General features: G+C 64.4%; 56 protein-coding genes, 1 tRNA gene and 1 riboswitch (1 of these 58 running past the window's edge). Of the genes, 32 read left to right on the top strand and 25 right to left on the bottom strand.

All coding sequences use genetic code 11. From position 1 onward, the window contains the following. From NP534_RS01020 to NP534_RS01005, 4 genes are all read left to right on the top strand, one after another. On the top strand, nt 1-726 hold the 3' portion of the coding sequence (locus NP534_RS01020; protein WP_274097455.1) for an alpha-ketoacid dehydrogenase subunit beta. Its footprint begins 297 nt before the window's first position; the window shows 726 of its 1,023 coding nt (coding positions 298-1,023); its start codon lies beyond the left edge, outside the window; the stop codon is at nt 724-726. Then, a complete protein-coding gene (locus NP534_RS01015; protein ID WP_274097454.1) occupies nt 723-1,829 on the top strand; it encodes an acetoin dehydrogenase dihydrolipoyllysine-residue acetyltransferase subunit in 1,107 nt (368 codons plus the stop codon). The genes NP534_RS01020 and NP534_RS01015 overlap by 4 nt, the downstream gene beginning before the upstream one ends. A 186-nt stretch (nt 1,830-2,015) precedes the next feature. After that, nucleotides 2,016-3,749 (top strand): C13 family peptidase, encoded by a 1,734-nt coding sequence (locus NP534_RS01010; RefSeq protein ID WP_274097453.1) that lies wholly within the window; start codon nt 2,016-2,018, stop codon nt 3,747-3,749. Between the two features lie 27 nt (nt 3,750-3,776). After that, the gene (locus NP534_RS01005; protein ID WP_274097452.1) at nt 3,777-4,421 is read left to right on the top strand and encodes an oxidoreductase; all 645 of its coding nucleotides are present in this window, start codon (nt 3,777-3,779) and stop codon (nt 4,419-4,421) included. 9 nt (nt 4,422-4,430) lie between these two features. On the opposite strand, the gene NP534_RS01000 is transcribed toward NP534_RS01005, so the two are convergent. The 4 genes from NP534_RS01000 to NP534_RS00985 all read right to left on the bottom strand — a co-directional run bounded on the left by NP534_RS01000 (nt 4,431) and on the right by NP534_RS00985 (nt 8,679). Then, nucleotides 4,431-4,718, bottom strand: a complete 288-nt coding sequence (locus tag NP534_RS01000; RefSeq protein WP_033703407.1) for a YceK/YidQ family lipoprotein — start codon at nt 4,716-4,718, stop codon at nt 4,431-4,433. Continuing rightward, complete coding sequence (ubiX, locus tag NP534_RS00995) at nt 4,715-5,344, bottom strand: flavin prenyltransferase UbiX (RefSeq protein WP_033703408.1); 630 nt, start codon at nt 5,342-5,344, stop codon at nt 4,715-4,717. Before ubiX ends, NP534_RS01000 begins: the two co-directional genes overlap by 4 nt. Beyond that, nucleotides 5,341-6,690, bottom strand: coding sequence for a UDP-N-acetylmuramate:L-alanyl-gamma-D-glutamyl-meso-diaminopimelate ligase (gene mpl, locus NP534_RS00990; RefSeq protein ID WP_047583487.1), 1,350 nt, complete (start codon nt 6,688-6,690; stop codon nt 5,341-5,343). The genes ubiX and mpl overlap by 4 nt, the downstream gene beginning before the upstream one ends. 66 nt (nt 6,691-6,756) lie before the next feature. Beyond that, a complete protein-coding gene (locus NP534_RS00985) occupies nt 6,757-8,679 on the bottom strand; it encodes a sigma-54-dependent Fis family transcriptional regulator (RefSeq protein WP_274097451.1) in 1,923 nt (640 codons plus the stop codon). Nucleotides 8,680-8,934: 255 nt separating this feature from the next. Between NP534_RS00985 and exaC the strand changes: the two genes are divergently transcribed. The 9 genes from exaC (at nt 8,935) to NP534_RS00940 (ending at nt 18,076) form a co-directional block, all read left to right on the top strand. Continuing rightward, nucleotides 8,935-10,455: an acetaldehyde dehydrogenase ExaC gene (gene exaC / locus NP534_RS00980; protein ID WP_274097450.1), complete on the top strand. Its 1,521-nt coding sequence runs from the start codon at nt 8,935-8,937 to the stop codon at nt 10,453-10,455. 174 nt (nt 10,456-10,629) lie between these two features. Continuing rightward, complete coding sequence (gene eat / locus NP534_RS00975; RefSeq protein WP_274097449.1) at nt 10,630-12,078, top strand: ethanolamine permease; 1,449 nt, start codon at nt 10,630-10,632, stop codon at nt 12,076-12,078. A gap of 49 nt (nt 12,079-12,127) precedes the next feature. Beyond that, nucleotides 12,128-13,522, top strand: coding sequence for an ethanolamine ammonia-lyase subunit EutB (locus NP534_RS00970; RefSeq protein WP_274097448.1), 1,395 nt, complete (start codon nt 12,128-12,130; stop codon nt 13,520-13,522). Nucleotides 13,523-13,530: 8 nt separating this feature from the next. Then, the gene (gene eutC / locus NP534_RS00965) at nt 13,531-14,349 is read left to right on the top strand and encodes an ethanolamine ammonia-lyase subunit EutC (protein ID WP_274097447.1); all 819 of its coding nucleotides are present in this window, start codon (nt 13,531-13,533) and stop codon (nt 14,347-14,349) included. A gap of 108 nt (nt 14,350-14,457) precedes the next feature. Further along, nucleotides 14,458-14,916, top strand: a complete 459-nt coding sequence (locus tag NP534_RS00960) for a GNAT family N-acetyltransferase (RefSeq protein WP_274097446.1) — start codon at nt 14,458-14,460, stop codon at nt 14,914-14,916. 189 nt (nt 14,917-15,105) lie between these two features. Next, nucleotides 15,106-15,753, top strand: coding sequence for a DedA family protein (locus NP534_RS00955; RefSeq protein WP_033703417.1), 648 nt, complete (start codon nt 15,106-15,108; stop codon nt 15,751-15,753). Nucleotides 15,754-15,761: 8 nt separating this feature from the next. After that, entirely contained in the window at nt 15,762-16,577 is an 816-nt protein-coding gene (locus tag NP534_RS00950) for a zinc-dependent peptidase (RefSeq protein WP_033703418.1), read from the top strand. 92 nt (nt 16,578-16,669) lie between these two features. Next, the gene (gene ppa, locus NP534_RS00945; RefSeq protein ID WP_016497835.1) at nt 16,670-17,197 is read left to right on the top strand and encodes an inorganic diphosphatase; all 528 of its coding nucleotides are present in this window, start codon (nt 16,670-16,672) and stop codon (nt 17,195-17,197) included. Nucleotides 17,198-17,374: 177 nt separating this feature from the next. Continuing rightward, nucleotides 17,375-18,076, top strand: coding sequence for a LexA family transcriptional regulator (locus tag NP534_RS00940; RefSeq protein ID WP_274097445.1), 702 nt, complete (start codon nt 17,375-17,377; stop codon nt 18,074-18,076). A gap of 287 nt (nt 18,077-18,363) precedes the next feature. On the opposite strand, the gene NP534_RS00935 is transcribed toward NP534_RS00940, so the two are convergent. Continuing rightward, nucleotides 18,364-21,303 (bottom strand): TonB-dependent receptor, encoded by a 2,940-nt coding sequence (locus NP534_RS00935; protein WP_274097444.1) that lies wholly within the window; start codon nt 21,301-21,303, stop codon nt 18,364-18,366. 188 nt (nt 21,304-21,491) lie between these two features. Here NP534_RS00935 and NP534_RS00930 point away from each other — a divergent pair, with 188 nt between their 5' ends. From NP534_RS00930 to NP534_RS00895, 8 genes are all read left to right on the top strand, one after another. Then, nucleotides 21,492-22,031: a sigma-70 family RNA polymerase sigma factor gene (locus NP534_RS00930; RefSeq protein WP_033703427.1), complete on the top strand. Its 540-nt coding sequence runs from the start codon at nt 21,492-21,494 to the stop codon at nt 22,029-22,031. Next, entirely contained in the window at nt 22,024-22,968 is a 945-nt protein-coding gene (locus NP534_RS00925) for a FecR domain-containing protein (protein ID WP_274097443.1), read from the top strand. Before NP534_RS00930 ends, NP534_RS00925 begins: the two co-directional genes overlap by 8 nt. Nucleotides 22,969-22,997: 29 nt before the next feature. Further along, nucleotides 22,998-23,888, top strand: a complete 891-nt coding sequence (locus NP534_RS00920) for an alpha/beta hydrolase (RefSeq protein ID WP_274097442.1) — start codon at nt 22,998-23,000, stop codon at nt 23,886-23,888. Nucleotides 23,889-24,049: 161 nt separating this feature from the next. Continuing rightward, nucleotides 24,050-24,191, top strand: a riboswitch (FMN riboswitch). An 80-nt stretch (nt 24,192-24,271) separates the two neighbouring features. Further along, nucleotides 24,272-24,922 carry a 3,4-dihydroxy-2-butanone-4-phosphate synthase gene (gene ribB / locus NP534_RS00915; RefSeq protein ID WP_274097441.1) on the top strand — a complete coding sequence of 217 codons (651 nt, stop codon included), beginning with the start codon at nt 24,272-24,274 and terminating at the stop codon, nt 24,920-24,922. Nucleotides 24,923-25,291: 369 nt separating this feature from the next. Next, the gene (locus tag NP534_RS00910; RefSeq protein WP_033703432.1) at nt 25,292-25,534 is read left to right on the top strand and encodes an exodeoxyribonuclease VII small subunit; all 243 of its coding nucleotides are present in this window, start codon (nt 25,292-25,294) and stop codon (nt 25,532-25,534) included. Then, the gene (ispA, locus tag NP534_RS00905; protein WP_274097440.1) at nt 25,531-26,418 is read left to right on the top strand and encodes a (2E,6E)-farnesyl diphosphate synthase; all 888 of its coding nucleotides are present in this window, start codon (nt 25,531-25,533) and stop codon (nt 26,416-26,418) included. Before NP534_RS00910 ends, ispA begins: the two co-directional genes overlap by 4 nt. Nucleotides 26,419-26,514: 96 nt before the next feature. After that, complete coding sequence (gene dxs / locus NP534_RS00900) at nt 26,515-28,410, top strand: 1-deoxy-D-xylulose-5-phosphate synthase (protein WP_274097439.1); 1,896 nt, start codon at nt 26,515-26,517, stop codon at nt 28,408-28,410. Nucleotides 28,411-28,537: 127 nt separating this feature from the next. Then, complete coding sequence (locus NP534_RS00895) at nt 28,538-30,412, top strand: TonB-dependent receptor domain-containing protein (RefSeq protein ID WP_274097438.1); 1,875 nt, start codon at nt 28,538-28,540, stop codon at nt 30,410-30,412. On the opposite strand, the gene NP534_RS00890 is transcribed toward NP534_RS00895, so the two are convergent. The 12 genes from NP534_RS00890 to nrdR all read right to left on the bottom strand — a co-directional run bounded on the left by NP534_RS00890 (nt 30,390) and on the right by nrdR (nt 39,123). Beyond that, nucleotides 30,390-31,202 carry a cobalamin-binding protein gene (locus NP534_RS00890; RefSeq protein ID WP_274097437.1) on the bottom strand — a complete coding sequence of 271 codons (813 nt, stop codon included), beginning with the start codon at nt 31,200-31,202 and terminating at the stop codon, nt 30,390-30,392. The two genes, NP534_RS00895 and NP534_RS00890, sit on opposite strands and share 23 nt — an antisense overlap. After that, nucleotides 31,202-31,621, bottom strand: coding sequence for a hypothetical protein (locus NP534_RS00885; RefSeq protein ID WP_047583478.1), 420 nt, complete (start codon nt 31,619-31,621; stop codon nt 31,202-31,204). Before NP534_RS00885 ends, NP534_RS00890 begins: the two co-directional genes overlap by 1 nt. Next, nucleotides 31,618-32,235 carry a GTP cyclohydrolase II gene (ribA, locus tag NP534_RS00880; RefSeq protein ID WP_033703440.1) on the bottom strand — a complete coding sequence of 206 codons (618 nt, stop codon included), beginning with the start codon at nt 32,233-32,235 and terminating at the stop codon, nt 31,618-31,620. Before ribA ends, NP534_RS00885 begins: the two co-directional genes overlap by 4 nt. Before the next feature lie 160 nt (nt 32,236-32,395). Beyond that, on the bottom strand, nt 32,396-33,139 hold the full coding sequence (locus NP534_RS00875; RefSeq protein WP_274097436.1) for a substrate-binding periplasmic protein: 744 nt from the start codon (nt 33,137-33,139) through the stop codon (nt 32,396-32,398). A gap of 16 nt (nt 33,140-33,155) precedes the next feature. Then, nucleotides 33,156-33,659: a phosphatidylglycerophosphatase A family protein gene (locus tag NP534_RS00870; protein WP_033703443.1), complete on the bottom strand. Its 504-nt coding sequence runs from the start codon at nt 33,657-33,659 to the stop codon at nt 33,156-33,158. Then, nucleotides 33,656-34,624 (bottom strand): thiamine-phosphate kinase, encoded by a 969-nt coding sequence (thiL, locus tag NP534_RS00865; protein ID WP_274097435.1) that lies wholly within the window; start codon nt 34,622-34,624, stop codon nt 33,656-33,658. The genes NP534_RS00870 and thiL overlap by 4 nt, the downstream gene beginning before the upstream one ends. Nucleotides 34,625-34,642: 18 nt before the next feature. Then, nucleotides 34,643-35,143 (bottom strand): transcription antitermination factor NusB, encoded by a 501-nt coding sequence (gene nusB, locus NP534_RS00860; protein ID WP_033703445.1) that lies wholly within the window; start codon nt 35,141-35,143, stop codon nt 34,643-34,645. After that, nucleotides 35,140-35,616, bottom strand: coding sequence for a 6,7-dimethyl-8-ribityllumazine synthase (ribH, locus tag NP534_RS00855; RefSeq protein ID WP_003255395.1), 477 nt, complete (start codon nt 35,614-35,616; stop codon nt 35,140-35,142). Before ribH ends, nusB begins: the two co-directional genes overlap by 4 nt. A gap of 91 nt (nt 35,617-35,707) precedes the next feature. Then, on the bottom strand, nt 35,708-36,799 hold the full coding sequence (ribBA, locus tag NP534_RS00850) for a bifunctional 3,4-dihydroxy-2-butanone-4-phosphate synthase/GTP cyclohydrolase II (protein ID WP_033703446.1): 1,092 nt from the start codon (nt 36,797-36,799) through the stop codon (nt 35,708-35,710). Nucleotides 36,800-36,817: 18 nt separating this feature from the next. Continuing rightward, entirely contained in the window at nt 36,818-37,483 is a 666-nt protein-coding gene (locus NP534_RS00845; RefSeq protein ID WP_033703448.1) for a riboflavin synthase, read from the bottom strand. Nucleotides 37,484-37,525: 42 nt separating this feature from the next. After that, nucleotides 37,526-38,656, bottom strand: a complete 1,131-nt coding sequence (ribD, locus tag NP534_RS00840) for a bifunctional diaminohydroxyphosphoribosylaminopyrimidine deaminase/5-amino-6-(5-phosphoribosylamino)uracil reductase RibD (RefSeq protein ID WP_274097434.1) — start codon at nt 38,654-38,656, stop codon at nt 37,526-37,528. Between the two features lie 2 nt (nt 38,657-38,658). Continuing rightward, nucleotides 38,659-39,123: a transcriptional regulator NrdR gene (nrdR, locus tag NP534_RS00835; protein WP_016393425.1), complete on the bottom strand. Its 465-nt coding sequence runs from the start codon at nt 39,121-39,123 to the stop codon at nt 38,659-38,661. Between the two features lie 105 nt (nt 39,124-39,228). Here nrdR and NP534_RS00830 point away from each other — a divergent pair, with 105 nt between their 5' ends. Genes NP534_RS00830 through trxA form a run of 3 tightly spaced genes read left to right on the top strand, consistent with a single transcriptional unit; the run spans nt 39,229 to nt 41,245 of the window. After that, nucleotides 39,229-39,681 carry a YbaY family lipoprotein gene (locus NP534_RS00830; RefSeq protein WP_274097433.1) on the top strand — a complete coding sequence of 151 codons (453 nt, stop codon included), beginning with the start codon at nt 39,229-39,231 and terminating at the stop codon, nt 39,679-39,681. Then, nucleotides 39,682-40,341, top strand: a complete 660-nt coding sequence (locus tag NP534_RS00825; RefSeq protein WP_186661117.1) for a class I SAM-dependent methyltransferase — start codon at nt 39,682-39,684, stop codon at nt 40,339-40,341. A gap of 31 nt (nt 40,342-40,372) precedes the next feature. Continuing rightward, entirely contained in the window at nt 40,373-41,245 is an 873-nt protein-coding gene (gene trxA, locus NP534_RS00820) for a thioredoxin (RefSeq protein ID WP_033703453.1), read from the top strand. Between the two features lie 16 nt (nt 41,246-41,261). On the opposite strand, the gene NP534_RS00815 is transcribed toward trxA, so the two are convergent. Together NP534_RS00815 and NP534_RS00810 are read right to left on the bottom strand one after the other, a co-directional pair. Next, nucleotides 41,262-42,812 carry a hypothetical protein gene (locus NP534_RS00815; RefSeq protein WP_274097432.1) on the bottom strand — a complete coding sequence of 517 codons (1,551 nt, stop codon included), beginning with the start codon at nt 42,810-42,812 and terminating at the stop codon, nt 41,262-41,264. Nucleotides 42,813-42,911: 99 nt separating this feature from the next. Then, the gene (locus NP534_RS00810) at nt 42,912-43,256 is read right to left on the bottom strand and encodes a hypothetical protein (RefSeq protein ID WP_274097431.1); all 345 of its coding nucleotides are present in this window, start codon (nt 43,254-43,256) and stop codon (nt 42,912-42,914) included. A gap of 133 nt (nt 43,257-43,389) precedes the next feature. Here NP534_RS00810 and NP534_RS00805 point away from each other — a divergent pair, with 133 nt between their 5' ends. From NP534_RS00805 to NP534_RS00785, 5 genes are all read left to right on the top strand, one after another. Beyond that, nucleotides 43,390-43,965 (top strand): DUF2796 domain-containing protein, encoded by a 576-nt coding sequence (locus tag NP534_RS00805; protein WP_274097430.1) that lies wholly within the window; start codon nt 43,390-43,392, stop codon nt 43,963-43,965. Continuing rightward, nucleotides 43,966-44,676: an ATP-binding cassette domain-containing protein gene (locus tag NP534_RS00800; protein WP_274097429.1), complete on the top strand. Its 711-nt coding sequence runs from the start codon at nt 43,966-43,968 to the stop codon at nt 44,674-44,676. Beyond that, entirely contained in the window at nt 44,676-45,941 is a 1,266-nt protein-coding gene (locus tag NP534_RS00795) for an ABC transporter permease (protein WP_274097428.1), read from the top strand. Before NP534_RS00800 ends, NP534_RS00795 begins: the two co-directional genes overlap by 1 nt. A gap of 8 nt (nt 45,942-45,949) precedes the next feature. Further along, nucleotides 45,950-46,522, top strand: a complete 573-nt coding sequence (locus NP534_RS00790) for a DUF3299 domain-containing protein (protein ID WP_274097427.1) — start codon at nt 45,950-45,952, stop codon at nt 46,520-46,522. A 109-nt stretch (nt 46,523-46,631) separates the two neighbouring features. Then, on the top strand, nt 46,632-47,315 hold the full coding sequence (locus tag NP534_RS00785; RefSeq protein ID WP_014589498.1) for an OmpW/AlkL family protein: 684 nt from the start codon (nt 46,632-46,634) through the stop codon (nt 47,313-47,315). On the opposite strand, the gene NP534_RS00780 is transcribed toward NP534_RS00785, so the two are convergent. Next, a complete protein-coding gene (locus NP534_RS00780; protein WP_274097426.1) occupies nt 47,303-48,526 on the bottom strand; it encodes an MFS transporter in 1,224 nt (407 codons plus the stop codon). The two genes, NP534_RS00785 and NP534_RS00780, sit on opposite strands and share 13 nt — an antisense overlap. A gap of 99 nt (nt 48,527-48,625) precedes the next feature. On the opposite strand from NP534_RS00780, the gene NP534_RS00775 reads away from it, so the two are divergent. Further along, entirely contained in the window at nt 48,626-49,069 is a 444-nt protein-coding gene (locus tag NP534_RS00775; protein WP_274097425.1) for a winged helix-turn-helix transcriptional regulator, read from the top strand. A gap of 35 nt (nt 49,070-49,104) precedes the next feature. On the opposite strand, the gene NP534_RS00770 is transcribed toward NP534_RS00775, so the two are convergent. The 3 genes from NP534_RS00770 to NP534_RS00760 all read right to left on the bottom strand — a co-directional run bounded on the left by NP534_RS00770 (nt 49,105) and on the right by NP534_RS00760 (nt 51,843). Beyond that, on the bottom strand, nt 49,105-50,037 hold the full coding sequence (locus tag NP534_RS00770; protein ID WP_033703465.1) for an NAD-dependent epimerase/dehydratase family protein: 933 nt from the start codon (nt 50,035-50,037) through the stop codon (nt 49,105-49,107). Then, complete coding sequence (locus NP534_RS00765; protein ID WP_033703467.1) at nt 50,030-50,914, bottom strand: sugar nucleotide-binding protein; 885 nt, start codon at nt 50,912-50,914, stop codon at nt 50,030-50,032. The genes NP534_RS00770 and NP534_RS00765 overlap by 8 nt, the downstream gene beginning before the upstream one ends. Nucleotides 50,915-51,033: 119 nt before the next feature. Beyond that, on the bottom strand, nt 51,034-51,843 hold the full coding sequence (locus NP534_RS00760; protein ID WP_033703468.1) for a helix-turn-helix domain-containing protein: 810 nt from the start codon (nt 51,841-51,843) through the stop codon (nt 51,034-51,036). 178 nt (nt 51,844-52,021) lie between these two features. Here NP534_RS00760 and NP534_RS00755 point away from each other — a divergent pair, with 178 nt between their 5' ends. Together NP534_RS00755 and NP534_RS00750 are read left to right on the top strand one after the other, a co-directional pair. Continuing rightward, a complete protein-coding gene (locus NP534_RS00755; protein WP_033703469.1) occupies nt 52,022-53,464 on the top strand; it encodes an alanine/glycine:cation symporter family protein in 1,443 nt (480 codons plus the stop codon). Nucleotides 53,465-53,536: 72 nt separating this feature from the next. Continuing rightward, on the top strand, nt 53,537-54,556 hold the full coding sequence (locus NP534_RS00750; protein WP_410011026.1) for an asparaginase: 1,020 nt from the start codon (nt 53,537-53,539) through the stop codon (nt 54,554-54,556). A gap of 2 nt (nt 54,557-54,558) precedes the next feature. Here the strand turns inward: NP534_RS00750 and NP534_RS00745 are convergent. Both NP534_RS00745 and NP534_RS00740 read right to left on the bottom strand, forming a co-directional pair. Next, nucleotides 54,559-54,654 (bottom strand) — tRNA-Sec (locus NP534_RS00745). A 6-nt stretch (nt 54,655-54,660) separates the two neighbouring features. After that, nucleotides 54,661-55,697 (bottom strand): SelB domain-containing protein (locus NP534_RS00740; RefSeq protein WP_274097424.1); only part of this gene is annotated, 1,037 nt, incomplete at its 5' end.

Raw genomic sequence — 55,697 nt, 5'->3', positions numbered from 1 at the left:
TGCCTGGACCAGATCCTCAACCAGGCCGCCAAGTTTCGCTACATGTTCGGCGGCAAGGCGGTGACCCCGCTGGTGATGCGCACCATGTACGGCGCCGGCCTGCGCGCGGCGGCCCAGCACTCGCAGATGCTCACCTCGTTGTGGACGCACATCCCCGGGCTGAAGGTGGTCTGCCCCTCTTCGCCGTACGATGCCAAGGGCCTGCTGATTCAGGCGATACGCGACAACGACCCGGTGATCTTCTGCGAGCACAAACTGCTCTACAGCATGCAGGGCGAAGTGCCGGAAGAGGTCTACACGGTGCCGTTCGGTGAAGCCAACTTCCTGCGCGACGGCGACGATGTGACCCTGGTGACCTACGGGCGCATGGTCCATGTGGCCCTGGAGGCCGCCAACAACCTCGCCCGCCAGGGCATCGACTGCGAAGTGCTGGACCTGCGCACCACCAGCCCGCTGGATGAAGACAGCATTCTCGAAAGCGTTGAGAAGACCGGCCGCCTGGTGGTGATCGACGAAGCCAACCCGCGCTGCTCGATGGCCACCGACATCAGTGCACTGGTGGCGCAAAAAGCCTTCGGCGCCCTCAAGGGCCCGATCGAGATGGTCACCGCGCCGCATACGCCGGTGCCGTTCTCCGACGCCCTGGAAGACCTGTACATCCCCGACGCGACGAAAATCGAGGTCGCCGTGCGCAAGGTAATCGAAGCCGCAAGGAGTGCCGCATGAGCCAGATCCATACGCTGACCATGCCCAAGTGGGGCTTGTCGATGACCGAGGGCCGGGTGGATACCTGGCTCAAGCAGGAAGGTGACGCCATCAGCAAGGGCGACGAAGTGCTGGACGTCGAGACCGACAAGATCAGCAGCAGCGTCGAAGCCCCCTTCAGCGGTGTACTGCGCCGCCTGGTGGCCAAGCCGGATGAAACCCTGCCGGTCGGTGCGCTGCTGGCGGTGGTGGTCGAAGGCGAAGCCGACGAGGCCGAGATCGACGCCGTGGTGCAGCGCTTCCAGGCCGAGTTCGTCGCCGAAGGTGGCGCAGACCAGGCGCAGGGCCCAGCCCCGCAAAAAGCCGAAGTGGGCGGCCGCCTGTTGCGCTGGTTCGAACTGGGCGAAGGCGGTACGCCGCTGGTGCTGGTGCACGGCTTTGGCGGTGATTTGAACAACTGGCTGTTCAACCACCCGGCGCTGGCCGCCGAACGCCGCGTCATCGCGCTCGACCTGCCCGGGCATGGCGAGTCGGCCAAGGCACTGCAACGCGGGGACCTGGATGAACTTAGCGAAGCGGTACTGGCACTGCTCGACCACCTGGAGATCCCCCGGGCCCACCTGGCCGGGCATTCGATGGGCGGTGCGGTCAGCCTCAACGTGGCACGCCTGGCGCCGCAGCGGGTGGCAAGCCTGAGCCTGGTGGCCAGTGCCGGGCTAGGCACAGCGATCAACGGCCAGTACCTGCAAGGCTTCGTGGCCGCTGCCAACCGCAATGCACTCAAGCCGCAGATGGTGCAGCTGTTTGCCGACCCGGCGCTGGTTACCCGGCAGTTGCTGGAGGACATGCTCAAGTTCAAGCGGCTGGAGGGTGTAGACGCGGCGTTATGCCAACTGGGGTCGGCCATTGCCGAAGGCGACCAGCAGCGCCACGACCTGCGGGGCGTGCTGGGGCAGCACCCGGCGCTGGTGATCTGGGGCGGGAAGGACGCGATCATCCCGGCCAGCCATGCCGACGGGCTGGAGGCCGAAGTACTGGTGCTGCCAGATGCTGGCCACATGGTGCAGATGGAGGCGGCCGAGGAGGTGAATCGGAGGATGGGGGCGTTTTTGCGGGGGCATTGAAGGGGGGGGGCGTGCAGGTGTTCGCCTTGGGATGTGCAGCGCCTATGAGATCGAGCGCCGCGCGGGCGGCGCTCGGTCTCATAGGCGCCGAAACAATCAAGGCATGCACCGTCCGCCCCCACTCGTTCACTGTCTCAACCCCCCATTCTGCGTCATACTCGGCAGACCTATTGCCCGGTCTCCACCATGCGTCCATTGCTCCCCATCACCTTGGTCCTGTTGCTTGCCGCGTGCGGAGATGGCGAATCGCTATTGCCTCCGGACGCACGCCTGCCCGACGGCGGGCGCTACCGGGGTGAGGTGGTTGACGGCCTGCTGCAGGGCGAGGGGCGCATCGACTACCCAAACGGCAGCTGGTACGCCGGCGGCTTCAAAAATGGCCAGTGGCATGGCCAGGGCGAGTGGCACGGCCAGAACGGTGAAGTCTACCGGGGCCAGTTCGCCGAGGGCCTGTTCCAGGGCCTGGGTGACCTGACCACGCCGGGCAGCCACTATGCCGGTACTTTCAAGCACGGCCGGCGCGACGGCGAAGGCACCCTCAAGCAAGCCGACCAGACCTACCGCGGCCAGTTCAAGGACGACCAGTACGAAGGCGCGGGCGAGCTGGAGCTGGCCGACGGCAGCCGCTACCAGGGCCTGTTCGCCAAAGGCAAACCGAACGGTGCCGGGGTGCGCAGCGATGCCAGCGGCAACCAGTTCAGCGGCCGTTTCGTCGATGGCCTGCTGCAAGGCAGCGGCACCTACGACAGCGTCGACGGCGAACAGTACATCGGCGAGTTCAAGGACAACCGCCTGGAAGGCCGCGGGCGCTATGAAAGCGCCGACGGTGACGTCTGGATCGGCGCGTTCAAGGACGGCTCATTGATTGGCGAGGGCGAACTGCTCGGCAGTGATGGCAGCCACTACAAGGGCGGTTTCGTCGACTGGCACCTGTCTGGCCAGGGCAGCCTGCAGCTGGCTGACGGCAGCAAGTACACCGGTGGCTTCGAAAACGATGCCTACCACGGCCACGGCCGACTGACCCTGGCCAACGGCAAAGTCGAGGGCGGCACCTGGGTCAACGGCGTACGCGTGCGCGACGAAAAGGGCGCGCTGTTGCCCGACCCGCTGGACCTGGCCCTGCTCAACCAGGGCCACCTGCTTGAAGACGCGCTGGCGCGGGTACCGCACACCGCGCCGGCGATCCAGTTGTACAGCCTGGTAGTGGCCGGCGACGGCCAGCAAAGCGTATTCCTGCGCGAAGCCGACTATGTCAGCAACATGCTCAAGGTCCGCTTTGGCGCCCGCGGCCAGGTCACGCTGGTCAATCACCGCGACCATATGGCCAGCCGCCCCATGGCCACCCGCGAGAACCTCACCCGCGCCGCCCGCACCTTGGCCGAGCGCAGCGGCCCCGAGGACCTGGTGTTCATCTACCTCACCAGCCACGGCAGCCAGGACCACCAACTGGTGCTCGACCAGCCGCGCCTGCAACTGGCCGACCTGCCCGCCGACGAACTGGCCAGTGCCCTGGCACCGCTGAAAGATCGCGACAAGATAATCGTCATTTCCGCCTGCTATTCAGGGGGCTATATCGCCCCGCTCAAGGATGATCGCACGGTGATCATGACCGCCGCCCGCGCCGACCGGGTGTCTTTCGGCTGCTCGGAAGAAGCGGATTTCACCTACTTTGGCGATGCCCTGTTCGCCGAAGCGCTGAACCAGACCGACGACCTGAAACAAGCGTTTGAACTGGCGCGCGCCAGCGTTGCCGAAAGAGAACAAAAGGAAGGTTTCGAGGCCTCGGAACCGCAGCTTTGGGCGCCGCCAGCCGTACTGGCACACTGGCAGCACCTAAGACGGCAACAGGCCGAAGAAGCGTTACGCAATGCTGCACAGGCCACCGTGGAGGAGCAGGCAAAAAAGCCGGCCAACCACTAAGCTTGTGTGTAACAAGGGAGAGACATCATGTATTTGACGCCTCAGCATGTCTTGCTTGCCGGTGCCACGGGTCTGACGGGTGAACACCTGCTCGACCGCCTGCTCAACGAGCCGACCATCAGCCGGGTACTGGCGCCTACGCGCCGGCCACTGGCTGAACACCCACACCTGGAAAACCCGGTGGGTGATCCGGCGGTGTTCCTACCGCAACTGGCTGGGCGGGTGGATATCGCCTATTGCTGCCTGGGGACCACACTCAAGCAGGCTGGCTCCGAGTCGGCGTTCCGCGCCGTGGACCTGGACATGGTAGTGGCCTTCAGCAAACGTGCCCGCGAGCTGGGTGCGCGGCATCTGCTGGTGGTCAGCGCACTCGGCGCCGACCCTAAGTCATCGATTTTCTACAACCGGGTCAAGGGCGAAATGGAAGAAGCGCTCAAGGCCCAGGACTGGCCGCAACTGACCATCGTCCGGCCTTCGCTGCTGCTAGGGGACCGCATCGAGCCTCGGCTCGGCGAACAGCTGATTTCGCCTCTTTCCAAGCTGATACCTGGCAAGTACCGGGGTATCGAGGCTTGCACACTGGCACGGGCGCTATGGCGCTTGGCGCTGGAAGAAGAAGACGGGGTGCGGGTCATCGAGTCGGATGAACTGCGCCGGCTGGGCAAGATATAGCGTAAGCAATCAAAGGCCGCCGGTAGCCTGGAAGCCGACCCCCGCTGCCGTCAGCAGTGATAACGGCAGCAGCAGGGTGTCCAGCAACATACTGCCGGGCAGGTCCAACCCTGGGTATCCCGGGGCCTCAGCCCCGAAGTGATCCTTCGGGCAGCACCCGCCATTCATCACATACAGGTCCAGCCGGGTGCCGGCGTACACCACCGGTGCGCCCGGCTTGTTGGCATCCAGCGTGCGCACCGTGGCACATCCACTCAGCAGCGTCAGCGCCACCAGCCCCGACAGTGCGCGTTTCAATCATCCGCCCCAAAGTGATGCTCGCCCCAACGCGGCAGCATGTCCTGGGGGATGTCCAGCAGGTTGAGAATGCGCGCTACGACGAAATCGATCAGGTCGTCGATGGTCTGTGGCTGATGGTAGAAGCCCGGGGCCGCCGGCAGAATGACCGCACCCATCTGCGAGAGCTTGAGCATGTTCTCCAGGTGGATGGTCGAGAACGGCGCCTCGCGCGGTACCAGAATCAACTGACGGCGCTCTTTGAGGGTGACGTCGGCGGCACGCTCGATCAGGTTGTTGCAAGCACCGGTGGCAATCGCCGACAAGGTGCCGGTGGAGCATGGCACCACCACCATCGCCGCCGGCGCGCCGGAGCCCGAGGCCACCGGCGACATCCAGTCTTCCTTGCCATACACGCGGATCTGCCCATCGGCAGCGCCGGTGTACTCGGTCAGAAACGCCTGCATCGCCTGGGGCTTGGGCGGCAGCAACACGTCGGTTTCGGTAGACATCACCAGCTGCGCGGCCTTGGAGATGAGGAAGTGCACCTCGCGGTCCTCGCGCACCAGGCAGTCGAGCAGGCGCAGGCCATATTGAGCGCCAGAGGCGCCCGTCATGGCCAGGGTGATGCGCTGCGGCCCGCTCACTTGAGCGCCTCGGCCAACTTGCCGTGCAGGCCGCCGAAGCCGCCGTTGCTCATGATCACCACGTGGGTGCCTGGGCGGGCCTGGCCCTTGATGCGCTCGATGATCGCCTCCAGGCTGTCGGCGACCACGCTCGGCACCTTGCACTGCGCTGCCGTGGCGGCCAGGTCCCAGCCCAGGTTGGCCGGGGCGTACCAGATCACCTGGTCGGCGTCGTTGACGCTTTCCGGCAGGCCGTCACGGTGGGCGCCCAGCTTCATCGAGTTGGAACGTGGCTCGATCACCGCGATCACCGGCGCTTCGCCTACACGCTTGCGCAGGCCGTCGAGGGTGGTGGCGATGGCGGTCGGGTGATGGGCGAAATCGTCATAGATGGTCACGCCCTGCACCTCGGCGACCGTCTCCATGCGCCGCTTGACGCTCTTGAAGGCGCTCAGCCCGGCGATGCCCATGGCTGGCACCACGCCTACATGGCGCGCGGCGGCCAGGGTGGCCAAGGCGTTGGCGACGTTGTGCTGCCCGGTCAATGGCCAGTCGACCACGCCTTGGGCCTCGCCCTCGAACAGCACTTCAAAGCGCGAACCATCGGCACTGAGCAGGCGCGCCTGCCACTGCCCGCCTTCACCGGTGGTTTGTACCGGGGTCCAGCAGCCCATGCCGATGACGCGTTCCAGCGCCTGCTCGGTGGTGGGGTGAATCACCAGGCCTTCGCTCGGGATAGTGCGCACCAGGTGGTGAAACTGCCGCTCGATGGACGCAAGGTCAGGGAAGATGTCTGCGTGATCGAACTCAAGGTTGTTGAGGATGGCCGTGCGCGGGTGGTAGTGAACGAACTTCGAACGTTTATCGAAGAACGCACTGTCGTACTCATCGGCCTCGACCACGAAGAACGGGGTGTCGCCCAGGCGCGCCGACACCGAGAAGTTCTGCGGCACACCGCCAATCAGGAACCCCGGGCTCATGCCGGCGTGCTCCAATACCCAGGCCAGCATGCTGCTGGTGGTGGTCTTGCCATGGGTACCGGCAACGGCCAGTACCCAGCGGCCCTGCAGCACGTGGTCGGCCAGCCACTGCGGGCCGGAGACGTAGGGCAGGCCCTTGTTCAGCACGTACTCCACCGCCGGGTTGCCCCGCGACATGGCATTGCCGACCACTACCAGGTCGGGTGCCGGGTCTAGCTGAGCCGGGTCATAGCCTTGGGTCAGCTCGATGCCCTGGGCTTCGAGCTGGGTGCTCATCGGGGGATAGACATTGGCGTCGGAGCCGGTGACGCGGTGGCCAAGCGCTTTGGCCAGCACCGCCAGGGAACCCATGAACGTGCCGCAAATACCGAGAATGTGAATATGCATGGTCGACCTCGCAAAACATCGAGGCAGGGTAGCCCAGGGCGCAGGAAATCGCACCCGCTGTTTCGCTCAGCCGGCCCGTGCTATGCCGTGTTTGCGCAGTTTTCGATACAAGGTATTGCGGCTGATGCCCAGATGCTCGGCGACGCGGGTCAAGTGCCAGCGGTTTGCCTCCAGTACCGTCAGCAGGGCTTGGCGCTCGGCGTCTTGTAGCGGCGGGCTTGGGTTGCGGTCGGGGTATGCAGTAGTCGCGGAAGATGGGGGGGCGGTGTTGTGGAAGATGGTCGGTAGGTCGGCAGATTCGATGCGGCCGTTGTCGCAGAGCGCTACCAGGGTGCGCAGTGTGTTGCGCATCTGCCGCACGTTGCCGGGCCACGGGAACTGCAGCAACGCGTGCCGTGCATCAGGCGCGATCTGCAGGGGCTGCCCCTGCGCTTCCTGATGCAGCAGAAAGTCCAGCAACTGGCCCTTGTCACTACGCTCGCGCACCGCCGGCAGGGCCACTTCCAGGCCATTGAGGCGGTAATACAGGTCCTCGCGGAACGTGCCCTGCGCCACCCGCTCCAGCAGGTCGCGGTGGGTCGCACTGACGATGCGCACGTCCACGGCCTGGGGCTCGCCGCCAATCGGTACCACCTGGCGCTCTTCCAGCACCCGCAACAGGCGCGTCTGCAAGGCCAGCGGCATGTCACCGATCTCGTCCAGCAGCAACGTACCGCCATCGGCCTGCAACAACTTGCCGCGCATGCCTTCCTTGCGCGCGCCGGTAAAGCTACCACCGCGATAACCGAACAGCTCGCTCTCGATCAGGCTCTCCGGAATAGACGCGCAGTTGACCGCCACGAACGGTTTGCCGCTTCGCTGGCTGGCCTGGTGCACCGCCTGCGCGAAGGCCTCCTTGCCGCAACCGGTCTCGCCGCGCAGCAGCAGCGGCACATCACGTTCGAACACCCGCACACAGCGGCGAAAGTCATTTTGCAACGCCGGGTCGAGCAGGCAGATGCCGGGTTCTGCTTCGCGCGGGGGCCGAGGGTGGCCGAGCGGCACCGACCACACCGGCGTGCGCGCCTGGCCACGCAGGCTGGCGAACACCTGGCGACCGTCACGCGTGTGCAACGGCCAGACGGTACTGCCGCCGGGTACGGCGCGGCTGAACAGTTCGTCGTGGCTGCAGGCAAAAAAACGCTCCACCGGCTTGCCCAGCACGCCCCCGCGCACGGTACCCAGCAAGTTGAGTGCACTCTGGTTGGCCGCGCAGATCCGCCCATCAGCCTCGAAGGCCAGCAAGCCCTCGCTGAACAAGCCGACCGACTCGGCGTGCAGATGAAAACGCAGCAGCCATTGCTGTTCGAAATGACGCAGGAAGTAACAGCTCTCGATCATCTTGGCCGACAGGTTGACCAGGGCCATAGTGTGAAACTGGCTCTGACGCGAGACATCCGGCCGCGCCGACGACACGTCGAGCACCGCCAACAGATCGCCATGCGGGTCGAACACCGGGCTTGCCGAGCAGGTCAGGCCGGTGTGGCGGCCACGAAAATGCTCGTGCTGATGAATGGTCAGTGCCTGGCGCTCGACCAGGCAGGTACCGATGCCGTTGGTGCCTTCGCGCGCCTCGCTCCAGTCTGCGCCCAGCCACAACCCGGCCCGCTCGAAGATACGCCGCTCGGTGGGTGCGCTGACACAGTTGAGGATCACCCCGCGGGCATCGGTCAGCAGCACCGCATGACCGGCGCCAGAGAGCTGCTGATGCAGGCTGTTCATCTCGCTGTCGGCAATTTTCAGTACCTGGCGCAGGCGCTCGCGGCTTTCCAGCAGGCGCCCGTGCTCAAGCACCACAGGGGCTTCGATCAGCGTCGGGTCGAGGTGGTGCTCCTCAAGACAACGCAGCCAGGAACGCGCGATGGCCGGGTCACTGCCGCCCTCCCCAGCTTCACCATGGGCAACGGTGTGCACTTGCTGGGCATGGCGACTCAGGTGGTTGCTCTGCATTTGTTGTCGTTCTCCGCAGATAGAGCGTTCAGCCAGCATCCTCCACCCGGCGGGGCTTTGCAATGCAGCGTACCGCTGCGTGTCGCAAACGGTACAAAGTGTCACCCAGGCCGTGCCAGCCCTGGCGCAGCGGTCGCCGGCGAACCCCACAGAACCGTCCCAAGTGGTTGATTTTGATGGCCCTCAAAACACTGGCCCAACCTTTGCTCTACGCTTTTCAACTCCCTAACAAACACAATAGCCAGGAGACACACCATGCGTTACGCACATCCCGGTACCGACGGCGCGAAGGTTTCCTTCAAGAGCCGCTACGGCAACTACATCGGTGGTGAGTTCGTAGCACCGGTCAAGGGGCAGTACTTCGAAAACACCTCCCCGGTGAATGGCAAGCTGATCGCAGAGTTTCCCCGCTCCACTGCCGAAGACATCGACAAGGCCCTGGATGCCGCCCACGCCGCCGCCGACGCCTGGGGCCGCACCTCGGTCCAGGACCGTTCCAATGTTCTGCTGAAGATCGCCGACCGCATCGAACAGAACCTTGAAGTGCTGGCCATTACCGAAACCTGGGACAACGGCAAGCCGGTCCGCGAAACCCTCAATGCCGACATCCCGCTGGCGGTCGATCACTTCCGTTACTTCGCCGGCTGCATCCGCGCCCAGGAAGGCGGCGCCGCCGAGATCAACGAAGGCACCGTCTCCTATCACATTCACGAGCCACTGGGCGTGGTCGGGCAGATCATCCCGTGGAACTTCCCGCTGCTGATGGCCGCCTGGAAACTCGCCCCGGCCCTGGCCGCAGGCAACTGCGTGGTGCTCAAACCCGCCGAGCAGACGCCGCTGGGTATCACCGTACTGATGGAACTGATCGGCGACTTGCTGCCCAAAGGCGTGCTCAACGTGGTTCAGGGTTATGGCCGCGAAGCGGGCGAAGCGTTGGCTACCAGCAAACGTATCGCCAAAATCGCCTTTACCGGCTCGACCCCGGTCGGCTCGCACATCATGAAATGCGCTGCCGAGAACATCATCCCGTCCACCGTCGAACTGGGCGGCAAGTCGCCTAACGTGTACTTCGAAGACATCATGCAGGCCGAGCCAAGCTTCATCGACAAGGCCGCCGAGGGCATGGTGCTGGCGTTCTTCAACCAGGGCGAAGTGTGCACCTGCCCGTCGCGTGCGCTGGTGCAGGAGTCGATCTACCCGCAGTTCATGGAAGTGGTGATGAAGAAGGTCCTGCAGATCAAGCGCGGCGACCCGCTGGACACCGACACCATGGTCGGCGCCCAGGCGTCGCAGCAACAGTTCGAGAAGATCCTGTCGTACCTGGAAATCGCCAAGGAAGAAGGCGCCGAGCTGCTGACCGGCGGCAAGGTGGAAAAACTCGAAGGCGCGCTGTCGACCGGTTACTACATCCAGCCGACCCTGCTCAAGGGCAACAACCGCATGCGGGTGTTCCAGGAGGAAATCTTCGGCCCGGTGGTCAGCGTCACCACCTTCAAGGACGAAGCCGAAGCACTGGCGATTGCCAACGACACCGAGTTCGGCCTCGGTGCCGGCGTGTGGACCCGCGACATCAACCGCGCCTACCGCATGGGCCGCGGCATCAAGGCCGGCCGCGTGTGGACCAACTGCTACCACCTGTACCCGGCGCATGCCGCGTTCGGCGGTTACAAGAAGTCCGGCGTTGGCCGTGAGACCCACAAGATGATGCTCGATCACTACCAGCAGACCAAGAACCTGCTGGTGAGCTACGACATCAACCCGCTGGGCTTCTTCTAGAAAACAGCTTCAAGTTGCAAGCTACAAGCTGCAAGAAACAGCGGGTACAGCACCCAACTGCTTTTTCTTGAGGCTTGTAGCTTGCGGCTTGTAGCTCCATGGCTCGCTTCCTGCAGTACCCATCACCACCGGCCGGAACCCCTCCGGCCACCAAGAAAAACAACAGGTGAAACTATGCCCAGCGATCATTCCGGCAATGCGCCGGCAGGCTCTTCCGTCGACTTCGAAAAGGTCGGTTCAGACTATTTCCAGCAACGTGAACTGAAAAAAGGCGCCGCCGGCTGGGTATTGCTGGTCGGCCTTGGGGTCGCCTATGTGATCTCCGGCGACTACGCCGGGTGGAACTTCGGCCTGGCCCAAGGCGGCTGGGGCGGCATGTTCCTCGCTACCCTGCTGATGGCCACCATGTACCTGTGCATGTGCTTCTCGCTGGCCGAACTGTCGTCGATGATCCCCACCGCAGGCGGTGGCTACGGCTTCGCCCGCAGCGCATTCGGCCCTTGGGGCGGCTTTCTCACCGGTACGGCCATCCTCATCGAATACGCCATTGCCCCTGCGGCGATCGCCGTGTTCATCGGCGCCTATTGTGAATCGCTGTTCGGCATCGGCGGCTGGGTCATCTACCTGGCCTTCTACATCGTGTTCATCGGCATCCACATCTTCGGGGTGGGTGAAGCGTTGAAACTGATGTTCATCATCACCGCCATCGCCGCCATTGCCCTGGCCGTGTTCCTGGTGAGCATGGTGCCCCATTTTGATGCAGCCAACCTGTTCGACATCGCCAAGACGGACGCCGCAGGCGCCAGCAGCTTCCTGCCGTTCGGCTATGTCGGCGTGTGGGCCGCGATCCCCTATGCGATCTGGTTCTTCCTTGCCGTCGAAGGCGTGCCCCTGGCCGCCGAAGAAACCAAGAACCCGAAACGCGACCTGCCACGCGGCCTGATCGGCGCGATGCTGGTATTGCTGGCCTTCGCCCTGCTGATTCTGGTGGTCGGCCCTGGCGCTGCGGGTTCCGAAGCACTCAAGGCCTCGGGCAACCCGCTGGTCGAGGCACTGTCCAAAGCCTATGGCGGCTCCACCTGGATGGGCAGCTTCGTCAACCTGGTGGGCCTGGCAGGCCTGATCGCCAGCTTCTTCTCGATCATCTATGCCTATTCACGGCAGATCTTCGCGCTGTCGCGTGCGGGCTACCTGCCGCGCAAACTTTCCCAGACCAACAAGAGCAAGGCACCGGTACTGGCGCTGATCATCCCCGGCCTCATCGGTTTCGGCCTGTCGCTGACCGGCCAGGGTGACCTGTTGATCCTGGTCGCGGTGTTCGGCGCGACGCTGTCCTACGTACTGATGATGGCTGCGCACATCACCCTGCGTATCCGCCGGCCGAAGATGGAGCGGCCGTATCGCACCCCGGGCGGCATCTTCACCTCCGGCGTTGCCCTGGTATTGGCGTGCATCGCCGTGGTGGCGGGCTTCCTGGTCGACCCACGGGTTGTGATTGGCGCTGCGGTGATCTATGGAGTATTAATTGCCTACTTTGCTTTCTACAGCCGCCACCACCTGGTAGCGGGCACACCGGAAGAGGAATTCGCCGCGATCCAGAAGGCCGAAGAGGCCCTGAACTGATCGCCGACACCCGCCGCGGGCCAGCCCCGCGGCGCTCTGGAGAATCTGTATGGCAAGTTTCGTACACACGGTAGGCCACCTGGTCTACCGCTTCGACAGCCTCAAGGACGTGATGGCCAAGGCCAGCCCCGCACGTTCGGGGGATTTCCTCGCGGGTGTCGCCGCCAGCAATGACGGCGAGCGGGTCGCCGCGCAGATGGCCTTGGCCAACATCCCGCTCACGCACTTCCTGAACGAGGCGCTGATCCCCTACGAAGCGGACGAGGTCACCCGCCTGATCATCGACACCCACGACGCCCAGGCCTTCGCGCCGGTCAGCCACCTGACCGTGGGCGGCCTGCGCGACTGGCTGCTCAGCGAGGAGGCCGACGAAGACAGCCTGCGTGCCCTGGCACCGGGCCTGACACCGGAGATGGCGGCGGCAGTGTCGAAGATCATGCGCGTTCAGGACCTGATCCTGGTGGCGCAGAAAATCCGCGTGGTCACCCGTTTTCGCGGCACCATGGGCCTGCGTGGGCGCCTGTCGACCCGCCTGCAGCCCAATCACCCAACCGACGAGCCAGCCGGGATTGCCGCCAGCATTCTCGACGGCCTGTTGTACGGCAACGGCGACGCCATGATCGGCATCAACCCGGCCACCGACAGCATCGCCTCGATCTGCGCCCTGCTGGAGATGCTCGACGCCATCATCCAGCGCTACGACATCCCCACCCAGGCCTGCGTGCTGACCCACGTCACCACCTCGATCGAAGCGATCAACCGGGGCGTACCGCTGGACCTGGTATTCCAGTCGATCGCCGGCACCGAAGCAGCCAACGCCGGCTTTGGCATCAACCTCAACGTGCTGCAGGAAGGCTACGAAGCGGGCCTGTCGCTCAAGCGCGGCACCCTCGGGCAAAACCTCATGTACTTCGAAACCGGCCAGGGCAGCGCCCTGTCGGCCAACGCCCACCATGGCGTCGACCAACAGACCTGCGAGACCCGCGCCTACGCCGTGGCCCGGCATTTCAAGCCGTTTCTGGTCAACACCGTGGTCGGCTTCATCGGCCCGGAGTACCTGTACAACGGCAAGCAGATCATCCGCGCCGGCCTCGAGGACCATTTCTGCGGCAAGCTGCTTGGCGTGCCCATGGGCTGCGACATCTGCTACACCAACCACGCCGAAGCTGACCAGGACGACATGGACACCCTGCTGACCCTGCTGGGCGTGGCCGGTATCAACTTCATCATGGGCATCCCAGGCTCCGACGACATCATGCTCAACTACCAGACCACCTCGTTCCATGACGCGCTGTATGCGCGCCAGACCCTGGGCCTCAAGCCCGGCCCGGAATTCGAGGCGTGGCTGGCGCGTACCGGCATCTTCACCCAGGCCGATGGCCGGGTGCGCTTCGGTGAAAAACTGCCGCCGGCATTCCGCCAGGCCTTGGCACAGCTTGCATAGGGATGACCATGGACCATCGCACAGTAACCCCCGACAACCCCTGGCTGGCCCTGCGCACCCTGACCCCGGCCCGTATCGCCCTGGGCCGCGCCGGCACCAGCCTGCCGACCGGTGCACAACTGGACTTCCAGTTCGCCCACGCCCAGGCCCGCGATGCCGTGCACCTGCCGTTCGACCATGCGGGGCTGACGGCCCAGCTTACTGAGCGCGGGCGCGAAAGCCTGGTGGTGCACAGCGCCGCCAGCGACCGCGACCAGTACCTGCAACGCCCCGACCTGGGGCGACGGCTGAACGAAGACTCGATTGCGGCCCTGCGTCAGCATGCCGAGGCCAACCCGGGCGGTGTCGACCTGGCCATCGTGGTCGCCGACGGCCTCTCGGCCCTGGCCGTGCACCGTCACACCCTGCCTTTTTTGACCCGTTTCGAGGAACAGGCCGCAGCCGACGGCTGGACCAGCGCCCCGGTAGTGCTGGTGGAGCAGGGCCGGGTGGCGGTGGCCGACGAGGTGGGCGAGTTGCTCGGCGCACGCATGACCGTGATGCTGATCGGCGAACGCCCAGGCTTGAGCTCGCCCGACAGCCTCGGCCTGTATTTCACCTACGCACCACGGGTCGGCCTGACTGACGCCTACCGCAACTGCATCTCCAACGTGCGCCTGGAAGGCCTGAGCTACGGCATGGCGGCCCACCGCCTGCTGTATTTGATGCGCGAGGCCTGTCGCCGGCAGCTTTCCGGGGTGAATCTGAAGGACGAAGCCGAGGTCCATAGCCTCGACAGCGATACCCCCGCCAGCCAAAAAGGAAACTTCCTACTCGGAAAAGAGTAAAAATCATGTCACGGAAGGCGGATTGCGCTTCTCGCCCGCATTGGGCAGCATGCTGTCGAGCGCGACTTGCAAACCGCTGTTTCCCCAAATGGATCCTGAGGGCCGCACATGCGTATCATCAAGGCAACCCTGGAACACCTCGACCTGCTGACCCCGCTGTTCGTCAAATACCGCGAGTTCTATGGGCAATTGCCCTACCCGGACAGCTCGCGCAGCTTTCTGGAAAAACGCCTGAAACGCGATGAGTCGGTGATCTATCTGGCGCTGCCCGACGACGACGACGGCAAGCTGCTGGGCTTCTGCCAGCTGTACCCAAGCTTTTCGTCGCTGTCGCTCAAGCGCGTGTGGATTCTCAACGACATCTACGTAGCCGAGGACTCACGGCGCATGCTGGTGGCCGACCACCTGATGCGCGAAGCGAAGAAGATGGCCAAAGAGACCAATGCCGTGCGCATGCGGGTTTCGACCAGCGCCAATAACGAGGCGGCGCGCAAGACCTACGAGTCCATCGGTTTTCGCAAGGACACCGAGTTCGAGAGCTACATCCTGCCGATCCAGCCGGATTGACCTGTTCCGGCCGCTTCGCGGGTTCAGCCGCGAAGCGGCCAGTGCAGGCCATGCCGCCTCCGGTAACCCCCCGCTACAAACTCCCCGGGCATGATCCTCACTTCGCCGTATAATGGCCCACTTGTCATGTGTGAAAGTTTACCCATCCCCAGGTAACTGAGCCTACGCCCAAGAACACAGGTGCTGTACATGGATTTCAACCCGCTGGACCTTATCCTGCATCTCGATGCTTACCTCGATCTGCTGGTCACCAATTACGGTCCCTGGATCTACGCCATCCTGTTCACCGTGATCTTCTGCGAAACCGGCCTGGTGGTGATGCCGTTCCTGCCGGGCGATTCGCTGCTGTTCATCGCAGGCGCCGTGGCGGCCGGTGGCGGCATGGACCCGGTGCTGCTGGCGGGCCTGCTGATGGCCGCAGCAATCCTGGGTGACAGTACCAATTACGTGATTGGCCGAACGGCCGGCGAGCGGTTGTTCAACAACCCTAACTCGAAAATATTCCGCCGCGACTACTTGCAGCGCACCCACGAATTCTATGAGCGCCATGGCGGCAAGACCGTGACCCTGGCGCGCTTCCTGCCGATCTTGCGCACCTTTGCGCCGTTCGTCGCCGGCATCGCCCACATGCACTACCCGCGTTTCCTGGGCTTCAGCGTCGCCGGTTCGCTGCTGTGGGTGGGTGGCCTGGTGACCTTGGGTTACTTCTTCGGCAACGTGCCGTTCATCAAGCAGCATCTGTCGTTGATGGTGGTCGGCATCATCTTCCTGTCGCTGGTGCCGATGGTGCTCGGCCTGCTGCGCGGTCGCCTGGGCCGTACAGCCAAGGCGCACTGACCACCGCCATGTGGTCTTTCAGCGCCTGGCGGCGCCAGCGTACCCTGGCGCGCTACCCGATCGCCCCCGAGCAATGGCAGGCCGTTCGCGAGCACCTGCCGTTGCTCGACGGCATCAGCGCCGAAGAAGACCACTGGTTGCGCGAAGCCTGCATCCTGTTTCTGCACGAAAAGCACCTGACCACCCTGCCCGGTGTCGAGCCAAGCGACGAGCAGCGCCTGTTCCTGGCCGCCCAGGCCCAGCTGCCTTTGCTGCACCTGGGCGAGCTGAACTGGTACCAGGGCTTTCACGAGATCATCCTCTACCCCGACGACTTCAAAAGCCCCCAGCGCCACCGCGACGCCAGCGGCGTGGAACACGTGTGGGACGGCGAGCACAGCGGCGAAGCCTGGCAACAGGGCCCGGTGATTCTGGCCTGGAACGGTGTGCTGGCCAGCGGTGGGTGGGAGGCCTACAACCTGGTCATCCATGAGCTGGCGCACAAGCTCGACATGCTCAACGGCGATGCCAACGGCCTGCCGCCGCTGCACAGCGGCATGCCGGTGGATGAATGGGCGAGTGCCATGCAACAGGCCTATGACGACCTCAATCGCCAGCTGGACCTCAACCCCGACGCCGAAACCGCCATCGACCCGTACGCGGCGGAAAACCCGGCGGAATTCTTTGCCGTCACCAGCGAATATTTCTTCAGCGCCCCCGACCTGCTGCAGCAGGCCTACCCACAGGTGTACCAGCAACTGTCGCTGTTCTACCGCCAGGACCCTTTGGCGCGCCTTGGCCGGTTGCAGGCCGAACACCCCGCTTACCGCGAAAGCCACGCCTGACGCGGCCGCACATCAGGCCAGGCGTGGCATGCCCTGGCGGAATGTGCCTATAATCGCCGCCACTTTTTGGTCAAACACGGGGGCACTGCCCAATGAGCTACAGCAAGATTCCGGCGGGCAAAGACCTGCCGAACGACATCTACGTCGCCATCGAGATCCCGGCCAACCACGCGCCGATCAAATACGAAATCGACAAGGACAGCGACACCCTGTTCGTCGACCGTTTCATGGCTACCCCGATGTTCTACCCAGCCAACTATGGCTTTATCCCAAACACCCTGGCCGACGACGGTGATCCGCTGGACGTGCTGGTCGTGACCCCATACCCGGTTGCCCCAGGTTCGGTCATTCGCGCCCGCCCGGTCGGCATCCTGAACATGACCGACGACGGCGGCGGCGACGCCAAGGTCATCGCTGTTCCGCACGACAAGCTGTCCCAGCTGTATGTCGACGTCAAGGAATACACCGACCTGCCGGCCCTGCTGATCCAGCAGATCGAGCACTTCTTCGCGAACTACAAAGATCTCGAGAAGGGCAAGTGGGTCAAGATCGAAGGCTGGGATGGCGCCGACGCCGCCCGCGCCGCGATCACCAAATCGGTTGCTGCCTACAAAGGCTGATACCGATTGCTGAAAAACCCCGCCCAGGCGGGGTTTTTTATGCGCTCACGATGGCCCTGCCAGTAAAAAGTCCTACGTCGCCCTACTCCAACGCCCTACAACCAAGCACTTTTCGCACAAAGCGCATCAACACCCGGTTCATATCCGCGCTGGCACTCGGCCGCTACACTCGCGGCCATGAACACATCCGGTGACCGCCTCAAAGCCCTGCTTCACGAATGTGGCTTGACCCCTTCCGATTTCGCCGCCCAACGCAGCGTCACACCCCAGCACGTCAACAACTGGTTCAAGCGCGGTGTTCCGTTGGCGCGTCTCGACGAAATGGCCGACCTGTTTTGTGTACACCGCCGCTGGCTGCGCAGTGGTGAAGGCCCCAAGCACCCCAACCCGATCTTGCGCAGCGGCCCACCACCGCCCACCCACGACACCCCGCCCTCCCCGCTGTCGGCCCACGGCGGCCGGATGCTGCAAGTGCCCCTGCACGAACTGCGCAACGGCCGGCTTGCCCCGGTTGCCAGCAAATACCTGCGCCTGCCCAGCAAAGCACTGAAGACCTTGGGCGTTGCCGCAGACCAGGCCATCTGCCTGGCCATGCCTGCCGCCAACATGGCCCCGCTGATCCCGCAGGAGGCTACCTTGGCTGTGGACCTGGGCATGACCCAGGTAATCGAGGGCGAAACCTACGCCCTGCTGCACAATGGCACGCTCAGGGTAAACAACCTCAGCCTCGGCCAGCATGGCACCCTGTACCTGCACAGCCACGACCGGCGCAACTACGCCGTCGAGCGCTACACCCGCGCCCAACGCCAGGCACAGGGCCTGGAGATTCTCGGCTGGGTTTTCCACTGGTCGCATTTCCGCCGGCAGCGCCCCGGCTGAAACACACTGTGCCATTTTTTGCTGGGCATCCTGCGCGAGCCCTTGTATGCTACGCGGCACATTTAGCCCCGACCGGCGCAAGCCGCGGTCCAGAGGGCTCGGCGACACCCCATACGGGCGTTTGCCATCTCTATCAGGTCCTTGTGACCACACAGTTAAGGCGGTTGCGGCTTACCATAAATTAGTCGGAAGCGTCCCCGAGAAGCCGGCCACAAGCCGGCTTTTTAATGCCTGCAGAAAATGCAGGACGATGGCAAAACCCGCTGCGCCATCGCCCTCACCTCCCTTCAGAACCGCGTCACCATCCCCATCCGCACTGTGCGCCCCGGTGCCGGCATGAAGCTCTGCGCCAGCGGATCGAGGTAGTAGCGATCGGTCAGGTTCTGCAGCGAAACATTCACCTCGGTGTTCTCCAGCAACTTGTACTTGAGGAACAGATCGAACAGTGCCACCGAGCGGTACTCGACCTGCGGCGTGGTGGCGCCTGACTGCCAGGGTTTGTCGAGGGTGCTGGTGGGCCCGGAGGTATAGGTAACGCGCCCGCCCACCGTCAACGCCTCGTCGAAGAAGCGCAGGCCGGTGGTCAGGTTGCCTGAGAAGCGCGGCGGGTTCTGGGTGTTGGTGTAGGAGCCCATGAAGCTGCCCGGGGTGCAGTTGGGCGTGTCCTGGGTCTTCTGGTAGGGGTTGGCCGTGGCGCGCAGTTTGCTGGCAAACGCCGCGTCGCAGGTTTCGGTCTTGAGGTAGTAAGTGGCCGACAGGTCGGCGAATACGCGGCCGGCATCGTAGTGCGATTGCAGCTCAAGGCCACGGGTGCTGAAACTGTCGGTGTTGCTGAAGGTCATCTGGCCCCACAAACCTGGGCTTGGGTCGTAGTAGCGGGTGATGTAATTCTTGATGTGGTTGTCGAAGAAGGCCAGTTTGATCGCCGCCGAGTCGTGCGCGGTAAAGAGGTTGTCGCGCAAGGCGCTGACGCCGATTTCCCAGCTCTGCGAGCGTTCAGGCTTGAGGCTTTTGCCGGGGGTGACTTGCTGGGTGCCCTGGCTGGTCTCGAACAGTGAAGGCAGGCGCAGGCCTTGGGTGTAGGTGACGTAAAAGAACGTGTCGGGTATCAGCTCGACATTGATGCCGAAAGCCGGCGCGAAGCCGCCGCCGCTACTGCTGCCCTGCGGTGTGTGGTCGTAGCCTGTGACCACGCTGCTGATGCCTTCTGGGTTGACCTCCACGCGGGTCGCACCGAAGTCGTTGAAGCGCACGCCGTTGAACGGCTCGTTGCTGTTGCCGAAGACGATGCCGTTGTTCAGGCGCGGGTCGGTGGCGTCGGTGTACTGGCCGTTCTGGTCGGGGAACCAGGTCATGCTGCCCCAGCCCTTGGGGCCGCTCGCCGAGATATAGCGCACCTCGCGATCCTCACGCCGGGCGCTGGCCAGCACGGTGTTGTCCTTGGTGCGGAAGTGGCTGTACCGGCCACCACCCCACAGGGTCAGTTGCTCGATCGGTTGGTACTCGAGCTTGCCGTTGAAGCTGAACTCCTGCCTGGATGCATCGCGCAGGGTGCGGTTGGCATCGATGTCGTGCTGGGTGATCAGCACATTTTTCTGCGGTTGCAGGTCTTCAAGCTGGAACGCGCCGCCCAGGTCCAGTGTGAAGTCGCCATGGGCGGTCTGGAATTTGGAGACGTTGTTCAGGTCGCCGCCGATACGGCGGTTGTCCTGGCGTGTCCAGCTGCGATCCGTACGAAACAGCTGGGAAACCGGCGCAGTCCATGACGAACTCAACGTGCTGGTCTTGGCGTCGGTCATCCACAGGTTGCTGGTCAGGTCGACCCACGGGTTGCCGGCAGGCAGGTAGTGATAGCGCGCGGTGTAGGTATCGATCTTCACCTCGCCCAGGGGGTACTGGTAGATACCCGCAGTGCCGTAGCGGTAGATGTCAGAAGGCATGATTTCGGCGCTGCGCCCATCGTAGCGGCGGTAGCCCAGGTCCAAGGTGTGATCGTCGGCGATGCGCCAGGTGGCCTTGAGCAGGTACGAGTCGGTTTTCGAGGAGGAGTTGAGCACTTCCTCGCCCGCGTTGTAGGTGCTCGCCACGCTGGGCTGTTCACTGCCGTACTGGTTATAGATGCGGTAACGGTCCTGGCCCTTCTTGCCGGAGAAATAGTTACCTTGATTGCGGTGCGCATATGCCGCCACCACGTCCAGGCGCTCGCTGGTGAAGGCAAACGCGGCGCTTCCAGATTCAGCCTCGGAGCCGAACAGGCTGGCGCGGTTGTCGCGGGGTGGCGCGGTGAGGTTTTCATCCTTGGCGCTGGCGCTGCGATGAGCGGGGGCTACGCCGTTGTCCCAGAGGTCGCCCTTGAGGCGCACGCCGACCTGGTTGCCGTCGACCAGAATGTCCTGCACGCCGATAGTCTGCATTTCAACCGTGCCGCCAATCGCCCCAGACTTGGTCGACGGACCTTTGTTCACGGTCAGGCTGCTGATCAGGTCGGGGTCGATGTAACTGCGTTGCTGGGTGCCGCCATAACCGCGATAGACGTCCAGGGCCTGCTCCGAACCATCGACCTTGACTGCCACCCGGCTCTGCCCCTGGATACCGCGGATGTTGACGTCCAGGGCACCGCCATTGCGCGTGTCACCGACCTGCACGCCGGGCACGCCGTTGAGCAGATCGCCTGCGGAAACACGGCCGAAGCGATCGATCTGTTCGCTGTTCAGGTGCACCGAAGAGCGTGGCGCCCTGTAGGTATCCGCCTCTGGCCCCTGGGCGGCGGCCTCGACCATCGTCGGCGATAACTCGGCCGCCGCATTCGGCGCAGCGCCCTGGGCGATCAGCACGTAGCTCCCGGTCGAACTCGGCACCAGTTGCAACCCGGAGTTGGCCAGCAACCGCTGGATACCCTCGCTGACTGTATACCGGCCCTTCAAGGCCGGCGCCGTACGGCCACGGGTCAACTCAGGGTCGTAGGACACCAGTAGCCCGGACTGGCTGGTGAAGCTGCCCAGGGCTGCGCCCAGCGGGCCCGGGGCAATGTTGTAGTCACGCGGTGTGGCGTCGTCCAGGCGGGTGGCGGCGAGCGCAGCTGTGCCGGTGTCCTGGGCCAGGGCCAGGCTGCTGTTCAACAGGCCGGCGCCGCAGCAGCCGATCATCGTGCAACGCAGGGCAAACGTGATGGGCGCCAGGCTAAGTCGAGGGCGCGGAGCAGGTGAAGGACAACGTACTGGGAGCATGCTTATCTCGCTCGTAGGGTTTGCGCCCACCACTGGCTGCGGGCTGTTACCTCCTCTGTCGCACGAGATCGAAAAAAGGATATGGGTGCATGAGCACCGGCTGAATTTACCGATTCGGCCTTGTGATCTGAGCAATTCTAGTGATAATGGTTTTCATTTGCGACAGTCATGTACCGATTCAACCGACGATGAATGCGCCCTTTTCCCCGCCGAACAGTACCGAGCCGTGCAGCGTCGAGACGCTGTACATCGAGAATCACGCCTGGTTACGCAACTGGCTCGCCTACCGGCTGAGGTCGTGGGGGCGCGGCGTGGCCGATGATCTGGCGCACGATATCTTCTTGCGGGTGCTGACCAGCCGTGAGGGCGCGCGGGCCGAACCGATCCGCCAGCCACGCGCCTACCTGACCCGCATCGCCAATTGCGTACTGGTCAGTTGGCGCCGCCGGCAGTCGCTGGAACGCGCCTGGCTCGAAGCCCTGCTGCTGCTGCCAGAACCCGAGCACCCTTCGCCTGAGCTGCAAAGCGTGATCCTGGAAACCCTGCACGAGATCGATGCGCTGCTCGACACCTTGCGCCCACGGGTCAGGCAGGCGTTTCTGATGGCGACGCTGGACGGCATGAAGCAGAAGGACATCGCCGTAGCCCTGAACATCGCATTGCCGACCGTCAAGAAGTACATCCACGAGGCCTACCTCACCTGCCTGACGCAGATGCCCGATGAATAGCGGCACTACCACGCTTGACGCTGCCATCCCCCAGCAGGTGCTTGCCCAGGCGGCCTCCTGGCTGATGCTGATGCAGGAGGGGCCGTTGCTGCCGGCCCAACAGCGCGAGCTGGAGCGCTGGCGGCTTGCCAGTGCCGACCACGAGCGCGCGTGGAAACGGGCGCAGCACCTGCTCACGCGCCTGGGCAGCGTGCCACCCACGCTGGCCAAGCAGACCTTGGACCGCCCGACGGGCAGGCGCGCCGTGCTGCGCGGGCTGCTCCTGCTGCTCGGCGCCGCTCCCCTCAGTTGGTGGGCATGGCGCTCGCAGGCCGGCGACTACCGGACGTCGCTGGGTGAGCGCCAGCACGCACGGCTGGCCGACGGCACGCAGATCACCCTCAACAGCGACAGCGCGGTGGACGTGCTGTTCGATAGCGCGCAACGCTTGCTGCACCTGCGCCGGGGCGAGCTGTACATCGTTACCGCTGCCGACCCCCGTCCACTCCTGGCGCAGACCCAGCAGGGCCAGTTGCTTGCCCTGGGCACGCGGTTCAGCGTGCGCCAACTGGCCGATGAAACCGTGCTCGCCGTTTATGAAGGTGCTGTGCAAGTACGCCCCGAGCACGCCAGCGTGGCGCCAGGTGAGCACATCATCCGGGCCGGGCAACAAGTACGCTTCAACCGTGAGCGCCTGGGCAGCATCGAGGCGGTGCGGGAAACCACCCTGGCTTGGCGCAACGGGCTGCTGGTGGCCGACGACATGCCGCTGCGCCAGTGGACCCAAGAACTGACGCGCTACACCGACCAGCACCTTGAATGCGACCCTGCCCTGGGCGAGCTGCGGGTGTCTGGCACGTTCCCGGTCGATGACTTGCCACTGGCCTTGGCCATGCTGGCGCAAACCTACACGCTGCAGGTTCGCCAGACCGGCCGGCAGGTGTTTATCAGCCGTTGACCACCCCATACGACCGAGCGAGATTCCCGATGAGCAAGATGCCCCTGTACCTGGCCATGGCGCTGGCCCTGGCTGCGCCCGCCGCTTTGGCGAAGCCGGAACGCGAGCAGAAGATGGACACTTCACTGCTGCAGCGCCAGGACCTGGCCTACCGCTTCAGCCAGCTGGACCTGGATTCGGCCGACGGCCAGCGCCATTACCGCCTGTGGGTCGGCAAGCCGGATCGCCCTGCCCCCGCCGCAGGCTACCCGGTGCTGTGGATGCTCGACGGCAATGCCGCGTTGGGCGCCCTGGACAGCGCGCAGCTGAGCAAGCTCGCCGCCGGCCAGGCGCCGTTGCTGGTGGCCGTGGGTTACCAGACCGATCAGCGAATCGACCGAGCCGGGCGGACCTATGACTACACCCCGTCGGTACCTGGGCAGGCGCAGCAGCGTGACCCGCTGACCGGCCAGCCCAGCGGCGGCGTGGATGCGTTCTTCGACCTGCTGAGCCAACGCATGCGGCCGAGTGTGGCCGCCGTGGCGCCGATCGACCTGCAGCGGCAAACACTGTGGGGGCATTCCTATGGCGGCCTGGCGGTGCTGCATGCGCTGTTTACCCGGCCGGCCGAGTTCAGTGACTATGCGGCGGCCAGCCCGTCGTTGTGGTGGCGTAACGGGGTGATTGTTGGCGAAGCTCAGGGGCTGCAACAGCGTTTGGGTGATCATCGCCCGAGGTTGCTGCTGATGCGTGGTGGCGACGAGCCTTCGAGCCCGCGTGCATCTATGAAAAACGATGGGGAACGGCCGGCGCAGGCGCTGATAGCGGACCTGGCCGACGTGCAGGGTTTGCAGGTGCGGTTTGAACGGTTTGACGGATTGGGGCATGGGCCGATGTTGCCGGCCTCGCTGAAGAAAGTGATCGACGAGATGTCTCGGTAAACCTGTACCGGCCTCCTTCGCGCGGCAAGCCCGCGCCTGTAGGATCACCACGGGCTCTTAGGGCAATGGAGCCCTTCTGCCGCTTCAGTTTCCCCGCCGAAGGTCGCCTAAGGTCTTAGTCGCGCGGGTTGCCAGCAGGGTGGCACTGTGCTGTATGCTTGGCCGGTCTTCAGGGCGGGGTGCAAGTCCCCACCGGCGGTAAATCGAAAGATGAGCCCGCGAGCGCCCCGGCCATGCCGGGGGTCAGCAGATCTGGTGAGACTCCAGAGCCGACGGTCATAGTCCGGATGAAAGAAGGCGTCAGGCAGGGGCCATTCGGGCGCCTCTGCGCGCGCGTTTTGTTCGCCCCGAGACGTTCATCGATCATTCACGAGGAGCGTTTCATGTCACCTATGCTGCAAAAGCAATTCCCCAACATTTCTGCCGCCATCGCCGCCTTCCAGGCCGGGCGCCCCGTGCTGCTGCTGGACGACGACGACCGCGAGGACGAAGCGGACATCATCGCCGCCGCCGAAAACATCTCGTTGCAAACCATGGCCATGATGATTCGCGACTGCAGCGGCATCGTCTGCCTGTGCCTGGACGAAGCCACCGTGGACGCACTGCAGCTGGCGCCGATGGTGCAGAACAACCAGGCGCGCCACGGCACCGGCTTCACCGTCACCATCGAAGCGGCCGAAGGCATCACCACCGGCGTTTCGGCGCACGACCGGGTTACCACCATCGCGGCGGCGCTGAGCTCGACAGCCGAGCAACGCCATATCGTCAGCCCTGGGCACGTGTTCCCGCTGCGTGCGCGCAACGGCGGGGTGCTGACCCGTCGTGGCCATACCGAGGGTTCGGTAGACCTGGCGCGCCTGGCCGGGTTGCGGCCGGCAGCGGTGCTGTGCGAGCTGATGAACCCCGATGGCAGCATGGCCCGCGGGGAGCAGGTGGCGGTGTATGCGCGGCAGTACAATTTGCCGGTGCTGACCATTGAAGAGCTGGCGCGGTATCGCGAGGCGATGGTGGCCCGCGAAGCCGCTACGGTTTGATGGCTTGCAGGCGCTTGGTTTGAGGAAGATGGCGCCTCTGAGATCGAGCGGCGCCCGCGCGCCGCATCGCGAGCTAGCTCGCTCCTACATTCGTTTCGGCCAGTCACGCCAGTTCCATCGCACGCGACCGCCTTGTTGTACGACGCGATACTGAGGCGGGCGCCAAGGGGCCGCGCGCCAATGCCTCAGGAATAATTGGCCCGAAACAGATGTAGGAGCGAGCTAGCTCGCGATGCGGCGCGCGGGCGCCGCTCGATCTCAACAACGAAACAGAAATCGCGTCGTAACTCTCCTCGACCACACAAGTTTGCTCCCCCCGCCCTGCTCTGCTAACGTCGCGCCGTTAAGAACGCCACCGAGACAGCCGCCATGGCCCGCAAAAAAGCCTCCCTCGATTTCGAGCAATCCCTCGCAGACCTGCAAGCCCTGGTCGAGCGCCTGGAGAACGGCGAGTTGTCGCTGGAAGATTCGCTGGCCGCCTTCGAGCAAGGCATCGCCCTGACCCGCGATTGCCAGGGCGCACTGGCCCAGGCCGAACAGAAAGTGCAGATTCTTCTGGAACGCGATGGTGAGCTGGCAGCCCAGCCCTTCGACGCCGAGCCGCAAGCATGATCAACAACTACCAGGCCAACTGCCAGGCCCGCGTCGACGCCGCCCTCGAACCCCTGTTCGAAGCGCCAACCAAGGAGCTCGAGCGGCTCTACGCTGCCATGCGCTACAGCGTGATGAACGGCGGCAAGCGTGTGCGCCCGCTGCTCGCCTACGCGGCCTGCGAAGCGTTGGGTGCGCCTGCCGAACAGGCCAATGGCGCGGCCTGCGCGGTCGAGCTGATCCACGCGTACTCGTTGGTGCATGACGACCTGCCGGCGATGGACGATGACGACCTGCGCCGCGGCCAGCCCACCACCCACAAAGCCTTCGACGAAGCCTGCGCCATCCTGGCCGGTGACGGCCTGCAGAGCCTGGCCTTCAGCGCCCTGCTCGACCCGCGCCTGAGCCCGCAGTCCGACACCCTGCGCCTGGCCATGGTCCAGGCCCTGGCCAAGGCTGCCGGCCCGGCGGGCATGGTCGGCGGCCAGGCCATCGACCTGGGGTCGGTGGGTATCAAGCTGGACCAGCAAGCGCTGGAATTCATGCACCGGCACAAGACCGGTGCGCTGATCGAAGCCAGCGTGCGCCTGGGCGCCCTGGCCAGCGCCCGCGCCGAACAGGCGCAACTGGATGCCTTGCAGACCTACGCACAGGCCATCGGCCTGGCGTTCCAGGTGCAGGACGACATCCTCGACGTAGAAAGCGACACCGCCACCCTGGGCAAGCGCCAGGGCGCCGACATCGCCCGTGACAAACCGACCTACCCGGCCCTGTTGGGCCTGGAAGCCGCCAAGGCCTATGCCATCGAACTGCGCGACCAGGCGCTGGTCGCATTGCAAGGGTTTGGGGAAAATGCCGAGCCCCTGCGGGCGCTGGCACGCTATATCGTCGAACGCCGCAACTAAGCACCGACGCCAATCCCGCACAACCCGTGGTCGAATGGGCACTTTTCCCACAATGGGGTAAACTGCCGCGTCTTCACACCTATAACGACTCGCCTGATGCCCACGACGTTTCAAGAGATCCCCCGCGAACGCCCGGTCACGCCGTTGCTCGACCGCGCTGACACGCCTGCCGGCCTGCGCCGGCTGGCCGAAGCCGACCTGGAGACCCTGGCCGACGAGTTGCGCCAGGAACTGCTCTACACCGTGGGTCAGACCGGTGGGCATTTTGGCGCCGGCCTGGGCGTCATCGAACTGACGATCGCCCTGCACTACGTCTTCGACACCCCGGACGACCGGCTGGTGTGGGACGTCGGCCACCAGGCCTACCCGCACAAGATCCTCACCGGCCGCCGCCAGCGCATGCTCAGCCTGCGCCAGAAGGACGGCATCGCCGCCTTCCCGCGCCGCAGCGAGAGTGAATACGACACCTTCGGCGTCGGCCACTCCAGCACCTCGATCAGCGCAGCGCTGGGCATGGCCATCGCCGCCCGCCTGCAGAACAGTGCACGCAAGTCGATCGCGGTGATCGGCGACGGCGCCCTGACCGCCGGCATGGCTTTCGAGGCGTTGAACCACGCCCAGGAAGTCAACGCCGACATGCTGGTGATCCTCAACGACAACGACATGTCGATTTCGCGCAATGTCGGCGGCCTGTCCAACTACCTGGCCAAGATCCTCTCCAGCCGCACCTACGCAAGCATGCGCGAGGGCAGCAAGAAGGTGCTCTCGCGCCTGCCTGGCGCCTGGGAAATCGCCCGCCGCACCGAAGAATACGCCAAAGGCATGCTGGTCCCAGGCACCCTGTTCGAAGAACTGGGCTGGAATTACATCGGCCCGATCGACGGCCACGACCTGCCGACCATGATCGCCACCCTGCGCAACATGCGTGACCTCAAGGGCCCGCAGTTCCTGCACGTGGTGACCAAAAAGGGCAAGGGCTTCGCCCCGGCCGAGGTCGACCCGATTGGCTACCACGCCATCACCAAGCTCGAACCTGCCGACAAGCCCGCCACGCCGAAGAAGCCCAGCGGGCCCAAGTATTCCGCTGTGTTCGGCCAGTGGCTGTGCGACATGGCCGCGAGCGACAAGCGCCTGGTCGGCATTACTCCGGCGATGAAGGAAGGCTCCGATCTGGTCGACTTCAGCGAACGCTACCCGGAGCGCTACTTCGACGTGGCGATTGCCGAGCAGCACGCGGTGACCCTGGCTGCAGGCATGGCCTGCGAAGGCAGCAAACCGGTGGTGGCGATCTATTCGACGTTCCTGCAGCGCGCCTATGACCAATTGATCCACGACGTGGCGGTGCAGAACCTCGATGTGCTGTTCGCCATCGACCGCGCCGGCCTGGTTGGCGAAGACGGCCCGACTCACGCCGGCAGCTACGACCTGTCGTACCTGCGCTGCATCCCCGGCATGCTGGTGATGACCCCGAGCGACGAGAACGAGCTGCGCAAGATGCTCACCACCGGCCACCTGTACAACGGCCCGGCGGCGGTGCGCTACCCACGCGGCACCGGCCCCAACGCGCCGATCAGCAGCGGCCTTGACCCCTTGGAGATCGGCAAGGGCGTCATCCGCCGCCAGGGTGAGAAGGTCGCCTTGCTGGTGTTCGGCGTGCAGCTGAGCGAGGCCTTGCAGGTTGCCGAGCAGATCAATGCCACAGTGGTCGACATGCGCTTCGTCAAGCCGCTGGACGAGGCACTGGTACTCGAACTGGCTGCCAGCCATGAGCTGCTGGTAACCATCGAAGAAAACGCCATCATGGGCGGTGCGGGGGCTGCCGTGGGCGAGTTCCTGGCCAGCCAGGCGGTGACCAAGCCGCTGCTGCACCTGGGGCTGCCAGACCTTTATGTCGAGCATGCCAAGCCTGCGCAGATGCTGGCAGAGTGTGGGCTGGATGTGGCTGGGATCGAGGCTTCGGTCAAGGCTCGGATGGCCAAGCTCGGGCTGTAGTAATCCTTGGGGCCGCTTTGCGGCCCATTCGCGGGACAAGCCCGCTTCCACAAGTACATCACTCTTCTCGAGAACAGTGACAAACCTGTGGGAGCGGGCTTGTCCCGCGAATAGTCTGGAACTGCCCATGAAAATCCCGAGCTTCACCGCCACCCTCCTGTGCCTGCCACTTCCGCTCCTGGCCGCTGAACGCGACAACGCCCTGAAACTGCCCGACGTCCTGATCAGCGCCAACCGCCAGGTCGAGTCGCGCACCGCCACCAGCGCCGCCAACACCGTCTTCACCCGCGCCGACATCGACCGCCTGCAACCCACCGGCGTCACCGACCTGCTGGCCCGTGTCCCAGGCGTGCAAGTGGCCCCCACCGGCGGGCGCGGCAGCGTGCCCGGCATTTTCATCCGCGGCACCAAGGCGGCGCAGAGCCTGGTACTGGTGGATGGCGTGCGCATCGCCAACGCCACCTCTGGCGACAGTGGCCTGCAGTTTCTCGACGTTGACCAGATAGAGCGTGTCGAAGTGCTGCGCGGCTCCCGCTCGGCGGTATACGGCAGCGACGCCATGGGTGGCGTGATCCAGATCTTCACCCGGCGCAGTAGCGGCCCCGGGCTGCAGCCACGCCTGCGCCTGGCCGCCGGCAGCAACCAGACCTGGCAGCGCAGCCTGGGCCTGTCCGGGGGCGACGGCGCCACCCGCTTCAACCTGGGTGCCAGCCTGGACGAGACTGCCGGCATCGACGCCACCGGCCCCTCCTTTGCCAGCGACGGCGATCATGATGCGTACCGCAACAAGTCACTCAACCTGAGCCTCAGCCATACCTTCGGCGAACGCTTCGAGGCCGGCCTGAACCTGCTCGACAGCCGCGGGCGCAGTGAATACGACAATCCGTACGGTGGCTTTGACCCGGTCACCTTCGAAAGCTTCGGGCAAAAACCCTACACCGACTTCAGCGTCAGCAGCCTGGGCACTTACTTCGACGCCCAGCTCAACGACACCTGGCATTCGCGCCTGGAGCTTGCCCACAGCGAAAACCGTGACGACAAACGCGACAAGCTCAGCGCCGAGCGCTTCGTGTTCAACACCTATCGCGATCAGGTTACCTGGCAAAACGACCTGGCCCTGGGTGAGCAGCACAACCTGTTGATCGGCGGCGATTGGTACGAAGACCGCGTGCACGCCAGCACCGATTTCAACGAGGACAACCGCTGGAACCGCGCCGCCTTCATTCAGCATCGCTACATGGGCGAGCGGTTCTCCACCGAACTGGGGGTGCGCCGTGACCAGAACCAGCAGTTCGGCGGCCAGACCACCTGGAGCGGTAGCCTTACCGTGCCCTTGAACGCGCACAATGATGTGCTGCTGTCCTACAGCGAAGGCTTCCGGGCACCGACATTCAATGACCTGTATTACCCAGAGTTCAGCAACCCCGACCTGAACCCGGAGCATTCCCGAAGCTACGAACTGCAATGGCGCAGCCAGCTTACCGCCGACAGCCGCCTGGAGACCTCGCTGTACCGCACCGACCTGCGCGATGCGATCATCTTTGGCCAGGACTCGATCCCACGCAATGTCGCCTCGGCGCGGGTCAACGGGTTTGAACTGTCGCTCGATCAGCAATGGGGCGCGTGGCGCAGCCAGCTGGGCCTGGCGCTGATCGACCCACGTGACCGCGACAGCGGCCATACCCTCGCCCGCCGTGCCCGCCGTACCGTGAGCCTGGACCTGGACCGCGCATTCGGGCCGTTCAGCGTGGGCGGGAGCTGGCAAGCCGTCAGCACCAGCTACGATGACGAAGCCAACCGCAACCGGCTCGCTGGCTTCGGCCTGCTCGGCCTGCGGGGTAGCTGGGCAGCAACGGATGAGCTGAAACTGGAAGCGAAGCTGGACAACCTGCTGGACCACAGCCACAGCCGTGCCCTGTACAGCTACGAGGGCGCCAGCCACGGTTACCGCGAGGAAGGCCGCACCGTGCTGCTGAGCGTCACCTGGACGCCGGCGCTCTAGCGTCGAGCAACGCACACAGGCGCGCGGTGGCCTCGATCATCTGCCCACTGGGCCGCTCCAAGCCCTTGTCCGGCACCACCAACAGACGATCACTGGCCACAGCACTCAGACGTGGCCAAGCGTCCCAGCTTGCCAGCTGCGCCTGGTCACCCGCGAGAATTACCTGGGGGTCCTGCAGCAATACAGACTCCACGCTCACTTGGGGCGCAGGCTGACTCAGATCGGCGAAGACATTACGCGCGCCGCACACGGCCAGGGCATCGCTGACCACTTGCCGGCCACCCAGGGTGTACAACGGCTTGTCCCAGACTTGATAGAACACCCGCAGCGGCTGCTCACGCCGATACTGCTGACGCAGGTGCCGCAGCCTGTCGCGCAAGGTTTGCGCATAGTGCCGACCCTGCTCGTCACGGCCGACGCGCTGGGCGATGGCTTCGATCTGATCGATCAATTGGTCGACGCTATGGGGCTCGGCGCTGAACGTGGCGATGCCCAGGCGCTTGAGCTGATCACGCTGCGCTGGCGCGACACTGCCCGGCCACAGCAGCAGCAAGTCAGGCTTCAAGCTGAGCAGGCGCTCCATGTTCAGTTGCCCCAGGCGGCCCACTGAGGGCACATCCTGCAGCGCAGGCGGGCGCTCGCCGCCGTCGAGCATGCCGACCAGCAGGTCATCGGCCTGCAGCTCGAGCATGATCTCGCTCATCGAAGGCGCCAGGCTGACCACCCGCAGCGGCTCAGCCGCGCTGGCGGCACAGGCGCACAGCGCCAGCAGCCAGAGGAAGACGCGCATCAGCCCAGCTGACGCGGAATGCGGTACAGGTAGAGCACGACCACCGTGGAAAGTGCCAGAAGAATCTGCGGCACCGCCTCCAGCCCCACCAGCACCGACAGCGCGGCGACCCAGGCAGGGAAGCAGGCATACAGCATGGCCAGACGCCGCACCCGCGCCAGCTCGATCCAGGCTGCCGGCTCCTCGCTGCTGCCGAGCACCTTGGCGGTACTGATCAAGGCACGCTTGTAAGCGCCAAAGCGCGGCAGGCTGAGGAACATGGTCGCCGCACCGGCGATGAACAACGGCATGGCCAGCACCGGGATCAATGGATCACCGCCACCAAAAGCCCAGGCCATCACCGGCAGCGGCACCAGGCCGATCGCCAGGTATTGCCACCAGGCCAGGGCCAGGCGCCGCTTGACCTCGGCGCGGGTCACGCCTGGGGCACCTCGCCCTGGTGTTCGTTGCCCAGCATGTGGCCGAGCTTGCCGGCCTTGGTGGCCAGGTAGTAACGGTTGTGCGGGTTGTGTCCGGTATGCAGCGGCACACGTTCAGCGACGACGATGTTCATGTCGGTCAGCGCCTTGACCTTGCGCGGGTTGTTGGTCATCAGGCGCAGGGCCTTCACCCCCAGGTGCTCGAGCATCGGCAGGCAGATGGCATAGTCGCGCTGGTCGGCGGCAAAGCCCAGGCGTTCGTTGGCTTCGACGGTATCGGCGCCGCCGTCCTGCAGTTCGTAGGCGCGGATCTTGTTCAACAAGCCAATGCCGCGGCCTTCCTGGCGCAGGTACAGCAGCACGCCACGGCCTTCACGGGCGATGGCCTGCAAGGCAGCTTCCAGTTGCGAGCCGCAGTCACAGCGCTGGCTGAACAGGGCATCGCCGGTCAGGCACTCGGAATGCAGGCGCCCCAGCACCGGCTCGCCGTCCGCGATATCACCCAGGCTGAGCACCACATGCTCACGGCCGGTGGCTTCGTCGAGAAAGCCATGCATGGTGAAGGTCGCAAAGGGCGTCGGGAGTTTAGAGGCGGCAACAAAGACGACGGGCACGTTGTGCTCCTGGCATAAGTAGGAAATTTCTGTTGCGGCGATTGTATCAGCAGGTCGGCACCTGTGCGCTGGCTGAATACCGTCGCTTAAGATCGAAAAGTTCGATGCTTAGCAGAGCCCCGCCCTCAAGACGCCGAGCCTGTATGGGAGCGGGTGGCGCTCACTGCGGCTGGCTGTCGGTGGTGAACGGATACGGCTGTTTCCAGTGCTCGAAAATCGGCTTCAATTCACCGCTGCGCACCAGCTCGGCCATGCGCTTGTCGAACAGGTCGCGCAGTGCCTTGGACTTTTCGTTGTGGGCAAATGCCAGGTACAGCGGCAGCTCGGCGACATGGGTCTTACGAAAACGCGCAGGCTCCGCCGCCTGGCCCAGCACGTAGTCGACCTCGGTCAACGCATCGATGTAGAAGTCCACTCGGTCGTGTTCGAGCATCGGCAGAATGCCTTCACGACGCTGGATTTCGCGGAAGTTGTGCGCATTGGGCAGATAGCTGGCGTAGTCGTAGCCGCGCACCCAGGCCAGGCGATACTGGCCGACCGTGCCAGGCGTGGGCACAGGCTTGCCGGCAAGCCCCAGGGCATAGATATGGTCCATGTCGAAGTGCCAACGCGGGTAGAGGTTGTCGTCAGCCTCGTCCTTGTAGGAGCCGACCCAGGCATCGGCCTCGCCCCGTTTGACCAGCCCCACCGCACGGCTGTAAGGCGCGCTCTGGGTAACGACCTTGACCCCGGCAGGCTCGAACACCTTGCGCAGTACATCCCAGGCGACCCCGCTACCGTCGGCGTTGGTGTAGTCGAGCCATTCCTCGCTGACCAGATGGACCTGCTTCGGCACACCTTCGGCCGCCCCCACCCAGGGGGCAAAACCCAGCAGCATTGCCAACAGCACAGTCCTTATGGCCATCTACGCGCTCCCTGTTTCAGGCAACCGCCCACACCAGAACCTGCATACCCAGCCAGGCGAACACGCCGGCCAGGACATCGTCGAGCATGATCCCGACCCCGCCATGCACATGGCGGTCGATCCAGCGAATCGGCCATGGCTTGAGGATGTCGAAGAAGCGGAACATCAGGAACCCCGCCAGCAACCATTGCCAGCCTTCCGGCACCAGCCAGAGGGTGATCCACATGCCGACCATCTCGTCCCAGACAATGCCTTCATGATCGTGCACGCGCAAGTCATTGGCGACTTTGCCGCACAACCAGAAGCCGAACAGCATGGTCACGCCCAGCAGCAGCCAGTACCCCCAGTCCGGCAGCATCTGCCACAACGGAATGAACGGTATGGCCACCAGCGAGCCCCAGGTGCCCGGCGCCTTGGGCAAGGTGCCGGAACCGAAGCCGAAGGCGATGAAGTGCCATGGGTTGCGCCAGACCGAGGGCGGAACGAACTCCGCAGGCACCTGGTTGGGGTGATCGGTCACGGTGTCTCCCTAAAATGTTGATAGCCGCGTTGCCGCGGGGTGATGTCCTGGCCCTGCCGGTCACGCAGGCTGACGCCTTGGCCCTCGAGCACGCGCCCGATGACATGAAAGGCCGCCAGGCCTTGCGCCTGCAGGGATGAAAGCTGCGCCGGCGGCAAAGTGAACGCCAGCACATAGTCGTCGCCACCGGTCAGGGCCGCCTGCACGGCGGCCTCATGGCCGAGCAAACCCTGCAGAGCGGATGACATCGGCACCTGCTCCAGGTTCACCTCGAGCGCCACGCGGGAAGCCTTGGCAATATGCCCGCAGTCGGCCAGCAGGCCGTCGGAGATGTCCAGTGCCGCGCTGGCTCGCCCGCGCAACAGTTGCCCCAGGGCGAACTGCGGCGAAGGTGACCAGTAGTGATCGAGCAGCGGCTGGGCCAGTGCGGCCTCGGCCTGGCGCTGGCCCAGGACCAACGGCAAGGCGCCGGCGGCGTTGCCCAGCTCCCCCCCTACACACAAAAGGTCACCGGGGCAAGCACCGCCACGGCGCAACGCTTGCCCGGCCGGCACGCGGCCGAACACGGTCATGGTGATACTCAAGGGGCCGCGGGTGGTGTCACCGCCTATCAGGCTCAGCTGGCAACGCCGGGCCATACGGTTAAGGCCGTCAGCGTAGGCTTGCAGCCAGTCGGCGCTGACATCGGGCAAGGTCAGGGCGAGGGTGAAGCCGATGGGGGTGGCGCCCATCGCCGCCAGGTCACTGGCGGCCACGGCCAACGAGCGCTGGCCAAGCAACAAGGGGTCGCAGACCGCAGGGAAGTGCACGCCGGCCACCAGGGTGTCGGTGGACACCGCCAGTTGCTCGCCCGCAGGCAAATCCAGCAGCGCGCAATCGTCACCGATGCCCAGGGCCACGCCTTCACCACCTTGCGCACAGGGCGCGGCGGCGAAGTAATGGCTGATCAGCTCGAACTCACCCATGGTCGGCCAGCGCCGGGATCAGCGCTTGTTCGCCTTGGCTTCCGCTTCGCGCAGCGAAGGGGCGAGCTTGTCCAGCACGCCGTTGACGAACTTGTGGCCGTCGGTGGCACCGAAGACCTTGGCCAGCTCGATACCTTCGTTGATCACCACGCGATACGGTACATCGACGCGCATCATCAGTTCCCAGGTGGACAACCGCAGCACAGCCAGTTCGACAGGGTCGAGCTCTTCCAGCGCCAGCGCCAGGCAAGGCTTCAGGGCCGCGTCGATCTCGTCCTTCTTGGCCGGGACCCCATGCAGGATCTCGCGGAAGTAGGCGCCATCGACATCGGTGAAATCGTTATCGACCCGGAACTGCGCTTCGATCTCGTTTACCGACTGACGCGCCATGTGCCACTGGTACAGCGCCTGTGTCGCGAGCTTGCGGGCTTCGCGGCGCTTGGCGCTCTTCGAGGGCTTGCCGGCATCCGCAGGTTTTGGATCGCGCGGGTTGAAACGATCGCTTTCGTCGCTAATCACTTGGCCTCCAACTGCGCCAGCAGGCTGACCATTTCCAGAGCGGACAGGGCAGCTTCAGCACCTTTGTTGCCAGCCTTGGTGCCGGAACGCTCGATGGCCTGTTCGATGGAGTCGACGGTCAGAACGCCGAAGGCCACCGGAACACCGAACTCCATGGACACCTGGGCCAGGCCCTTGGTGCATTCGCCCGCCACGTATTCGAAGTGCGGGGTACCACCGCGGATCACGGCGCCCAGGGCGATGATCGCGTCGTACGCGCCTTGCTGGGCGACCTTCTGTGCTACCAGCGGGATTTCGAACGCGCCCGGGGCACGGATGATGGTGATGTCGCTTTCGCTGACACCGTGGCGTACCAGGGCATCAACAGCACCGCTTACCAGGCTTTCGACGACGAAGCTGTTGAAGCGGCCAACCACCAAAGCATAGCGACCTTTGGGGGCGATGAAGGTACCTTCGATGGTCTTCAGGGTCATTCCGATGTTCTCATGTTCAAGAGCGAGGCCGCATACAAGCGGCCTCGGCAGGGGTCTGGACTCGAGTAGAGGGCGTCAATGCCGCCTCAAGTCACTCGGAGGGCACGTATTCTACAACTTCCAGATCGAATCCGGATATCGCATTGAACTTCATCGGCGAACTCATCAGGCGCATCTTGCGCACACCGAGGTCGCGCAGGATCTGCGAACCGGCACCGACGGTGCTGTAGGTGGTCGGCACCTTGGTCGGTGCATCACCCGCGCTTTCGCGGATGTGCGCCAGCAGCACGTCGCCGTCCAGCGGGTGGCCCAGCAGCAGTACCACGCCGCTGCCAGCTTCGGCCACGGCAGCCATGGCGGCGCGCAGGCTCCAGCGGCCCGGTTGCTTGACCAGCAGCAGGTCGCGCAGCGGGTCCATGTTGTGCACGCGTACCAGGGTCGGCTCTTCGGCGCAGATATTGCCCAGGGTCAGGGCCATATGCACGTCGCCTTCCACCGCATCGCGGTAGGTGACCAGGTTGAACTCGCCCAGCTCGCTCTCCACCGGCTGCTCGGAGACGCGTTGTACGGTGCGCTCGTGGATCATGCGGTAGTGGATCAGGTCGGCGATGGTGCCGATCTTCAGGCCGTGCTCGGCGGCGAACACTTCCAGCTCGGCGCGGCGCGACATGGTGCCGTCATCGTTCATCACTTCGCAGATCACGCCGCTCGGCTCGAAGCCGGCCATGCGCGCCAGGTCGCAAGCGGCCTCGGTGTGGCCGGCGCGGGCCAGGGTGCCGCCCGGCTGGGCCATCAGCGGGAAGATGTGGCCCGGGCTGACGATGTCCTCGGCCTTGGCGTCCTTGGCAGCGGCAGCTTGCACGGTACGTGCGCGGTCGGCAGCGGAAATGCCGGTGGTGACACCTTCGGCGGCCTCGATCGACACGGTGAACTTGGTGCCGAAGCCGGACCCGTTACGCGGCGCCATCAGCGGCAGCTTGAGCGTTTCGCAGCGCTCGCGGGTCATCGGCATGCAGATCAGGCCACGGGCATGCTTGGCCATGAAGTTGATGTGCTCAGGCAGGCAGCACTCGGCCGCCATGATGATGTCGCCTTCATTCTCGCGGTCTTCGTCATCCATGAGGATGACCATTTTGCCCTGGCGGATGTCTTCGACCAGTTCTTCGATGCTGTTGAGCGCCACTCGGCACCCCCTTCTCAATCAGGATTTCAAGAAGCCGTTGGCGGCCAGGAAGCTTTCGGTAATGCCACTGCCCTTGCTCGGTTCGCCAGCCTTGTCGCCCAGCAGCAGACGCTCCAGGTAACGGGCCAGCAGGTCGACCTCAAGGTTTACCCGACGCCCTGCGCGGTAGTCGGCCATGATGGTTTCGGACAGGGTGTGCGGGACAATGGTCAGCTCGAACTCGGCGCCATTGACCTCATTGACCGTCAGGCTGGTGCCGTCGACGGTGATCGAACCCTTGTGGGCGATGTACTTGGCCAGCTCCTTGGGTGCACGCACGCGGAACTGGATAGCGCGGGCGTTATCGCTGCGCGAGATGATTTCGCCGACACCGTCGACGTGGCCGCTGACCAGGTGGCCGCCCAGGCGGGTGGTGGGGGTCAGGGCCTTTTCCAGGTTGACCTTGCTGCCGCTCTTGAGGTCGATGAAGGCGGTGCGTTTGAGGGTCTCGACGCTGACGTCGGCCCAGAAGCCATCGCCCGGCAGTTCGACGGCGGTCAGGCATACGCCGTTGACGGCGATGCTGTCGCCGAGCTTGACGTCACCCAGGTCGAGCTTGCCGGTCTCGACGTAGACGCGCACGTCGCCACCTTTGGGGGTCAGGCTGCGGACAGTGCCGATGGATTCGATGATACCGGTGAACATGGGGTCTTCCTCAAGAACGGGTTGCGCAGGGCAAGCCTGGCATTATACGCCGGGCGCCGGCAGGGGGATGGCCGTGACCCGCCAGTCATCGCCCACTGCGCGCATTTCGGTAATTTTCAGTCGCGGCGCTTCGCTCATCGTTGCCAGGGGCCACTCCAGCAGCGGGCGGGCCTGGGAGCCCAGGAAGGTACCGGCGACGAACAACTGGTACTCGTCGATCAGGCCTTGCCGGGCGAACGCACCGGCAAGGCCCGCGCCGGCTTCCAGCAGAATCTCGTTGACGCCACGCTGGGCCAGCACACGCATCAACGCGGGCAGGTCGACCTGGCCATCGGCGCCTGGCAGGCTCAGCAGCTCGTGGCCCGCTTCGGCGTACCGCGCATCTGCTGCGGCAGCCGTCACCACCAGGGCCGGGCCGACCAGGAAGAACGGCGCATCCAGCGCCAGCCGCAGGCGGCCATCGATCAGCACGCGCAGCGGCGTGCGGCTTAATGCCAGGGCACGGGTTTCATCATCCAGGCCAAGCTCTGCGCCACGCACGGTCATGCGTGCGTTATCGGCCAGCACGCTGGCGGCACTGGTGAGCACCACACTTGAACGGGCGCGCAGGCGCTGCACCGCAGCACGGGCGGCGGGGCCGGTGATCCATTGGCTTTCGCCGCTGGCCATGGCGGTGCGGCCGTCCAGGCTCATGGCCAGCTTGGCCCTGACGAACGGCAGGCCGTGCTCCATGCGCTTGAGAAAGCCTGGGTTGAGGGCCCGAGCCTCGGCTTCGAGCACGCCGCTGTGGACCTCGATACCCACCGCTGCCAGGCGCCGCAGCCCCTGCCCCGCTACCTGTGGGTTGGGGTCCTGCATCGCCGCCACCACGCGGGCCACGCCGGCCTTGACCAGTGCTTCGGCGCACGGCGGCGTGCGGCCATGGTGGCTGCAGGGTTCGAGAGTGACGTAGGCACAGGCGCCGCGGGCACGCTCACCGGCCTGGCGCAGGGCATGCACCTCGGCATGCGGCTCACCGGCGCGCACGTGCCAGCCCTCGCCCACCACCTCGCCATCGCGCACGATTACACAGCCCACGCGCGGGTTGGGGTGGGTACTGTAGACACCCTTGCGAGCCAGTTCCAGGGCACGGGCCATGTAGTGGGCGTCGAGAATCGCGGTCTGGCTGGGCATGCTCACTCTTTGGCTGGCTCACGGGCCAGGCGGTCGATTTCTTCGCGGAATTCGTCGAGGTCCTGGAAGCGTCGGTACACCGAGGCGAAGCGGATATACGCCACTTCGTCGAGCTTGCGCAGCTCGGCCATCACCAGCTCACCCACCACCAGTGACTTGACCTCGCGCTCGCCGGTGGCGCGCAGGCGGCTCTTGATGTGCGCCAGCGCCGCTTCCAGGCGCTCGACGCTGACCGGGCGTTTTTCCAGTGCCCGTTGCATGCCTGCACGCAACTTGTCTTCGTCGAAGGGCTGGCGCGTGCCGTCTTGTTTGATCAGCCGCGGCAGCACCAGTTCGGCAGTTTCGAAGGTGGTGAAACGTTCGCCGCAGGCGACGCACTCGCGACGGCGGCGCACTTGCTCGCCCTCGGCGACAAGACGAGAGTCGATGACCTTGGTGTCGTTGGCACCGCAAAAGGGACAGTGCATGGTGGCAGGCAACAAAAAAAGGGAGGGCCATGGTAGCGCATCCCACTGGCAAGACAAGCCAAAGGGGTTAACATCCAGGGAAATCTGCCCCTGAAGGATGACCCAATGCACCATCGAGCGCTCGTCGTGCTGTGCTGCGCCGCCTTGCTTGCCGCTTGCGGTAGCGACCGGCCCAAGCCCGAACAGGCCCAGGCGCCCGCGCCAGCAAAATCGGCCAAGAAAACCCAACCCCTTGGCCCGCTGCCCGCCTACCAGCGCGAACTGAGCGGTACCTTGCTGGAAATCCCGGCCGGGGCCGATGTGGAACTGGCCCTGCTGGTCATCGACGAACGCGACCGCCCGCAACGCCTGCTGGCCAGCAGCAACCTGAGCGGCACCGGGCAGGCGCTGCCTTACCAGTTGCGCTTCAACCCCGAGGCTTTTCCGGCCGGTGCCCGGGTAGAGCTGCGTGGCCGTGCCAGCCGCTCTGGCCAGCTGATCATGCACCTGCCGCCGGTACGCATTACCCAGGCACAGACCCAGGCCACCGGCCCGCTGCGCTTCGAAAAGGCACCGTAAGTGGCACCCCTGGCACTGCAACAGGCCCTCAGCGGCCTGATCGGCGAAGCGCGCCTGGTGGCCAGCGAGCTGCCTGAATGCGAACTGAAGCTCTGGCTGATCGACGACCAGAACATGGACCGCGCGTTCAGCAGCGAAGAAACCCGGCGCATCCTCGAAGAGCCACCCTACTGGAGCTTCTGCTGGGCCAGCGGCCTGGCCATGGCCCGTTACCTGGCTGCACACCCGCACTGGGTGGCCGGCAAGCGCGTGCTCGATTTTGGCGCCGGCAGCGGTATCGCCGGCATTGCCGCAGCCCGCGCTGGCGCCTTGGAAGTGGTGGCCTGCGACCTCGACCCGCTGGCCCTCGACGCCTGCCGCGCCAACGCGGCGCTGAACGGGGTGGCGCTGGGTTACAGCAGCGATTTCTTCGCCGAGGACGACCGCTTCGACCTGATCCTGGTCGCCGATGTGCTGTATGACCGCGCCAACCTGCCCCTGCTCGACGCCTTCCTCGGCCGTGGTCGCCAGGCCCTGGTGGCGGACTCACGGGTTCGCGACTTCTGCCACCCGCTGTACCGGCAATTGGGCGTGCTCGACGCACTTACCCTGCCGGACCTGGCCGAGCCCCACGAATTCCGCCGGGTCAGCCTGTACCACGCTAGCCGCGAGCCTTTATAGTGGTGCCATTCACGAGTTTGCGAGAGTCGCGATGAGCCAAGACACGCCGTACATTTTCGACGCCACCGATGCCACCTTCCAGCAACTGGTCATCGAGAACTCTTTCCACAAGCCGGTGCTGGTGGACTTCTGGGCCGAGTGGTGCGCCCCGTGCAAGGCGCTGATGCCCTTGCTGGCGAAGATCGCCGAGGGTTACCAGGGCGAGCTGCTGCTGGCCAAGATCAACTGCGACGTAGAACAGCAGGTGGTCGCCCAGTTCGGCATTCGCAGCCTGCCGACCGTGGTGCTGTTCAAGGACGGCCAGCCGGTTGATGGTTTTGCCGGTGCGCAGCCGGAGTCGGCGATCCGCGCGCTGCTCGAACCGCACGTGCAGATGCCTGCCGCCCCTACCGCTTCGCCACTGGAGCAGGCCAAGGCCCTGTTCGCCGAGAGCCGTTTTGCCGAAGCCGAAGCGCTGCTGCAGGCGCTGCTTGGCGAAGACAACAGCAATGCCGAGGCGCTGATCCTGTACGCCCGTTGCCTGGCCGAACGGGGTGAATTGGGCGAAGCTGAAGTGGTGCTGGACGCGGTCAAGACCGACGAACACAAGGCAGCCCTGGCCGGTGCCAAGGCGCAGTTGACCTTCCTGCGCCAGGCCGCCAGCCTGCCGGAAGTTGCCGACCTCAAGAGCCGCCTGGCGCAGAATCCGCTGGATGATGAAGCCACTTACCAACTGTGCATTCAACAGCTGGCGCGTCAGCAGTATGAGCCAGCGCTGGAAAGCCTGCTCAAGCTGTTCCAGCGCAACCGCGGGTACGAGAATGGTCTGCCGCACAAGACGCTGCTGCAGGTGTTCGAATTACTGGGCGGCGATCACCCCTTGGTCGGTGCGTATCGGCGCAAGCTTTTCGCCGCGATGTATTGAAGCGACAAGACCACTTTTATCGTGGGTCGCTCATGGCGACGAATGTGTCGACATCCATCAGTGGGACAGGGATCACGATGAAAGCCCAATACCAGTAACGCTGTCGTTCATCCGGCTCAATGGCCTGAACCACCGAGAATGTACTGCTGTGGCCTGGGGTGAACGTCCCATCCTGGGCCATGCGACCATCCCCAGCGACCACTTGCCACTCTATCACCTGGGGGTCGACCTCTACCTGAGCGCCCCCGGTGCCGATGTAGTACAACCTTAGCGATACACGCCCGTTGTCGTTGCGCACCCTGAAAAAATGCGTAGGGAACGCGTTGATAATCACGAAGGTGGAGTGAAAAACACGCCCGTAGTAACGGCTTTCCAGCACATCGATGGTCAATAGCTCGCCAAGACTGGCTTTGAGCGCACAGGGTTTCTGCGTCTTGCCATCCTGATCGTATTCAGGTTGAGGATCTGCCGGCGGGCAGTACCAGCAGCCCGAACGATCAGGCTCGTAACGCCCCTCGGAAGATTCGCCAAGCTGCCATGACACACCGGGCAGCGTTTGCGGCGTGAGCGTCACATGGGTCCGGCTGCGCACACCATCCACGACTTTGATCAACGGCTCGGCGTGATACATGTTCTCCGCGTTGACGGCCGCTGGCGGGCTGAAAAACCGGTCCTTGTACCAAGCGGAGGTCACGGGCGCGGACCTGTCAACGCTGAGACTTCTGATCCCGCCTTCCGGATAGAGCAGGCTGGCAAGCCCCATGAAGTGCTGGTTGGGCGGTGCGGACCTGGGGATGATACGGTCATCCACGAGTGCCCGGGCAATATGAACCTCTTCGCCGAGCGCCCAGGCACCGTCCACCGGAATGCGGCCGCCAGGCTCTGCCTGGTAGGTCATATAGAGGTTGCAGGCCATGGTGAAAGTGTCCCATTGGCTCAGTTCAGGCACCATGCGAATGGCAAAATACAGTGGCTTGATCAGCCAGTCACTCCCAGGTTCGATGGACAGCCGGCGCATCCTGATGACCCGACGCTCGTCCGGTAACGCTTCAAATCGCGCGCGAAAACCCTCTGCGGCTTCTTCGTCGCGCTTCAAGGATTCGAGATAACCCAAAGCAAAAGTCGATCCCCTGGCCACCTGGAGCCTGAGGACCTTCTCGGCATCCAGCGTGCCGACAAACGCATCGAAGTGGAACTGCTGATGCAAATAGTAGGGTTCGCCCGCCTCTACGGCAGTGAGCTCGCTGACTTTGCGGATGACTTCGCCAAGATCCCTGCGTAAGGAAGTACGCACGAACCTGGCCAGCCTCCGGCGAATGAGGATGGGCCGTTCATGAGGATAGGGTTGAAACTCGAGCCAAGGCAGGCCGAGCAATCCCGTGCAATGCTCCCAGCTTGTCCCCGGGCTGATGACGCGCTCGAAGTCAAAGGCTTCGGTGTCTTCAGGGCGCGTGTCACCCACGCCTCGATGCCACACCGCATAACTGTAATTGACTGGCATGGAGTAGAAATCAAGCCGTACTTTCCAGCCGAACAAATCGTACTGAGACCGCATTTCATCGCTCATCTGCCGATGCTCCTGAACGGGTGAGGCCTATTCTAAGAACACAAGCAGCAATGCAACTACTGGCAGATTTACCAGGTCCGGGGCGGGTCGAGCTGCGGGCTAACCAAGCCAGGTAAACATGGGGGCATCTGCACCACTCGTCACCTTGACCTGCGCGCAATGGCGCAGACGGACCAACAGCCGTTTGGCCTGCGCCGGGCTTTCGCCCAGTGCTTCAAGACGGTCCAGCAATTGCGGGCCATTGAGTTGCCCCGCCTGGCGCAGCAACGCTTGCGCTGCGGCCCAGATCCGGTCGTCCTGGCGCGGCGCGCCCGTCACTTCGTCAGGCGTTTCTCGGGGCACCGCTGGCACTGCGAGCTGCCCGCCCAACTGCGCCCATTCTGCCGGCTCCAACTCGATGGACAAATCCACCGGCCAATCTCCAATCTTTCCGCGAATTCGCACGATATTTTCCTTGAGCACAGGTCAATGTGGCCATGCTACAGCAACATGAAACCTGCACCACACAGGCTGGCGGCACAGAGAAAAGCTGTTATAACATTACCAAATCATTCCCAGCCTGCTCCTGGAGCCTTCCATGCGTCGTCTGCTGCTCGCCTTGCCCTTCGCCTTGCTGCCCCTTTCCATGGCGCATGCCCACGATGACCATGACCATGATCACGCCCATGGCACCCTCGGTGCCCACGAGCACGGCGTGGCCAAGCTCAATGCCGTGCTGGATGGCAATACCCTGGAGCTGGAGCTGGACAGCCCGGCCATGAACCTGGTCGGCTTTGAACATGCCGCCAGCAGCGATGCCGACAAGGCCAAGGTGGCCGCCGTGCGCCAGCAACTCGAACACCCCTTGCAACTGTTCGGGCTGGCCGCGGCTGCCGGCTGCAAGGACGATGCACAAGCGCTGGAAAGCCCCCTGTTCGGCGACGCGCCGAAAGCCGACGACAATGGCGACGAACAAGAGCACGGCCATCAACACAGCGACATCGGTGCGCATTACCAACTGACCTGCGCGAACCCGGACAAGCTCACCCAGATCGACCTCGCCCCCCTGTTCAAAGCCTTCCCGGCAACCCAGAAGATCAATGTGCAACTGATCGGCCCGACAGGCCAGAAAGGCGTGGAAGCAACGCCTGCCAAGGCTGCGGTTGCGTTCTGAATGAGCCAGCCGCTGATCGAACTGCATGACCTGGTCTTCGCCTGGCCAGGCCAGCCGGCCCTGCTGGATATTCCCGCCTTTCATCTGGCGGCCGGCGAGGCGCTGTTTCTCAAAGGCCCAAGCGGCAGTGGCAAGACCACCCTGCTGGGCCTGCTGGGCGGGGTGAACCTGCCTAACCAGGGCAGCATTCGCCTGCTTGGCCGCGACCTCGGCAGCCTCGGCCAGGGCGCGCGCGATCGCTTCCGGGTCGACCACACCGGTTACATCTTCCAGCAGTTCAACCTGCTGCCGTTTCTTTCGGTGCGCGAAAACGTCGAGCTGCCCTGCCGCTTCTCGCGTAGCCGAGCCACACGGGCGGCCGAGCGCCATGGCAGCGTCGATAACGCTGCCGCCACGCTGCTTGCCCATCTGGGCCTGGGTGACCCGGCCCTGCTCGCCCGTCGCGCCGACAGCCTGTCGATCGGCCAGCAGCAACGGGTTGCCGCCGCACGGGCGCTGATCGGCCAGCCCGAACTGGTGATCGCCGACGAACCGACCTCGGCCCTTGATGCCGACACCCGCGAAGCGTTCATCCGCCTGTTGTTCGACGAGTGCCGCGCGGCCGGCGCCAGCCTGTTGTTCGTCAGCCATGACCAGAGCCTGGCCCCCCTGTTCGACCGGCACCTGTCCCTGGCCGAACTCAACCGCGCCGCCAAGCCCCGGGAGGCCTGATGTACCTGCTTCGTCTTGCCCTGGCCAGCCTGGCCAACCGCCGTTTCACCGCCTTCCTTACCGCGTTCGCCATCGCCTTGTCGGTGTGCCTGTTGCTGGCCGTGGAGCGGGTACGCACCGAGGCCCGCGCCAGCTTCGCCAGCACCATCAGCGGCACCGACCTGATTGTCGGCGCCCGCTCGGGGTCGGTGAACCTGCTGTTGTATTCGGTGTTTCGTATCGGCAACGCCACCAACAACATCCGTTGGGACAGCTACCAGCACTATGCCCAGGACCAACGGGTAAAGTGGGCGATCCCCATTTCGCTCGGCGACTCGCACCGCGGCTATCGCGTGATGGGCACCACCGGCGACTATTTCAGCCATTACCAATATGGCCGCAGGCAGCACCTGGAACTGAGCCAGGGCCGTGCGTTCGCCGACGACCCGTTCGAAGTGGTGCTCGGCGCCGAGGTGGCCGAGGCGTTGCACTACCGGCTCGGCGACAAGCTGGTGCTGGCGCATGGCGTGGCGGCCATCAGCCTGGTCAAACACGACGACAAACCCTTCACCGTGGTCGGTGTACTGAAACGCACCGGCACCCCGGTCGACCGCACCCTGCACATCAGCCTGGGCGGCATGGAGGCCATTCACGTCGACTGGCACAACGGCGTGCCGGCCCGTGGCGCCGGGCGCATCAGCGCCGAACAGGCCCGCAGCATGGACCTGCAACCCGCCGCCATCACCGCGTTCATGCTCGGCCTGAACAGCAAGATCGCCACCTTCAGCCTGCAACGGGAAATCAACGAGTACCGCAACGAACCCTTGCTGGCGATTTTGCCCGGGGTTGCCCTGCAAGAACTGTGGAGCCTGATGGGTACCGCAGAGCAGGCGCTGTTCGTGGTCTCGCTGTTCGTGGTGCTGACCGGGTTGATCGGCATGCTCACGGCCATTCTTACCAGCCTCAACGAACGCCGCCGGGAGATGGCGATCTTGCGTTCGGTAGGTGCCCGCCCCTGGCATATCGCAGGGCTGCTGATACTCGAGGCGCTGTCGCTGGCAGTGGTGGGGATCGTGGCCGGGCTGGGGCTGTTGTACGCTGGCATCGCCGTGGCGCAGGGCTATGTGCAGGCCAATTACGGCTTGTTCCTGCCACTGGCCATGCCCAGTGCTCACGAGTGGACGCTGTTGGCTATCATCCTCGGCGCAGCATTGCTGATGGGCAGCGTGCCGGCCTGGCGTGCCTACCGGCAGTCGCTGGCCGATGGCTTGTCGATTCACCTTTGAGAACCGTCATGACCTCGAACCTCACCGCCTGCTTCGCGGGTTTACCCGCGAAGCGGCCAGTGCACGCCGTGCAGATCGTCCTGCTTGTGCTGCTCACGCTGGCGTTACCTGCCTGGGCCACCGACCCTCGCGAACTCGACTGGCCCGCACTGATCCCGGAAGGCGCACCCGTCATCCCGCCGCAGCTGGCGCCACTGCACGACCTGTCACAACTGAGCGACGCCCTGTCTGCCGAGTCGGCCCCCACCGCCCACCAGCAGGCGCCGAATGCACCGGTGGTGCAAAGCCTGGACGGCCAGCAGATCAAACTGCCCGGCTATATCGTGCCGTTGGAAGTCAGCGAGGAAGGCCGCACCACCGAGTTTCTGCTGGTGCCCTACTACGGCGCCTGCATTCACGTGCCCCCGCCGCCCTCGAACCAGATCGTGCATATTTTCAGCGAGATGGGTGTGCGCATCGAAGACCTCTATCAACCCTACTGGATCGAGGGAAAGCTGCAGGTCAGAGCCTCCAGCAGCGAGCTGGCCGACGCCGGATACCAGATGGAAGCCGAGAAAATATACGCTTATGAGCTGAAGTGAGAACTGTTTCGAATTCGTTACGACGCTTCTTTGAGCTGGATCAAACTTTCTGTTTAGACGACTCCGTACCATTGGACTACTCGATTATTAATGTCCTCTGGGAGCTTCCATGAACAAGTCCTTGCTTGGCGCCTCGCTTGTGGCCCTTGCTCTTGCCGCCCCTGCCGCCCACGCCTACCAGGCGGGCGATATGATTCTGCGCGCCGGCGCCATCACTACCGCGCCGAACGAAAGCAGCGGCGACCTGAAGTTCGATGGCAACAAGGTGTCGGGCACCAAGGCGACCCTGGACAGCGACACCCAGCTGGGCCTGACCTTCGCCTACATGCTCACCGACCACATCGGCCTGGAGTTGCTGGCGGCCACCCCGTTCAAGCACACCGTCGGCGTCAAGGGCCTGGGCGGCGGCCTGGACGGCAAGCTGGCCGACATCAAGCAACTGCCACCGACCCTGTCGCTGCAGTACTACCCGATGGAACCCAACTCCAGGTTCCAGCCGTATGCCGGCGTGGGCATCAACTACACCCTGTTCTTCGATGAAGACCTGAGCAGCGCACGCAAGCAACAGGGCTTCAGCAACCTGAAACTGCAGGATTCGGTGGGCATCGCTGGCCAGTTGGGCATGGACTACATGCTGACCGACAACCTGCTGGTCAACGCCTCGGTCTGGTACGTCGACATCGACACCAAGGCCAGTGTCAACGGCCCGACCGCACTGGGCTACAGCAAGACCAAGGTCGACGTCGACGTTGACCCGTGGGTGTACATGGTCGGCCTTGGCTACAAGTTCTGATCCCGGGCAGGGAGGGCGGCCACGGCCGCACTCCCGGTGCTCGACACTAGCCAGCAGCCCAGCGCTGTGGCACTGATCCCCGCCCCCAACCCGCACACCGCAGCCCATCCCCAACGGGCATAGACCCAGGTCGCCAGTACCGCACCCAGCCCGCTACCCAGCGAATAACAGCACATGTAGGCGCCAATCAGCCGGCTCGCCAGGGCGCTGCGCCCGGCCAGCAACAGGCTCTGGTTGGTGACATGCACCGCCTGCACCGCGAAATCGAGCAATACCACACCCAGCAGAAACGCCAGTAGAGAGTGCTCGACGAACGCCGTCGGCAGCCACGACAGCGTCAGCACGCCCAAGGCCAGACCGGTGGTGCGATCGCCCCGCCCTTGGTCGGCCAGGCGACCGGCCCGGGCAGCGGCCAAGGCCCCCGCCACACCCGCCAGGCCAAACAGCCCGATCTGGGTATGGTTGAGCGCCAGCGGTGACGCACTCAGCGGCAGCACCATGGCGCTCCACAGCACGCTGAAGGCGGCGAAGATCAATAATCCGTACAACCCTCGCTGGCGCAGCAGCGGGTCTTGTCTGAACAAAGCGAACAGCGAGCCGATCAGCACCAGGTAACTGGACCGCTGCGCCGCAGGCCGGGTGCCAGGCATGCCGTTCCAGAGCAGCCCGGCCATCAGCACCAGCACCCCGGCTGCGGCAAAATAGACGACGCGCCAGCCGGCCACGTCGGCGACCACGCCAGACACCAGACGCGCCAACAGAATGCCCAGCACCACCCCGCTGGTGACGGTGCCCACCGCCTGCCCCTGTTGCGCGGGCGTGGCCAGGGTCGCGGCATGCGCCACCATCACCTGCACCATGACCGCCATCAGCCCGACCATGGCCAGCGCCACCAGCAGCACCGCCCAGCCCCATGCCATGCCGACCGCCACCAACGCCAGGGCCGAGACCAGCAATTGGCCGATGATCAGGCGCTTGCGGTCGATGAGGTCGCCTAACGGCACGATCAGCAGCAAGCCCAGCGCATAACCCGCCTGGGTAGCACCCACCACCCAGCCGATGCGCTGCTGCCCTACCCCAAGGTCCAATGCCATCGACTCAAGCAGTGGCTGGGCGACGTATACGGTGGCCACGGCCATGGCACAGGTGAGCGCCAGCAACAGGGTCATTGATCGGGTCAGATGGGGCGGTGAAGTGCTTGAGCGGTGCATGGGGTATCCCTTCCAACTGGTTTCAAATTAAAACCACATGTAGATTTTTAGCAAATGTGGTTTTAATCTGCAACCAGAACAATCGAAGAGTATTGGCTGATGCTTAACGAAACAAACGCACAATGCCCGGTAGCCCGAGCCCTCGAAGTGCTCGGTGACCGCTGGGCGCTGATGATCTTGCGCGATGCCTTCGATGGTTTGCGCCGCTTTAGCGAGTTTCAGAAAAACCTGGGGTTGGCCAAGAACATCTTGGCGTCACGCCTGAAGTTGCTGGTCGAGAGTGGCTTGCTGCAGCTGCAGCCGGCTTCGGATGGGAGTGCCTACAAGGAATACGTGCTGACCGAGAAGGGCCGCTCGGTGTTTGCGCTGGTGATTGCCTTGCGCCAGTGGGGTGAGCGCTTTTTGTTCGAAGCGGGTGAGGCGCGCTCGGCACTGCTGGAGCAGGCCACAGGGCAGGCGATCGCCCCGCTGCAAGTGCGCACTGAGGATGGCCGGGTGTTGCGGCCGGAAGATTGCCAGCGCAGGTTGGTGCGCCACGGATAACTCCGTGGCCACCTTGCCACAGCGTCAGGCGGCTTTCAGGCCTTGCCGAGCAGCCGTGACAAACCTTCGACCAACGGCGTTGCCTGCGGGAAGTCGAAGCGCGCCAGCAAGCGCTGGTTATCCGCCCGTGAGTGGCGGATATCGCCCGAGCGCGCCGCGCCATAACTGATCGCAGGCAGGCTGCCGATCACCTTTTCCAGCGCCGCCAGCAGTTGGTTGAGCGACGTGGCCTGGTTCAGCCCGATATTTACCGCCCCCTCCTCGACCTGCTGCTGCTCCAGCGCCTGGATCATCACTTGTACCAGGTCCCCGACATAGAGGAAATCGCGGGTCTGCTCGCCATCACCGAACACCGTGATCGGCAGCCCTTGGGTGGCACGCTCGCTGAAGATGCTGATCACGCCGGAATACGGCGAGGAAGGGTCCTGGCGCGGGCCGAAAATATTGAAGAAGCGGAAAACCACCGGCTCCAGGCCGTGCTGACGGCGGTAGAAATCCAGGTACTGCTCACTGGCCAGCTTATCCACAGCATAAGGCGTCAGCGGTGCCTTGGGCGTATCTTCGGCTATCGACTCGCCTTCGCCGTTGTTGCCGTACACCGCAGCGCTGGACGCGAACAGTACCCGGCGCACACCGTGCACGCGCATGGCTTCGCAGACATTGAGGGTGCCGATGAAATTGCTCTGGTGCGTCTTCACCGGGTCTTCGACCGAGGCCTGCACCGACGCCACCGCCGCCAGGTGCACCACTGCGCTGCAGCCCGCGGCCGCACGCGTGACCAGGCCGGCATCGGCGACATCGCCTTCGATCAGTTCCAGGCGCGGGTGCGCGATCTGCAGGTTGTCCCGCCTGCCGGTGGACAGGTCGTCGAGAATGCGTACGGCGTAACCCTTGTCCAACAGCGCATCGCACAGGTGAGAGCCTATGAAGCCGGCACCGCCGGTGATCAGGATGGGGGCGTCAGCCATGGCGGTAGAAACGGTCCAGTAGAGGTGGCAGGCCAGCGCGCCAGGCGCGCGGCTTGATACCGAAGGTGTGAAGGATTTTCTTGCAGGCCAGCACCGCGTGCTGTGGCTCTTCGCTGGCATCCGGCCGCGCGGCATGGGCCTGCGGCGTAGGGGCCTGCACCGCCAGCTGACGGTACTGGCCGGCCTCGGCAAGAATCGCCTGCCCCAGCGCCAGCGGCGTGGTCGCCTCGTTGCCAGCGTAGTGGTAGGTGCCCCACAGCGGTGCGCTGCAATCGAGCTGCTTGAGCACCGACAGGATCACCCGGGCCGCATCGTCGACCGGCGTCGGGTTGCCGCGCCGGTCATCGGCCAGCAGCAACTCCTGGGGTTGCTCGGCACGGGTCAGGAAGCGCCCGAGCGTACCGTCGACGCTCTCGTCGAGCAGCCAGCCAAAGCGCAGCAGCACATGTTGCGGGCACGCCGCACGCACGCTCTGCTCGATACGCCAGAGTGCCTGGCCACGCAGGCCCAGCGGCACCGGCTCGTCCTTCTCGCTGTAGGCCGTGGCCCGCGAGCCATCGAAAACCCGGTAGCTCGAAGGCTGCACCAAGGTGATCTGGTGGTGCTGGCACAACTCTGCCAGCCGCTCCACCGCCCGCTCCTGCTGGGCCAGGCGCTGTTCGCTGACCGACTCGGCCTGGAACCAGTCGAAGTAATAGGCCAGGTTGACCAAGGCATTGGGGCGGTGATCGTCGAGCAGCTGAGTGAGGCTGGCCGGGTCCCAGCCGTTTTCCGGCGGGCGCGGTGCCAGGAATGCGATGTCCTCTTCAGCCCCGAGACGAATCAGCGCTTGCCCGAGGGCATTGCCACCACCCAACAGCATTAGGCGCATACGCATAGAGTCAGCAGATCCGGAGAGGTTGATTGAGGGAAAGGGGTCATTTTGCGGTTTCCTGCCCGGGAAGTCCAACACGGGTGGGTGGCTGCCCTGACGCCATCCCCTGCCCTTGCCAAAACCTATTCGATCTCGAACAACCCATTACTCAACGGCCCCACACTCAACCGTTCGCGCACGTCGTCATCGATGCGCGGGTCATCCGGCCGGTACAGCTTGACCTGGCGATAGGCATTGATGCGGTTGATCTCTTCGCCCAGGTACTCCCACACCACGCGGGTGCAGGCCGGGTTGCGCCGGTCGCCGCTGGAGACACCGGTCTTGAGGCCGTTCAGGCGGGTGATGCGGCTCTTGAAACTGGGGATGAGGATGGTCTGGCTCATCTCGTTGAGGGTCAGCGACTCGTAGTCGATCAGGAACATTCGGTCTTGCAACTGAAACGCCGCGCCCAGGTAGCGGCAACGTACCTCGGCGTGCAGGTCGGTGGCGCTGCTGCGCTCCTGACGCTCCTGGCGCTCGAACAGGAAGCGGCCGCGCTCTTCGCGCAAGTGCACCAGCGACAGCAACACCGAGCCCGGTACCGACATGCAGTTGGAGTACTCGAAGTAGTAACCGCAGTAGCGCGACAGGTTGCCGGCGTGCTCGTGCAAGGGCCGGAACAACTCACTGATCGGGTCGCTGGGCTGATCGGCGACGGCCGACACCCGGGCACCGATCAGCCGGGAGAACTGCTCGGGGGGCACGTTCAGTTCGTAATCCTCGACGCCGAAGAAATCGCCGATGCGCTTGAGGTTGAAAGCCGTCGGACGGCTCTGGCCGCTCAGGTACTTGTTGAACTGCGCGCGGTTGATCGACAGCTGCCGGCAAACTTCCGAGATAGAGCGGTAGTGGCTGCAGGCCAGTTTGAGGTTGGTAGCGAAATGCTCGCTCATGCAGGGGCTTCCAGGTGACGCGAATGGCGCAAGTGTAGCATCAGGTCGCATCAACTCAGAACAGAATGCGAAATTGTAACCACTCTTGTCATGGCCAACCATGCGCCCCAACGCATAGCGGCGCGCCTGCCGCCCGCTGTCTTTCCACACGAAGAATAAGAATCGAGGTCATTTCCCAATGCTCGAAGCACTCAACGATTTCCTTTCGGGGAAACTACTCATCGTGCTGATCGTCGGACTCGGCAGCTACTTCACCATCCGTTCGCGGTTCGTGCAGTTCCGTCATTTCGTGCACATGTTCAGTGTGTTCAAGGAATCGCTGCGCGGCCAGGCAGGCCAGCTGAGTTCGTTCCAAGCCCTGATGCTGAGCCTGGCCGGCCGCGTGGGCGCCGGTAACATCGCCGGTGTCGGTATCGCCGTGACCCTGGGCGGCCCGGGTGCCGTGTTCTGGATGTGGGTCACCGCACTGGTGGGCATGTCCAGCAGCTTCTTCGAATGTACCCTGGCCCAGGTGTACAAGCGCGCCGATGGCGATGGCCTGTACCGTGGTGGCCCGGCCTATTACATTCAGCACGGCCTGAAACTGAAAAGCATGGCCGTGGTGTTCTCCATCCTGCTGCTGGTCACCTATGGCTTCGCCTTCATGGGCTTGCAGTCGTACACCGTGACCCACTCGCTGGAAAACGCCTTCGGCTTCGCACCGAGCCACACCGGTATCGCCCTGGCGGTGCTGCTGGCCGTGGTGTTCATCGGTGGCATCAAGCGTATCGCCGCTGTGTCGGACCTGCTGGTACCGATCAAGACCCTGGCCTACATCGGCGTGACCCTGTACGTGATCGGCACCCAGATCGAACACGTGCCTGCCATGCTGGAAACCATCTTCAAGAGCGCCTTCGGCCTTGACCCCGCATTCGCCGGCCTGCTCGGCAGCGCCATCGTCATGGGCGTGAAGCGTGGCGTATTCGCCAACGAAGCGGGCCTGGGCAGTGCACCGAACGTTGCCGCAGTGGCCGCCGTTAAACACCCTGGCGCCCAGGGCGTGGTCCAGGCGTTCAGCGTGTTCCTCGACACCTTCGTGATCTGCACCTGCACCGCGCTGCTGATCCTGCTGTCGGGCTTCTACACCCCGGGCTTCGAAGGTGATGGCATCGTCCTGACCCAGAACTCGCTGGCCGCCGTGGTTGGTGACTGGGGCCGCCTGTTCGTCAGCGTGGCGCTGTCGCTGTTCGTGTTCACCTGCATCCTCTACAACTACTACCTGGGCGAGAACAGCCTGCAGTTCCTCAGCCGCAACCGCGTGGTGCTGCTGGTGTTCCGCGCCTTGGTACTGGCGTTGGTGGTGTGGGGTTCGGTGCAGGACCTGTCGACCGTGTTCGCCTTCGCCGACATCACCATGACCTGCCTGGCCTTCGTCAACCTGGTGGCCCTGGCCCTGCTGTTCAAGGTCGGCCTGCGGGTGATGCGCGACTACGACGACCAGCGCAAAGCGGGCATCAAGCAGCCGGTGTTCGATTCTGCCAAGTTCGCCGACCTGGACCTGGACCGCGACGCCTGGCCTGCCAACCCGCAGGTGGAAACAGCCACTGACAAAGCCGTTGGCCAAGCCCAGCCGCAGCGCTGATACTCTCCCCTGCCCAGCCGCCCCACCTGCGGGCGGCTCTTCTTTCTCCGCTCACCGCTACGGATGTTCTCCATGCGCGCAGTAAAGAATCTTCTCGTCCTGTACACCGGCGGCACCATCGGCATGCTCGAAACCCCTGAAGGCCTGGCGCCAGCGGGCGGCTTCGATGCGCGGATGCGCGAGCACTTCGCGCAAATGGCCGATGCCCCCCAGCTGCAGTGGACATTGCAGGAAATGAACCCGCTGCTCGACAGCGCCAACATGCAGCAGCACAACTGGCTGGCCATGCGCGATGCCATCGTCGAAGCGGTGGACGTTGCCGGCCACGATGGCGTGCTGGTGCTGCATGGCACCGACACCCTGGCCTACAGCGCGGCGGCGTTGTCGTTCCTGCTGCTTGGCTTGCCGGTGCCGGTATTGCTGACCGGCTCGATGCTGCCAGCCGGCGTGCCGGGCAGTGATGCCTGGGACAACCTGTGCGGCGCGCTGCGCCAGTGCGAGCAAGGCCTTGAAGAGGGCGTGCAGCTGTACTTCCACGGCCAGTTGCTGCATGGCTGCCGGGCGTCGAAGCTGCGCAGCGAGGCCTTTGATGCCTTTGCCGCGCTGCCGCGACATCGCGACGGTGAGCGTGCCACTGCCCTGCCTGCCGAGCTTGGCTACAAGCACCCACGTCAGCCGGTCAACCTGGCGCTGATGCCAGTGTTTCCTGGCTTGCAGGCCGGGCATTTGCGGGCGCTGCTCGACAGCGGCGTGCAGGGGCTGTTGCTGGAGTGCTATGGCAGCGGCACGGGGCCATCGGATGACCAAGCCTTGCTTGATGCGCTGCAGGCGGCGCGTCAGCGGGGTGTGATGCTGGTTGCGATCAGCCAGTGCCCGGAAGGGTCGGTGGTGTTCGATACCTACGCAGCGGGCAACCGCCTGCGTGGCGCAGGCCTGGTAAGCGGCGGCGGCATGACCCGTGAAGCGGCGTTGGGCAAGATGTTTGCGCTGCTGGGGGCGGGGCTGGATGCTGCAGCGGCAGAGCAGTGGTTTGCGCTGGATCTGTGCGGCGAGAGGGGTTGCTCCGCGAAGAGCCCCGAACAGTCAGAATAAAGTGGCGGAAGGCAGCGGGAGTCGAACCTGCCCGGGAACGGCTGCCGTCCCCAACCGGGTTTGAAGCCCGGCCGCGCCACCGGGCGCGATTGCCTTCCTTGAACTCAGTGCCTGGCCTGCTGCTGGGCCAGGGCGCTGTCGGCGCGGATGTAACGCTGGTCGGCCACCCTGCGGGTCAGGCCGATGCGGTCGAAATATTCCAGAATCTGCACACTGCGTTTGCGACCGATGCCCAACATATCGCGAAACGCCGCCACCTGCACTATCGGCGCTTCATTCGCCTGGCCAAGCAGCAACGCGGCCATGCGCTGGATCGTCGCCGCCGGGTAGAACAGGTCGCGTACCACCTGGTGCACCAGCCCGAGCCTTGCCAGCTTGCGCAACAGCAGGCGTACATCCGCTTCGGCGCAGCCCGCTTCATTGGCCAAGGCCCTGACCCACGGTGGGTCGAATTGCCCCTCCAGCAAACGTGGCTCCAGCCTCGCCCACAATGCGTTGTCGGCCTCGCTCAACTGCACCTTGTGATCGGGCAGATGCAACCAAGGCCCGCTGCTGGAAACCTGCCCTTCATCGAGCAGTTCATCCAGCAGGCTGACAAACGCCGGGCGCTCCAGCGGCAAGGCCGCAAAGCGTCGCAAGCGGTCGCGGTCCGGGCCGAGCTGGTCGGGCTCCTGCTGGTGAAACAGCGCCAGCTGCGCCAGCAGTTGCTGCTTGAGGGCGCACCACTGGGCATCGGCAAACAACAACTGCCCCTGGCGCGTGGCAATCACCTGCACCTCCGCCGGCAACTGCCAGCTGGCCCGCAGGCGGTTGAACTGCCGCTCCAGCCGCTGCGGGTCAAGCCCTCCGGCAGCGGTGGCAAGCAAGGCCGGTAACGCCTGCTCCAGATCCTCGGTATCACGCAGCACCTGCAACTGGCGCAGCCGGGGCTCGCTGCGACGCTGCCGGCTGGGCGCAAACGGGTCGAGTACCCGCCCGCCCCCTAGCGTGCGCTGGGCGCGCTGATCGCGCAGCACCAGCCGATCGCCATGCACGGCCTGCAGCGGCGCGTTGAGTAGCAACTGGGCAAACATGCGCTGGCCTGCCTGCAGTACTTCGCCTTCGAGCAATGCCACGCGGGCAGTCACATCCTGGAGATCGG

The sequence above is a fragment of the Pseudomonas sp. 39004 genome, from assembly GCF_028682155.1.
Lineage (GTDB): Bacteria > Pseudomonadota > Gammaproteobacteria > Pseudomonadales > Pseudomonadaceae > Aquipseudomonas > Aquipseudomonas capeferrum.
Note: the sequence above shows the minus strand (reverse complement) of the source record. Positions and strands in the feature narration are given on the sequence as shown.

What these genes read in the sequence shown, in the direction of transcription:
- mpl (WP_047583487.1), bottom strand. Translation starts at nt 6,690, where the DNA reads ATGCATATTCACATTCTCGGTATTTGCGGCACGTTCATGGGTTCCCTG.
- NP534_RS00845 (WP_033703448.1), bottom strand. Translation starts at nt 37,483, where the DNA reads ATGTTCACCGGTATCATCGAATCCATCGGCACTGTCCGCAGCCTGACC.
- NP534_RS01010 (WP_274097453.1), top strand. Translation starts at nt 2,016, where the DNA reads ATGCGTCCATTGCTCCCCATCACCTTGGTCCTGTTGCTTGCCGCGTGC.
- NP534_RS00930 (WP_033703427.1), top strand. Translation starts at nt 21,492, where the DNA reads ATGAATGCGCCCTTTTCCCCGCCGAACAGTACCGAGCCGTGCAGCGTC.
- eat (WP_274097449.1), top strand. Translation starts at nt 10,630, where the DNA reads ATGCCCAGCGATCATTCCGGCAATGCGCCGGCAGGCTCTTCCGTCGAC.
- NP534_RS00830 (WP_274097433.1), top strand. Translation starts at nt 39,229, where the DNA reads ATGCACCATCGAGCGCTCGTCGTGCTGTGCTGCGCCGCCTTGCTTGCC.
- thiL (WP_274097435.1), bottom strand. Translation starts at nt 34,624, where the DNA reads ATGGGTGAGTTCGAGCTGATCAGCCATTACTTCGCCGCCGCGCCCTGT.
- NP534_RS00875 (WP_274097436.1), bottom strand. Translation starts at nt 33,139, where the DNA reads ATGGCCATAAGGACTGTGCTGTTGGCAATGCTGCTGGGTTTTGCCCCC.
- NP534_RS00750 (WP_410011026.1), top strand. Translation starts at nt 53,537, where the DNA reads ATGCGCGCAGTAAAGAATCTTCTCGTCCTGTACACCGGCGGCACCATC.
- NP534_RS00940 (WP_274097445.1), top strand. Translation starts at nt 17,375, where the DNA reads ATGAACACATCCGGTGACCGCCTCAAAGCCCTGCTTCACGAATGTGGC.
- NP534_RS00755 (WP_033703469.1), top strand. Translation starts at nt 52,022, where the DNA reads ATGCTCGAAGCACTCAACGATTTCCTTTCGGGGAAACTACTCATCGTG.
- NP534_RS00790 (WP_274097427.1), top strand. Translation starts at nt 45,950, where the DNA reads ATGACCTCGAACCTCACCGCCTGCTTCGCGGGTTTACCCGCGAAGCGG.
- NP534_RS00985 (WP_274097451.1), bottom strand. Translation starts at nt 8,679, where the DNA reads ATGCAGAGCAACCACCTGAGTCGCCATGCCCAGCAAGTGCACACCGTT.
- NP534_RS00775 (WP_274097425.1), top strand. Translation starts at nt 48,626, where the DNA reads ATGCTTAACGAAACAAACGCACAATGCCCGGTAGCCCGAGCCCTCGAA.
- NP534_RS01015 (WP_274097454.1), top strand. Translation starts at nt 723, where the DNA reads ATGAGCCAGATCCATACGCTGACCATGCCCAAGTGGGGCTTGTCGATG.
- ribH (WP_003255395.1), bottom strand. Translation starts at nt 35,616, where the DNA reads ATGACCCTGAAGACCATCGAAGGTACCTTCATCGCCCCCAAAGGTCGC.
- NP534_RS00960 (WP_274097446.1), top strand. Translation starts at nt 14,458, where the DNA reads ATGCGTATCATCAAGGCAACCCTGGAACACCTCGACCTGCTGACCCCG.
- NP534_RS00760 (WP_033703468.1), bottom strand. Translation starts at nt 51,843, where the DNA reads ATGAGCGAGCATTTCGCTACCAACCTCAAACTGGCCTGCAGCCACTAC.
- NP534_RS00770 (WP_033703465.1), bottom strand. Translation starts at nt 50,037, where the DNA reads ATGGCTGACGCCCCCATCCTGATCACCGGCGGTGCCGGCTTCATAGGC.
- ispA (WP_274097440.1), top strand. Translation starts at nt 25,531, where the DNA reads ATGATCAACAACTACCAGGCCAACTGCCAGGCCCGCGTCGACGCCGCC.
- ppa (WP_016497835.1), top strand. Translation starts at nt 16,670, where the DNA reads ATGAGCTACAGCAAGATTCCGGCGGGCAAAGACCTGCCGAACGACATC.
- NP534_RS00970 (WP_274097448.1), top strand. Translation starts at nt 12,128, where the DNA reads ATGGCAAGTTTCGTACACACGGTAGGCCACCTGGTCTACCGCTTCGAC.
- NP534_RS00800 (WP_274097429.1), top strand. Translation starts at nt 43,966, where the DNA reads ATGAGCCAGCCGCTGATCGAACTGCATGACCTGGTCTTCGCCTGGCCA.
- NP534_RS00955 (WP_033703417.1), top strand. Translation starts at nt 15,106, where the DNA reads ATGGATTTCAACCCGCTGGACCTTATCCTGCATCTCGATGCTTACCTC.
- NP534_RS00805 (WP_274097430.1), top strand. Translation starts at nt 43,390, where the DNA reads ATGCGTCGTCTGCTGCTCGCCTTGCCCTTCGCCTTGCTGCCCCTTTCC.
- NP534_RS01005 (WP_274097452.1), top strand. Translation starts at nt 3,777, where the DNA reads ATGTATTTGACGCCTCAGCATGTCTTGCTTGCCGGTGCCACGGGTCTG.
- ribB (WP_274097441.1), top strand. Translation starts at nt 24,272, where the DNA reads ATGTCACCTATGCTGCAAAAGCAATTCCCCAACATTTCTGCCGCCATC.
- NP534_RS00935 (WP_274097444.1), bottom strand. Translation starts at nt 21,303, where the DNA reads ATGCTCCCAGTACGTTGTCCTTCACCTGCTCCGCGCCCTCGACTTAGC.
- NP534_RS00920 (WP_274097442.1), top strand. Translation starts at nt 22,998, where the DNA reads ATGAGCAAGATGCCCCTGTACCTGGCCATGGCGCTGGCCCTGGCTGCG.
- NP534_RS00765 (WP_033703467.1), bottom strand. Translation starts at nt 50,914, where the DNA reads ATGCGTATGCGCCTAATGCTGTTGGGTGGTGGCAATGCCCTCGGGCAA.
- NP534_RS00910 (WP_033703432.1), top strand. Translation starts at nt 25,292, where the DNA reads ATGGCCCGCAAAAAAGCCTCCCTCGATTTCGAGCAATCCCTCGCAGAC.
- NP534_RS00925 (WP_274097443.1), top strand. Translation starts at nt 22,024, where the DNA reads ATGAATAGCGGCACTACCACGCTTGACGCTGCCATCCCCCAGCAGGTG.
- NP534_RS00785 (WP_014589498.1), top strand. Translation starts at nt 46,632, where the DNA reads ATGAACAAGTCCTTGCTTGGCGCCTCGCTTGTGGCCCTTGCTCTTGCC.
- NP534_RS00895 (WP_274097438.1), top strand. Translation starts at nt 28,538, where the DNA reads ATGAAAATCCCGAGCTTCACCGCCACCCTCCTGTGCCTGCCACTTCCG.
- NP534_RS00950 (WP_033703418.1), top strand. Translation starts at nt 15,762, where the DNA reads ATGTGGTCTTTCAGCGCCTGGCGGCGCCAGCGTACCCTGGCGCGCTAC.
- eutC (WP_274097447.1), top strand. Translation starts at nt 13,531, where the DNA reads ATGGACCATCGCACAGTAACCCCCGACAACCCCTGGCTGGCCCTGCGC.
- nrdR (WP_016393425.1), bottom strand. Translation starts at nt 39,123, where the DNA reads ATGCACTGTCCCTTTTGCGGTGCCAACGACACCAAGGTCATCGACTCT.
- trxA (WP_033703453.1), top strand. Translation starts at nt 40,373, where the DNA reads ATGAGCCAAGACACGCCGTACATTTTCGACGCCACCGATGCCACCTTC.
- exaC (WP_274097450.1), top strand. Translation starts at nt 8,935, where the DNA reads ATGCGTTACGCACATCCCGGTACCGACGGCGCGAAGGTTTCCTTCAAG.
- NP534_RS00815 (WP_274097432.1), bottom strand. Translation starts at nt 42,812, where the DNA reads ATGAGCGATGAAATGCGGTCTCAGTACGATTTGTTCGGCTGGAAAGTA.
- dxs (WP_274097439.1), top strand. Translation starts at nt 26,515, where the DNA reads ATGCCCACGACGTTTCAAGAGATCCCCCGCGAACGCCCGGTCACGCCG.
- NP534_RS00890 (WP_274097437.1), bottom strand. Translation starts at nt 31,202, where the DNA reads ATGCGCGTCTTCCTCTGGCTGCTGGCGCTGTGCGCCTGTGCCGCCAGC.
- NP534_RS00780 (WP_274097426.1), bottom strand. Translation starts at nt 48,526, where the DNA reads ATGCACCGCTCAAGCACTTCACCGCCCCATCTGACCCGATCAATGACC.
- ribD (WP_274097434.1), bottom strand. Translation starts at nt 38,656, where the DNA reads ATGCCCAGCCAGACCGCGATTCTCGACGCCCACTACATGGCCCGTGCC.
- NP534_RS00795 (WP_274097428.1), top strand. Translation starts at nt 44,676, where the DNA reads ATGTACCTGCTTCGTCTTGCCCTGGCCAGCCTGGCCAACCGCCGTTTC.